Origin of the sequence: Paraburkholderia sp. BR10936 (assembly GCF_040965735.1) — a bacterium.
Taxonomy (GTDB): domain Bacteria; phylum Pseudomonadota; class Gammaproteobacteria; order Burkholderiales; family Burkholderiaceae; genus Paraburkholderia; species Paraburkholderia nodosa_A.
Genome location: NZ_JBFRCM010000003.1, coordinates 170,346 through 226,694, shown reverse-complemented (window position 1 = coordinate 226,694; position 56,349 = coordinate 170,346). Strand labels below are relative to the sequence as shown.

Here is a 56,349-nt window from a genome sequence, read left to right as displayed (position 1 = left end):
GTACGCGTGCGACGAACAGCGGCCAGAACGCCGTACGCCAGACGATGCGCCCCGGCAGCAGCGTTGCGCCGCGTGCGTCCTGGCCCGCAGCGAGCATCAGCGTGGCGGAGCCGTGCCAGAGCGAGCCTTCCGGGTCGATCAGGTTCACGTGCCCCTGAGTCGCGCGCGCGAACTGCGGCGCGATCCAGGCCGCGGGCAGGCGGGCGAGCAACACCACAGCGCTCGACAGCACGCCCACGATCAGCCAGGGCAACGCGGCGCGCAGGCGCCGCATCCAGTAACTCATTGCGTATTTCTCCGGCGATTCTCATTGCGCGCTTTTCGATGCGCGCTTTTTCTTCTTAATGCGTATTCGCCGGTTGCAGCGAGGCCGTCAAATCGACCTGGCCATCGGCCTTCAGCGCGGTGATGTGCGCCTCGACCACCTGCACCTTGAACTGCTTGCGCACGTCGTCGAGCCACGCGGCCCACGCCGGAAACGACGCGTTCTTCATCTGCACCTGCACTGTCGTGCCGATCAGCTGAATCTGCGCGCCCGTGAGCGAGTGATCGGCGAGCGAGGCGGTGACCGCGTCCTTGAGCGCCTGGCCCCCCGGCGCCACGCTGGCCGCCGCGCCAGCCAGCGAGCGCGCCTCGTCGGCCTCGGCCGTCATCTGCGCGAGTTCGCGCTGCATGCCGGGCAGGCTCTGACGCAGGCGCGCACGGCCGTCGGCGGCGGGCTGCCACAGCACCGACCAGCCGATCGCCAGCGCAAGCACCGCGCCACCCCACGTGAGCAGCGTCTTTTCGCGCGTCGAGCGCGCCTCCCAGAAGTTCGTCCAGGCCTCGGCCCACGCGCCGCTCATAGCCGTTGTCTTCACGATGCGCTCCTGATGGTCCATTTGCCCGTGCTGGCATCGACCGTGCCCGCCAGGCCGTTGCCCGCGAGGCGTTTCGCGAGATCGGCGTCGACGTTGACGCCTGGCTTGAAGGTCACGTCCAGACGCCGGTCGTGATAGTCGAGGGCCGCGATGCCGTTCGCGGGCACCGGACCGAGCGAGCGCGCGAGGCCGTCGGAGAGCGCGAGGAAGTCGTCGGGCGAGGGCTCGCCCGCGGCCAGGCGCAACTGCTGCAACTGGCGCGCCATCTGCCCGGCGGGATCGAGCACGACGGTCGTCTTCGGGAACGCGTTGAGGAGCAGCTCGGTCATCTGCGCGCTGATCGCGTCGCGCTGGCGCGCCATCATGAGCCACTGGATATTCGCGCCGACGACCGCCACGACGAGCGACGCCGCCACGAGCACGATCGGCACGCGCAGACGGCGCAGCGTCGCGCGGTCGAGCCGCCACGGCTGCGAGGCGAACTCGAACTGGCAGAGGTCGAAGCGGCAGGCGAGCGCGCGGCGCGCGAGCGCCTCGAACGTGAGCGGCTGCGCACCCGGCAACGCGGCGGCCAGCGACGCACGTGCGGCGGCGCTCACGGGCTCGCCCGGCAGATTGGTGAGAACGTAGCCCGAAACCGGCGCGCCGCCGGCGAGCGCCGTGACGGTAGCGGCCACGCTCGCGGCAGGCACCGCGAAGCCCTCGGCGAGCGCGCCGCGCACGATCGCGAGTTCGAGCGCCGCTTGCGCCGTGGCTGCCGCCGGCTCGGGCGCGACGCCGGGCAGCAGCATGGGTGCAGTCGCGACGACATGGCCTAGCACGCATGCGGTCACGGGTTCGGGGGCGGGAGGCGCGGGAGTCCCGGGAGCCGCGGCGCCGGGCGCTGCCCCCGGCTCGGCGGGCTCGGCCGGTTCAGTCACCTGAACCTCCTGAACCGCTTCCACCGCCTGCGCGGCCGGCAGGCAGCGCGCCACCGGCACGGCGCGCAGATTGCGGTGCCCCGCGGCGGTGAAGCCTTCCAGCAGAAAGCGGAACCAGCCGCGATCGATGGCCGCCACCACCTGGCGGCCGTCGGCCAGGCGCTTGGGATCGAGCGCCAGATGGCAGGTCTGCGCATCCTGGATCAGATGATCCTCGACCACGTTCGGCAGCGCCTGACGCAACCGCGGCCCCTTGAGCGGGGGCACCGTAGCGGCGAGCGTGAGCAGGTCGCGCGCGGCGATCATCAGGATGGTGGCCGAGGCCTTCGGCAGCAGCCCGAGCGCCGAACGGCCCGCGCGTTGCGTGTTGCCCGTCTTGTCGAGCAGCACGAACGGCAGTTCCGGCAGCTGCCATTCCTGCGAGTGGACCGCCGGGTCGCGGGGCGGCATGAGGACGATCAGCGTGCTCAAACGCACCTCTTTTCGATGTTGGTCGGGGACGGATTCATGGTTCGTCGCGAACGCGCACGATGCGCGTCGTATGAGTGAGCGGGTCGCGCCAGACTAGCGTCGTGCGGTCCACCTCGGCGCGCTCGTGCTGCACGCGCCCATGGACGAGAAAATAACTCGTGTTGACGTCGATCTGCGTCGTGTCGATCGAGGCCTGCTTTACGCCTACGCCTTCGAGCGCGAGCTGCACGTCGCTCACGTTGCGGAAAAACACGCTCTGGCGACGCGCGACGAGGGCCTGCGCGTTCGACAGGCTCATGCCCGTTACGACGGAGGCGATCACCTCGGCGCTCGCCGTGTTCATGTTCACGGGCGTCACGGTGGGCAGGATCGTCACGAACGGGCGCAGCCGCGCAACGGCGTCGGGCGTGAAGCCGGGCACGTCGAGCAGCGAATCGACGCTCGTCATCAGGAGCGGCGCGACGCCGCTGTTGTTGTCGCTGTCCGAGAGGCCGGGGTTGTCGGTGTAGTTGCCGCCGCCAGTCGAGCCGCCGCCGGCGAGCACCTCGGTTTGCGAGGTGCCGCTCGTCGTGGCGGTTTGCGTCTGGAAGCGCGTTGCGGAGTAGGAGAGGCCCGAGCGCAGGTACACCGCGGTGTTCTTGGCGAGTTGCTGGTCGATGCCGAGAATCTGCAGCAGGCGCGCGAACGCTTCGATTTCGGTCAGGTTCAGCTGCAGCGAGCCCGGCGCGTTGGACGCCACGAGATCGCGCAGATTGAAGCGCGACTGAGCGTCTTCGATCGAGCCCGAGAGCCAGGTGTCCGTGCCCTGTTGCGCGCGCGCCTCGCCGATCTGGCCGAGAAAGTCGGACAGGCGCGTCCTCGCGAGCGGCACGCCCCACGCGCCGCCCAGATACGTGATGCCCGCCGACGTATCCGCTTCGGAGCGCAGCACGAGGCGCGTCCAGTCGAGCGAGGCGCGCGCGATCCACTGCGCCTGCGCGAGCAGACGCTGATTCTCGATGCGGCGCAATTGCACCTGCTGGCGCCACAACATGCCCGCGACGAGGATCGCCGACAGCGCCACGACGAGCAGCGCGCTGATGATGGCCGCGCCGCGCCGTGCGCGCGTAGAGCGGCCGAATCGTCCGGTTCGCCGAGTGGAGGTTCGTTGTGTACGCAACGTCATTCCCCCACCATGAATACGCGGGCCACCGGCCGCTCGAGCGAATGCGAACCCACGCTCACCTGCACGCCCGTCACCGCGCGCGGCAACGGGGCGTTGCCGAGCTGCGGCACCTTGAGATCGTTGTTGTAGCCGCTTACCTGCGAGCGCACGTCCTGCATGTTCGCCGTCCAGCCTGTCTTCGGCACGTACAGGCGCGCGTTGATGACGTCCACGCCGCTCATCATCGGCAACGCGCCCCAGTTGTCGCCTTCGCCGCCGCGCAGCGCGCGCCGCAGCTCGCCGAGATTGGCAAGCGGGGGCGACGCATAGCGCACCACCTGGCCGCCCGACACGCGGTAACGCACCACTTGCATTCGCGGCGCGGCGCCCGGCGGCACCGCGAACGCGCGCACGACCTGCAGCGCGCCGCCGTCGAGCGAGATCGCGACGCCGCCCGCTTCGTCATCGGAGGTCGCCGCGCGCAAGTCGATGCGCATCTGGTCGAACATCTGCGCGAACACGCGTTCCTCAGCCATCGAGCGCGTGATGGTTTCGCGCCCGCGCACGATTTCGTCGAGGCCGCGCCACGAGAGGATCGCGACCACGGCCATGATGGCGATCGCCACGAGCAGCTCGATCAGCGTGAAGCCGCGCGCTGACGCGGCGACGCGCGCGCGGTCACAACGAGCGGTTCGTCTCATTGGCGAGCACCGTGACGAGTTGCGCGAGATTGCCGGAACGGCCGGGCGTCGTCACCGACACCTCCACGCGCCGGAAGACGGGGTTGGGCGTCGTCGCGACCTGCTGCGTGCAGGTCAGCCGCAGATTGCCCTGCGAGCAGTCGAAGCTGCTCTCGCCAAGGTCCGGCCACGCGTGCGCGAGACGCAGTTGCGCAAGCGTGTTGTCCGCACTCCAGCCCGCGAGCAGGCGGTCGTGCAGATCAGCCTCGCTCGCGGCGAGACTGCCGACAGCGCGCAACGACGCGGCCAGCGCAATTGCGATGATTGCGAGCGCAACCAATACCTCGATCATCGTGAAACCGCGCTCGCGCAGCGGGCGAGCCGGACGATTCACGCGGGCACCGTGGCCGCGCTTTCCCCCACGCATCGAGCGCCGCATCTCAGCGCACCTCGAAGCGGCCAGTGCCGGTGCCGACGATCGTCGCCTGGCCGGCTGCCGAGAAGAGCGTGACCTGCACCGGCACGTCCACGGCTTCCGTGCCGAAAATGAGCCGGTTGGCCTGCGTGTCGTCGCTGCCGGGGTAGGTGATCGCCACGCCGGTCACGCCGCCTTCCCAGTTGCGCGGGCCGAGCAGATCGTCGCGCAGCGGACGCCAGCCGTCCTCGGTATGGACGTCGAAGCGAAACCCGCCCGCGAGCGGCTGCCATGCAATGGGCCGGGCACGCACCTGTGCCTCGTCGCCGGCCGATTCGAACAGGAGCGCGAGCCGCTGCGCTTCTTCGTTCAGGTCGGTGCGCGGATTGCGCGTGAGCGTGAGCGAAGCGAGCGAGATGAGAATCCCCGCGATCAGCAGCACCACGAGCATTTCGAGCAGCGTGAAGCCCGCCGCGCGCGAACGCATGCCCGCGCGCGAATTGCGCGCGGTGCGTGTCGATCGGCGGTCCCGGCAAGGGACGAGGCGGCTCGGTTGCATGGCTACGCCGTGGCGGACGACTTACTGCCAGGACCCGACGTCGGCGTCGTTGCCCTCGCCGCCGGGTTTGCCATCGGCGCCGTAGCTGAATACGTCGATCTCGCCGTGCACGCCCGGGTTCAGGTATTGGTACGCGTTGCCCCACGGGTCGTTGGGCAGACGCTCCAGATAGCCGCCGTCCTTCCAGTTGTTCGGCACGGGCTCGGTGGTCGGCTTTTGCACCAGCGCCTGCAGCCCCTGGTCCTGGGTCGGATAGCGGCCGTTGTCGAGGCGATAAAGCTTCATCGCCTGCATGATCGTGCCGATGTCCTGGCGCGCGGCGACGCGGCGCGCTTCATCGGGACGGCTCATGATCTTCGGCACGATCAACGCGGCCAGAATGCCGAGAATCGCGATCACGACCATGATTTCGATGAGCGTGAAGCCGCGTTGGCGGCGCGCGCGCGTGACTTCGATTTCGGCACGGCGTTTGGCCCACATGGACATGAGTTCTTTCCTCCCTCGCTAGATATGGTTGCGGTGCACGCCTGTGCGCCGCGCTTCGTCTCGCCTGCGATCGGACCCGCCGCTTGTATCGGCCGTGTCCTCGCACGCATGACGGGTCATTGTAATGTCACACGATGACGCCTTTCCGACGCCTTGCGGGCATGGCAAACGCGTACATCAAAAATTTCATAAACCTTCGTACAATGAGCGCATGAGCCCACTGCAAATCCGCCTTCTTTCCCTCGCCGCGTTTGCGGTGTTCTGCGCCACGGCCACGTGGTGGACGATCACCCTCGCCACGAACCGCGCGGCGCCGGTGCAGGCCGCCGCGGCCCGGGTGCCGGTTTCGCTCGATCAGGCCGGCACGCTGTTCGGCGGCAGACTCGAGCGCAACCCGGTGCAGGACATTCACCTGTTCGGCATCCTCTCGCTCGCGCAGGGCGCAGCGGCCATCGTCAGCGTGGGCGGCGAACCCCCGCGGGCCATTTCGCTCGGCGGCCCGATCGACCAGAACTCCAAACTCTTCGAAGTGCGCCCCCGCTCGATCCTCATCGACCGCCACGGCGTGCACTCCGAAATCTTCCTGCCGCCCAACGCAGCCGGTCCCACCATCTACATGCGCTGAGTTCGGCGCGCCCGGCCTCCCGCGACTTCGTGCGGTTCGTACGCCTTACTGCACGAGGTTGTTCAGCTCGATGATCGGCAGCATCACCGCGAGCACGATCACGAGCACCACGCCCCCCATCGCGAGGATCAGGAGCGGCTCCAGCAGGCTCGTGAGGAACATCGTGCGCCGCTCGAGTTCGCGCGCCTCGCCTTCGGCCGCGCGGTCGAGCATGGTCGTTACATCGCCGGTCGCCTCGCCCGAGCGGATCAGGTGCACGAGCACGGGCGGAAACGTCTTCGTATTGCCAAGCGCCCGAGACAGCGACGTGCCTTCGCGCACACGCACGATGGCTTCGTCGATGTTCGTGCGCATCGCCTTGTTCGAGAGCGTTTCGCCGGCCGCCTGCAGCGCGCGCAGGATCGGCACGCCCGCCGCGCTCAGAATGCCGAGCGTGCTCGCAAAGCGCACCGTGTTGTAGCCGCGCACGAGCTTGCCCGCGAGCGGCGCGGTGAGCATCCAGCGGTCGAATGCGAGACGCGGGCCGGGCCGGCGCAAGGTAGAGCGCACGATCCACGCGACCACGGCCACGGCGATCAGCACCGCCCACCACCACTGCCGCACGAAGCCCGAGAGCGCCATCATCACGATGGTGAGCAAGGGCAGTTGCTGCTTCGTGCTCGCGAACACGTTCACCACCTGCGGCACCACGTAGCTGAGCAGGAACGTGACGATGCCGAACGCGATGATCGTGACGATCGTCGGGTACGTGAAGGCGAGCACGATCTTCTGCTTGAGCGCGTTGCGCTGCTCGATGTAGTCGGCCAGGCGCGACAGCACGATGCCGAGCTTGCCGGTATGCTCGCCCGCGGCCACGAGCGCACGGTAGATGTCCGGGAAGTCGCGCGGGTGCTGCTCGAGGGCGCTGGCGAGCGAATGGCCGCCGAGCACCTCGGCGCGAATGGCCGCCATCAGTTCGCGGATGTAGTCGCGCTCGGACTGCTCGGTGAGCACCGCAAGCGCCTCGCCGAGCGGCAGTCCCGCCACCAGCAGGCTCGCGAGCTGGCGCGTGAGGATCGCCTGCTCGCGCTGCGAGAGCTTGCGCCCGAGCGCGAGCCGTTGCTGGCGCGCGCCGCGGGTGCGGCTCGCGGCGGGTTCGACCACGAGCGGCGTGAGGCCCTGGCCGCGCAGCAGCGCACGCGCGCCGCGTGCACTGTCCGCGTCGAGCACGCCTTTTTGCGCTTTGCCCGTGGCATCGATGGCTTCGAAGCGAAATGCCGGCATGTTGCTGATCGCCCTCGCTTTTATTGAGCGTCCATCTGGTGGTTCATCGTGCGGCCCGTCGTGCGGCGCATTACGCGCCGCCCGTCACGCGCAGCACTTCCTCGAGCGAGGTCCTGCCCGCTTCGACCCAACGCTCGCCGTCTTCACGCAGCGTGCGCATGCCTTGCGCGCGGCCGGCCGCGAAGATCTCCGCATCGGCGGCATTGCGGTGGATGAGGGCGCGAATCGGCTCGTCGATGAGCAGCAGTTCGTACACGCCGCGCCGTCCCGCGTAGCCCGAATGACCGCAGCGATCGCATCCCACCGGATGCCAGCGCTTTCTGCCGTCGTCTTCCACGCGTTCTTCCTTGCATACGGGGCAGAGCTGGCGCACGAGGCGCTGCGCGAGCACGCCGAGCAGGGACGACGCGAGCAGATACGGCTCGACGCCCATGTCGGTCAGACGCGTCACCGCCGAGGCGGCGTCGTTGGTATGGAGCGTGGCGAGCACGAGGTGGCCCGTGAGCGACGCCTGCACGGCGATTTGCGCGGTTTCGAGGTCGCGGATTTCACCGATCATGATGATGTCGGGGTCCTGACGCAGGATCGAGCGCAACGCGCGCGCAAACGTCATGCCGATACGCTCGTTCACCTGGGTTTGCCCGATGCCCGAAAGGTCGTACTCGATCGGGTCTTCCACGGTCATGATGTTGGTCGTAGCCGTTTCGAGCCGCGACATCGACGCGTAGAGCGTGGTCGTCTTACCCGAGCCCGTCGGGCCGGTCACGAGCACGATGCCGTGCGGCTTCGCGATCAGCTGGTCGAACTTGCCGAGCGTGTCGCCGGCCATGCCGAGCGCTTCGAGGTTCAGGCGCTGCGCGTCTTTTTCCAGCAGACGCAGCACCGCGCGCTCGCCGTGGCCCGTGGGCAGCGTGGACACGCGCACGTCCACCGGACGCCCGCCCACGCGCAGCGTGATGCGGCCGTCCTGCGGCAGGCGTTTCTCGGCGATGTCGAGCTGCGCCATGATCTTGATACGCGAGATCAGCGCGCCATGCAGCGCCTTCTTCGGGCGCACGACATCGCGCAGCGTGCCGTCCACGCGAAAGCGCACGACCGATGCGTTCTCGAACGGCTCGATATGAATGTCCGATGCCTGCTCGCGCGCGGCCTGCGTGAGGAGCGCGTTGATCATGCGGATGATCGGCGCGTCGTCTTCGGACTCGAGCAGGTCTTCCACTTCGGGAATGTCCTGCATGAGGCGCGAGAGATCGACTTCGCCTTCCACTTCGCCCACCACCTGCGCGGCGCTGCCGTCCTGGCGCGCATACGCCTGGTTGATGGCCTGCGCGAGTTCGTCGGCCGGTACGCGCACGAGCGCGAACGCGCCGAAGTTGCGCGCGACCTCGGCGATGGCGGCCTGCGAGGTGCGCTCGCTGATCCACACTTCGAGGCCTTCGGCGCGCTGCTGGGCGACCAGAATCTGGCCGCTGCGCGCAAAGCCGTACGGCACGAGGCGCGCGGCAAGCGGCGAGGGCGGCTCGCGGTCCGCTCCGCCGTTGGCCGCAGGCGCGTGCGGCGTGCTCACGGCTGCACCCGCGTGGTGGCAGGCGCCGCCTGTTGCACCGGCGTGGTTTCGACCGGCGCCGTTTGCACGGGTGCGGCGGGCTGCATTTGCACGGCGCTTGCCGGATTCGCGGGCGCCGCGGGCTGCACGCCCAGCGCCTGTTGACGCCGCATCTGGTCGAGGTCGAACAGGTTCAGCGCGGAGCCGCCCTGGCTCGGGCCGACCGGCATCGGCGGCACGACCGGGTCGTCGCGATCCTTGATCAGGTTGTTGTCGGACTTGTATGCGCCCGTCACGCCCTGGATATAGTCGTAGCGATTCGACGTGACCGCCTGCGCCGTGTCGCGGTCGCTGATGATCACCGGACGCAGGAACACCATCAGGTTGGTCTTCTCGCGGGTCTTGTTTTCCGAGCGGAACAGCTGGCCGATCCACGGAATGTCGCCGAGCAGCGGCACCTTGCTGTTGGCGACCTGGTAGTTGTCCTGCATCAGGCCGCCGAGCACTATGATCTCGCCGTTGTCGGCCAGCACCGTCGACTGGATCGAACGCTTGGTGAATTCGGGGCCGGCGGGATTGGTCGTCGCGTTGGTCGTGCCCGTCACGATCGCCGAGTCTTCCGTGTACAGTTGCAGCTTCAGGATGCCGCCGTCGGTGATCTGCGGCTTGATATGCAGCGTCAGGCCCACGTCCACACGATCGTAGGTGTTGAACGCCGTGCTCGCCGTGCCGCTCGTGAGGTTCGAATACGAACCCGTCTGGATCGGCACGTTCGTACCGACGACGATCTTCGCTTCCTGGTTGTCGAGCGTAATGAGGTTAGGCGTGGACAGCACGTTGGCGTCGGCGGTTTGCGAGAGCGCCTGCAGCAAGGCGCCAAGGCCCTGCACGCCGAAGATGTTCTTGATCCAGCCCACGTTCAGGCCCTGCTGGAGGCCGGAAGACCCGAGCGCGTTGGCGAGGCCGCCGGTGCTCGCGGCGGCGGCTGCCGCCGCCGTCAGGTTGACGATGCTGTTGCCGCTGCCCGTCGCGAGATTGGTGCCCGCGTAGACGTTGCCGCTCGCGACCTGCCACTGAATGCCCAGGTTGGCGTTGGTGGTCGAGTTCAGTTCGACGATCAGCGCCTCGATATAGACCTGCGCGCGCCGCGCATCGAGCTGGTTGATCACGGCGCGCAGGTTGCGGTACACCGCGTCCGGCGCCGTGATGATCAGCGAGTTGGTCGCCGCGTCGGCCTGGATCATGCCGCCCGGCTGGTTCTCGTCGCCCTTGTCCTTGTCGCCGCCGAGGAACGGGGCTTCGTTGCTGCCGCCACCGCCGCTGCCGTACGAACTGCCCCCGCCTAGTGAACTCCCCGACGACGTACCGCCGCTGAGCGAGCTCGACGGCAGCGGCGGCGTGCCGGAGGTGCCGGTCGACATGCCGCCGCCGCCGCCGCTGTTGCCTGCCTGGTTGAAGCCGTTCGCATTGCCGGACGACGACGTATCGTTGCCGCCCTTGCCGAGCATGCCGCGCAGCGTCTTGGCGAGCTGCGTGGCGTCGGCATTGCGCAGCGGCACGACGTGAATGTTGCCCGGCATGCTGGTCGGCGCGTCGAGCTGCTTCGAGAGCTGGACCGCCGAGGCCAGGCGTTGCGCGTTCGAAGCGCGCAGCATCAGCGAATTGGTGCGCGGGTCGGCGATGACCGACACCTTCAGCGACGGGTCCGAGGCGCCGATCGCGCCCGGATCGAGCATCTTCGCGATTTGCGGCGCGATGTCGAGCGCATTGGCGTTGTGCAGCGGTACCACCTGGACCTGCTGGCCGGCGGCCGAGTCCACACCCGCGATGATCGAAGCGATGCGGCGCACGTTGTCCGCATAATCGGTCACGATGAGCGTGTTGTTGGCCGGGTAGGCGGCGATGGTGTTGTTCGGCGAGATCAGCGGGCGCAGCACCGGCAGCAGGTTGTTCGCCGACTCGTGTCTGAGCGTGAACACCTGGGTTACCACCTGGTCGCCACGCGCGGTCGGCGCGTTGCCCACGTAGGTCGGCACGCCCTGCAGCTTGGCGTCGGCTTCCGGCACCACCTTCAGGACGCCGTGATCCTGCACGAGCGCGAAGCCTTGCATGCGCAGCGCCGACTGCAGGGTCTTGAGCGCCTGGTCTTCAGGTACGGGATTCTCGGAGACGAGATTGAGCTGCCCCTTCACGCGGGGATCGACGATGATCGTTTTGCCGGTGGCGGCGCCAATTGCCTTCGCCACCTGATCGATGTCGGCGTTGACAAAATTGAGCGTGACCTGCGCATAGGCAAGCTGTGCCGTAATCAGTCCGCTCACGAGCAGCGCCGTGGCGACGCGACGCAAAGCCATACGATTTCTTCTCATGGGTGTCTTATCGAAGCCAGCGGCAGACGCGCGCGGCTATTCGTCCTCGACGTACGGCTGTGGGGCCGATTCGCCTGTGCTTTCCTGACTAGTGCCGACGCCGGCTCTCCTCGGCCCGGACGTCCGTCAGTCAACAAAAGATGAAACAGTAGCAGTTTTTCGTGTCGAATTTGTCACAAAAAATGGCTCTCCGGGGAATTCTTCTAATCGCCGAGCCGCGCCAGCCGGTAATCCCAAGCTGTTTGTAAGCATGCATGCCTCGCGAGCGAGAGCGCGTGGACTTCAATTGGCTCGAAGCGCTGCGCCTTGTCTGAGCAGCCAGCTTGACGCGTCATCAGTGACCGGTATCATACGAGCGGCCCGAAGGATGGCCAACGCGCGTTTCCCCCTGTCTTTATGTGGGAATTCCCGCATTGCGCGCCAGAAATCAGACCGGCTCGCGAGAGATTGCGTCATTCTGCAGGCTGTGCCGTTCGTCTCCGGGCTTGTCCTTTTGCTTGTCTTTTGCTTGCCCTTTTGTCAGTTTCCGCGCGAGTCGCCATGCCTAACGTCTGGTCCGCTACGCTTGCCGCCGCCGTGGTGCTCGTCACCGCGAGCGTCAGCACGCTCGCGCACGCGGATTGTTTCGACGAGGCCGCGCGCTACCAGAAGGTCAATCCGCTGATCCTGCGCGCCATTGCGTGGCAGGAGTCGCACAACCGTCCCGACGCAGTACACAGGAATGCGAACGGTTCGATCGACTACGGCGTCATGCAGATCAATTCGGTGCATCTGCCCGTGCTCTCGCAGTACGGCATTTCGCAAAGCACGCTCATGGAGCCGTGCAAGAACGTCTATATCGCCGCGTGGCATCTGCGCCAGAAGATGAACAAGTACGGCAACACGTGGGCTGCCGTCGGCGCTTACCATTCCGAAACGCCGACGCTGCGCGACCTCTACGCGCAGCAGATCGCAGACATTCTGCGCAAGTGGCATCTCATGCAATAGCGCGCTTGAGCGCGTGCTGAGCGCTCACAGCATGCTCGCGCCCTGAATGCGGCGGCACGCGTGCCCTGCGTGGCGCGCGCGCATGGTGCAAAATGCTGGCTGACGCCGCACCCTTACGAGGATTTCGATCCTTTCGCGCGGCGCGCCTCCCGACTCACTTTCTGCACCAAACTGCGATGAACCAGCCGCCACTGCCCGTCACCGTGCTCTCGGGTTTTCTGGGCGCGGGCAAGACCACGCTGCTCAACCATATCCTGTCGAACCGCGCAGGCCTGCGCGTGGCGGTGATCGTCAACGACCTCGCCTCGGTGAACATCGACGCCGCGCTCGTGCGTGACGCCTCGGCACTCTCGCGCGTGGAAGAGCGCGTGGTCGAATTGTCGAACGGCTGCATTTGCTGCACGCTGCGCGACGACCTGCTCACCGAGATCCAGCGCCTCGCCGATCCGGCTCGCGCCGGCCAGCGCTTCGACGCCATCGTGATCGAATCGACCGGCGTGGCCGAGCCCATGCCGATCGCGGAAACCTTCACGTTCGCCGGCGACGACGGCATCGCGCTCGATGAATTCGCGCGTCTCGACACGATGGTCACCGTCGTCGACGCATTCAACTTCCTGCGCGACTACGCGAGCGCCGACCAGCTTGCGCAGCGCGGCGTGGCAGCGAGCGAGGAAGACGACCGCGCGATCGTCGAACTGCTCGTCGATCAGGTGGAGTTCTGCGATGTGCTCGTGCTCAACAAGGCCGACCTCGTGAGCGACGACGAACTCGCACGCCTGCAGCACATTCTCGCGCGCATCAATCCGCGCGCGGTGCAGGTGGTGAGCCGCTTCGGCAACGTGCCGCTCGAGGAGGTGATCAACACCGGCCGCTTCGATTTCGATGCGGCATCGAGCGCGCCGGGCTGGCTCGCCTCGCTGCACGACCATGACCATTGCGATGACCCGGCGCATTGCCACGATCCGGCGCATACGCCTACGTCGCGCAGCGAAGCCGATGAATACGGCATCAGCAACTTCGTGTATCGCGCACGCCGCCCGTTTCATCCCGAGCGCTTCTGGGCGCTGCTCAACCAGGAATGGAAGGGTGTGCTGCGCTCGAAGGGTTTCTTCTGGCTCGCCACGCGCAACGACGTGACGGGCACGCTCTCGCAGGCGGGCGGCGTGTGTCGTCACGGTCCCGCTGGCACGTGGTGGGCGGCGCTGCCGCGCGAGGAATGGCCGCAGGACGCCGAACTCGAAAAGGAAATCGCCGCCGACTGGCAAGGCGATCTCGACGACCCGAGCGTCGGCGATCGCCGTCAGGAGCTGGTGATGATCGGCGTGGATCTCGAGCGCGACGCATGGCGCGCGAAGCTCGATGCCTGCCTTCTCACTGATGCGGAATACGCGGCAGGCCCCGAAGCCTGGCTGGGCTACGCCGACCCGTTCCCGTCGTGGGAGCTCGACGACGACGATCACGATCACGATCATGATCACGGCGATCACGACGAGATCGTCCACCGTCCCGCCTGACCGGAACGACGCGCTCAACGAACAACGGCGCCGCAAAAATGCGGCGCCGTTTGCTTTTTCGCCAGCGATGCATGCACCTCGCAGGCGAAAAAAAACCCGCCAGGGGCGGGTGTCAACTTAAAGCGGCAATGCCTTAGCGCTTGTTGACGGCGTCCTTGAACGCCTTGCCAGCCGTGAACTTGACGGTCTTGGCAGCGGGAATCTTGATGGTTTCGCCGGTCTTCGGGTTACGGCCCGTACGGGCTGCGCGCTTGCCCGAACCGAAGCTGCCGAAGCCGATCAGCTGAACCGCATCACCTTTCGACACAGCCTTCTTGACCACTTCGAGGAGCGTGTCCAGCGTCTCGCCGGTTTGTGCCTTGCTAGCGCCCGTCTGTGCTGCGACGGCGTCGATCAGTTCCTGTTTATTCATTGAGAAGTTCCTTTCTGTGTTTAGGTTGACACGAACAGCGCGAACGCGCCGATTATACGGACGCGTGCCGCGCCGTCGAGCAGCGACGGACCCGGAGCACCCCGGCGTTTTCGCGTTGCGGCGACTAGCGTGTGTCTGATGCCGCAACGTCCGTGCTGCCGCTTCCCTGGGCGGCGCTTGCTATGATAGCGCAGCGCAAACCCAATAACGACAAGGGTTTCGAAGATTTCGCGCGGGAAATGCGGGTTTTTTGGAGCTTGTAGACCTTTTTGGGGTGTCCACCACCGCAAATCCCCCCGCCTGCGACGTTTTTCCCGCCGCACGCGTTGCGCCGCGCCAACGCAGCATGCGCGCAAACGCCGGCCCGGCAAGCGTTTGCGGCAACGCGATCCGCCTTCGTCACACGCTTTTTCCAGCCGCGCTGCTTGTCCGTTTTCTCCTCACCTCTGGCTTCGCGTTCCTCATGACCGCCACCCTGACACCCGCCACGCTCGCCTTCCGGGAAGACGGCACGCCGTTTTCGCCCATCTATGGCGACGTTTATCACAGCACTGCCGGCGCATTCGCACAGGCTCAAGCCGTCTTTCTGAAAGGCAACGCGTTGCCGCAGCGCTGGCAAGACAGGCGGATCTTCACCGTGGTCGAAACCGGCTTCGGCATGGGCGTGAACTTTCTCGCCACGTGGTCGGCATGGCGCGACGATCCGGCGCGCTGCGAACGCCTGCATTTCGTTTCGGTGGAAAAGCATCCGTTCGCGCGCAACGACCTGAAAAGTGCGCTCGACGCAGTCGTTGCACACGCACGCGAAGCGCCGCTCGCGCACGAACTCGTGAACGCCTGGCCGATGCTCGTGCCGGGCACCCATCGCCTCGAATTCGAGGGCGGACGCGTCACGCTCACGCTCGCTTTCGGCGATGCACTCGAGGTATTTCCCAAAATGTGGATGCGCGCCGATGCGATCTACCTCGACGGCTTCGCTCCGGCGAAGAATTCCGAACTCTGGTCGCCGGTCGTTTTCAAGGCGCTCGCGCGCATCGCCGGCGAGGACGCCACCTTCGCGACCTGGAGCAGTTCGGGCGACGTCAAGCGCGCGCTGGAGCAAAACGGCTTCGAATACCGCAAGGTGGAAGGCTTCAACGGCAAGTGGGCGATGCTGGTCGGACGCTTCGCGCCGCGCTGGCGCGTGCGCCGCTACGAGCCGCCGCTGCCGCTTGCGCTGCGCGAGCGGCACGCCGTCGTCGTGGGAGCGGGACTCGCCGGCTGCGCGCTCGTCGAGCGGCTGGCCGTGCGCGGCTGGCGTGTGACGCTCATCGAACGCAACGCCGCGCCCGCGCTCGAGGCATCGGGCAATCCGGCCGGCGTGTTTCATCCGCTGATTTCGCGTGACGACAGCAGCGCGTCGCGCATCACGCGCGCGGGGTTTCTCTACGCGCTGCAACGCTGGGCCGCGCTCGAAGCCACCGGCCACGTGCCCAGGCGCTCGCACGCCGGCTTGCTCCATCTCGCCACTGACGACGAATCGCGCGCCGTCGCCGCCGCGCTGGAATCGTTCGGCTATCCCGAAGAATTCGTGCACGCCGTCACGCGCGAGCAAGCCCAGGCGCTGGCCGGCGTCGCGCTCAATCAGGGCGGGTGGTTCTATCCGCAGGGCGGCGCAATCGACCCGGCAACGCTCTGCCGCGCCCAATGCGCCTTCGCCGCCGCGCTGCCCGGCGCGCAGGTCGAGACACGTTTCGGTGTGCGTATCGGTCACATTGCCCGCGCCGGCGAACAGGAATCCGGTGAATGGCAGGTGTTCGACGATGCCGGACGGCTCGTCGCCCAGGCAGCCGCGGTGATCTTCGCCAACGCCCAGGACGCCTCGCGCGCCGCCGCGCTCGCACATGCGTCCACCCGCATCGTGCGCGGCCAGCTCACGCTCGTCGATCCCAGCCCGCTCGCGAACCTGCGCGTACCCGTGATCGGCGAGGGCTATGCGGTGCCGCTCGACGGCGGCGTTACGCTCGCGGGCGCCACCTACGAAGTCGACGACGCCGACGACGCGCTGCGCGCCGCCGGCCATACCGAGAACATCGAACGTGTCGCGCACATGCTTCCCGGGCTTGCCGCGGCCCAGCGCGAGGGCGAGCGCGATTTCGCGGGCCGCGTGGCGTTCCGCTGCGTCACCAGCGACCGCATGCCGATGCTCGGCCCGCTCGCCGACGAAGACGCCGCCCGCCGCGACGCCCCGCGTCTGGCCGGCGCATGGCCGCTCGACCTGCCGCGCGCAAGCGGCCTCTACGGCGCGTATGCGTTTGGCTCGCGCGGGCTCGTGTGGGCGGGGCTCGGGGCGGAGCTGATCGCGTCCCAGCTGGAAGGCGAGCCCTGGCCGCTGGAGCGGGAACTTGCGGACCAGCTGGATCCGGCGCGCTTCCTCCAGCGCGCCTTGCGCCAGCGCAGTCTTTGATCGCCCCACACGGGAAAGCGCCGCCCAGGTTATCCACGCCAATCTGTGGATAACCGCGCGAGTTGCCAGCGAATCGAGTGTGGAAGCGGTGTGGACGTAAACGGGGTAACTCAGCACGCCCCGTTCCAGGCCCAAAAGTTACTCTTCGAAGTGCGCATGGACCGCACATGCTTTGCGCGCGGTTGTGCGAACGCCAACTCCCGGATTCCTTTCAGTAAACCCCGGTTATCCACAGGAAATCCAGGCCCTTGTTAACTTCTACTACGTATACATACGGTAAACAGTAAACCCCAAGCTAGCGCCATCGCTGTCGGCAAAAACCATCCAGCCGGGGCTTGAAAAACCAGACGAAGCCGCCCGCCCAGGCGGTCATTTTTTCCGCATACGTCGCCAAAAGCGCACAATGAGGACGCTATTACCGTCTTTGTCGATGCTTTCGATGCGGTGGGGCAATTGCAAAAAAGCTATGGCACAATCGCCGTTCTTTCCGCGTCAAATGCCGCAGCAGACGGTCGACGCATCCAAGGAACGGTTGCCCCTCATCCTGAATCTGAGTGCTCAGGGTAGACGGCAGCGTTCGTTCATCCAACGCGGGCGCAGCCACACCACACGCAAGCGCCCGTACCGGCTGTTCGCCGCACCGCCATGTGCCGGCTGCTTTGTCGCAGCGTTTTGCCGCACGGTTCGTCCGCACTCGCCGCAGGGAGCGCGTATCCGCGCCAGCTCGCCCAATCGTCATATCGTCGGGCCAGCCGGCTGCATCGATTGGCGCAGCGCCAGGCGCAGAGCAAGCCGACAACGGACGGGGAGTAGAGGTGTCGTTCGCCTCGTGCGGCACGCGGCTTGCCTGTTAGCCGGTCGTATGTCGATCCAACGTCGGACAGCCGGATTCGATCCCACGCAAGATGTCGTTGCCAAGGAGAAGCCACCACGATGAAGTCGGCGTTTTCGTTTTTTCCCGCCTGGCCGTTGCAGCTCGACGGAATTTTCTGGGCCGGGCTCGCGCTGCTCGCCGCCGGTTTGTGCGGCGAGCTTTGTTATCGGGCGTGGCGCTTGCCGCGGATCTCGGGCTATGGGGTGATCGGGCTCATTGCCGGATCGGCCGGGTTCGGCGTGATCGACGCCGATGTCGGCACGGCCGCGCGGCCGCTGCTCGACGTCGCGCTCGGCCTGCTGCTGTTCGAACTGGGCAGCCGTCTCGACCTGCGCTGGATCCGCCGCAATCCCTGGCTCATCCTGTCGAGCCTTGCCGAGTCCTCGCTCACCTTCGTGCTCGTGCTCGCGGTGCTGCTGTTCCTTTCCGTGCCGACGATGATCGCGCTCGTCGTGTCGGCGATCGCCATGGCGACGTCGCCTGCCATGGTGATCCAGCTCAAGACTGAGCTGCGCGCAGAAGGCCAGGTCACGCAGCGCCTGCTCACGCTCACGGCGCTCAACAGCATGTATGCGGTGATCGTGGAAAAGCTCGCCTCGACCTGGCTGCATCAGGAGATGTACGGCAACGTGTTCGCGACGATCCTGCAGCCGCTTTATCTGCTGATCGGCTCGCTGATTCTCGCGTTCGTGCTCGCCCGTGCTTGCACGCTGTTTTACCGCCGGCTGAGCCCGCAGGACGAGCACTCGTTCGTCGCGCTCTTCGGCCTCGTGCTGCTGGCGATCGCCATTGCGCACCTGCTCAAGCTCTCGACGATCCTGAGCCTGCTTGCCGCGGGCATCATCGTGAAGAATCTGGAGCCGCGTCCGCAGCTGTGGCCGCAGCATTTCGGCACGGCCGGATGGCTGCTCACGGTGATTCTGTTCGTGCTCACGCTCACCGCCTTCGAGTGGCACGACATTCTCGTGGGCGGCGCGGCGGCGGCGGGGCTGATCGTCGCCCGTGTCGCGGCCAAGCTCGTCGGCGTGCTGATGTTCGCGAAGCCGAGCGGGCTGCACTGGAAGCAGGGTGTGGCGCTCGGCCTTGCCTTGACGCCGATGTCGGCACTCGCGCTGCTGCTCGTCGAGGACACCTACGAGCTCTATCCGACGTTCGATCCGCGCCTGCGCGCGATCATTCTTTGCTCGATCGTCGTGCTGCAGCTCTTCGGCCCCTGGGTGGTCTATCGCGCGCTCGCGCTCGTCGGCGAACGCGGCGAAAAATGAATCTCGCGGCGCGCGCGGCCGGCGGCTTGCGCGCGACGCCCCGACAGGAAACGCCATGTCACTTGAAACGTTTGTCGATTCGAAGCCGTTTACGTTCGGCGTCGAACTCGAAATGCAGATCGTCAACACGCACGACTACGATCTGACCAAGGCGGGGAGCGACCTCATGCGCCTCGTCAAAGATCAGGAGATTCCGGGCAACATCACGCCCGAAATCACCGAAAGCATGATCGAACTCTCCACCGGCATCTGCACGAATCACGAGCAGGCTGTGGCCGATCTGCGCAAGATTCGCGACACGCTCGTCGCCGCGGCCGATCGTCTCAACGTCGGCCTGTGCGGCGGCGGTACCCACGCGTTCCAGCAATGGAGCGACCGGCGCATCGTCGATACGCCGCGCTTTCAGTATCTGTCCGAACTGTACGGCTACCTGGCGAAGCAGTTCACGGTGTTCGGCCAGCACGTGCATATCGGCTGCCCGGATGCGGACAGCGCGCTCTTCCTGCTGCACTCGCTTTCGCGCTTCATCCCGCATTTCATCGCGCTCTCGGCGTCGTCGCCCTATGTCCAGGGGGTGGACACCGGATTTCATTCGGCACGACTGAATTCCGTGTTCGCGTTTCCGCTGTCGGGCCGCGCGCCGTTCGTGCTGAGCTGGGAGGAGTTCAAGGAGTACTTCTCGAAGATGGTGCACACGGGCGTTGTCAACAGCATGAAAGACTTCTACTGGGACATCCGCCCGAAACCCGGTTTCGGTACGATCGAGGTGCGCGTGATGGATACGCCGCTTTCGGTGGAGCGCGCCGCCGCGATCGCCTGCTACATCCAGACGCTCGCGCGCCATCTGCTCACCGATCGACCGATCGCGCCGCTCGAGGACGACTACCTCGTGTACACGTTCAACCGATTCCAGGCGTGCCGCTTCGGCCTCGCCGGCACCTGCGTGAATCCGCAAACGGGCGAGCGCCGCACGATTTCCGAAGACATCCTCGAAACGCTGGACCGGATCGCCCCGCACGGCGAAGTGCTCGGCTCGACGCGCGCGCTCACCGAAATCGGCACGATCGCCCGCGCGCAGAACAACGACGCCACGTGGCTGCGCAGCGTGGTGGCCGAGGAAAAATCGCTGCATGAAGCGGTGCGCCAGCAGTGCCTGCGCTGGCGCGCCTGATGGGAATCGAAAAGAGGGAGCCGGCGGACAGACAGGACCACTGACCGATTTTTGCGGGGGGCAGGAGGTGTCGGAAGCACGCCCCGCGCCGGCAAAACAGGATGCAAGGGCAGCTTTCGGGCTGCCCTTCGTGCTTTGGGGGACCGGAAAACCGGCAGGCAGGGTGTGAAAAGCGGGCCAAAAAAGGGTTGCGTTGGTTCCGCACGCCAATTTTTTCGAGCTGGACGAAAATTTTTTTGCCGCCTTCGAGGTACCTGGGGGTTCTTATTTTTTTGACCTGGGTCCCGACATGGTCCATATTCAAGGACAAATAGCCCAGGCCTTTGTGGGTAACCTTCGTTTTCCCTGCAAACTCAATGGACTACGTAATGATTGGTTAGGCCCGATCGGGCAGATTCCAGTTGCGTTCGAGACAGAAATCCGCGATAACCTGCATGGGTCGCGGGGCGACGACGGCGAGCAGCGAGGAACCTGTACACAAGGCAATAGCGTGCTTATCAACGGGTTATCCACAATTCACGTTGGATAAGTTAGCTGTGCGATTTGCCGCTCTCGCATAGAATGTCGGTTTGCTGCACTGGCGTCGGGACTTGAAGGATGTTTTCGGGGCCTGCGGCAAGAAACATGACAGTGCAACGCATACGATGACGTATGCGAAGCAGGATTTTTTGAGATGGTGCGGCGCTCGGGGAACCGGGCGCCAGCGTTCCCACAGGCCGTCGGTCAAAGCGGCGGCTGACGATGCAGCGCAAGCTGCCAATAACCAGCGAAAGACTATGAGCGAAGGCGTATACGGAGAGCAGGCAGCCGGGCGGGTGACCCATAGCCTGCTGCGACTTAGCACGGCAATGCGGAGCCAGGCGTGGGACTGGGCCGAAGGGGCAGGCCTCACGCCTACCCAGGGCGAAATTCTCGTGCTGCTGATGCAGCGTAAGGGGCCGATGCGCCTCGGCGAGATCGCGCGTGAAACGGCCCTCACGGCCGCGACCACCAGCGATGCGGTGAGCACGCTCGAAACCAAGGGGCTCGTCGAAAAGCGCCGTGCGCTCGACGACGGCCGCGCGCTCGCGGTGCGTCTCACCTCGCGCGGCCGCACGGCGGCGAAAAAGGCCTCGCAGTGGCCCGACTTCCTGTCGAAGGCGGTCGGCACGCTGAAGGCGGACGAGCAGTCCACGCTGTATCGCTCGCTGCTCAAGACGGTTTATCTGCTCGAATCGCAGGAAACCAGCCCGCAGCACCGCATGTGCCTGACCTGCTCGCATTTCGAGCCGAGCAAGAACCCGAAGAAGACGCCGCATCACTGCCAGCTCCTGAATATCGACATGGCTGACACGGATCTGCGTCTCGATTGCTCGGTCTACGAACAGGCCGACGTGACGACCCAGAAGAAAAACTGGAAGATCTTCGCGGTTTAAGGCCGAAGCTGCGCCGCCGCCCCCATGCGGGCGGCGCGCGCAACGCATGTAATGCACGGTAATGCAAAGCATCGCGCGGTCGTTGGCGTGCGGACTTTGCGTGCATCAAACGCGTGCATGGCAATTTGCGTAGTTCTCGCAAGTATTTGCCACAAGTATTTGCCACAAGTATTTGCCACAAGTTTTTGTCACAAGTTTTTGTCACGACCGTTGGCGCAAACGTTCGCAGGCGCCGTGAAAAAGCGGTGACGTGCATGCCGTCCACAGCCGACCCGGGAATGTGCCGATGAATCGCGAAGTATTGGCTGTGCGCCATGTCTATTTCGAGGACCTCGGCAGCTTCGAGCGCGTGCTCGGCGACCGCGGCCGCCCCGTGCGCTACGTCGATGTCGGCTTCGCCCGCGTCGGCGCGCTCAATCCCTTGTCGGCGTCGCTCATGGTCGTGCTCGGTGGACCGATCAACGCGTGCGACGACGCGCGCTATCCCACCCTCGTTTCCCTTGCCGCGATGATCGAAAAGCGCATCGCGGCGGGTCTGCCTACGCTCGGCATCTGCCTCGGCGCGCAGCTCATTGCGCGCGTGCTCGGGGCGCGCGTGTATGCGGGACCCCAGCCCGAGATCGGCTGGACGCCGCTCACGCTCACCGACGCCGGCCGCGCCTCGCCGCTGCAGCACCTCGACGGCGCGGCGACCTCCATGCTGCACTGGCATGGCGATACCTTCGATCTGCCGCAGGGCGCCACGCGGCTCGCTTCCACGCCGCTCTGCGAGAACCAGGCGTTTGCCTGGAGCGATAACGTGCTCGGCCTGCAATGCCACCCCGAAGTGCGCGCCGACCGCTTCGAGCCCTGGCTGATCGGTCATGCCGCCGAAATCGCCGGCGCGGGCGTGGACGTGAACGCGCTGCGCGACGACACGGCGCGCCACGGGCCGCTCCTCGAAGCGCAGGCGAGCCGCATGTTCGGCGAATGGCTCGATGCCGTCGACGCCCAGATGGCCGCGCGCCAACCCTGACGCGCGCCTGAACCGAGCCTGATCCACTTCGCGCCGGCGCACGCGTCGTGTGCCTTGTCGAACGCGTGAAAAAAGCGCGTGCTATTCTCGGACGCTTCTGCCAACCGTCCGGGGACCTCCCATGAGCAAGCTCTTCAGTCCGCTCGAACTGCGTGGCGTGACGCTCCCCAATCGCATCGTCGTTTCGCCGATGTGCCAGTACTCCGCCGAGCGCGGCGAAGCCAACGACTGGCACATGATCCATCTCGGCCACCTGGCGCTTTCGGGCGCCGCGATGCTCTGCATCGAAGCGACGGCCGTCGAACCGGACGGCCGCATCACGCCGGGCTGTCTCGGCCTGTGGGACGACGTGACCGAAGCCGCACTCGAGCCCGTGATCGCCGCTATCCGCCGCCACTCGCCGATCCGCATCGCCATGCAGATCTCGCACGCGGGTCGCAAGGCGTCGAGTCATGTGCCCTGGGAGGGCGGCCAGCTGATTCCGGTCGCCGACGGCGGGTGGCTGCCGCACGCGCCTTCGGCGCTCGCGCACAAGGAAGGCGAGGCGCCGCCGCTCGCACTCGACGTCGCGGGTCTGAATCGCGTGCGCGATGCGTTCGTGGCCACGGCGCGCCGCGCTGCGCGTCTTGGCATCGACGCCCTCGAAATCCACGCGGCGCACGGCTATTTGCTGCACCAATTTCTCTCGCCGATCGCGAACCAGCGCAGCGACGAATACGGCGGCTCGCGCGAAAACCGCATGCGCTTTCCGCTCGAAGTGTTCGACGCGGTGCGCGCCGAATTTCCTGCCGATCGCCCGATCGGCGTGCGCGTTTCGGCAACGGATTGGGTCGATGGCGGCTGGACTCCCGAGGACACCGTCGTCCTCGCGCAGGCGCTCAAGGCGCGCGGCGCGGACTGGATCGACGTGTCGTCGGGCGGCGTGTCGCCGCTGCAGAAGATCGCGCTCGAGCCCGGCTATCAGGTGCCGTTCGCGCGCAAGGTGAAGGCCGAAACGGGCATGACGACGATTGCGGTGGGCCTCATCACCGACGCCTTGCAGGCCAATCAGATCATCGAAGACGGCGAGGCCGACTTGATCGCGATGGCGCGCGCGATGCTCTACGATCCGCGCTGGCCATGGCACGCCGCGGCGCAACTCGGCGCGAGCGTGAGCGCGCCGCCGCAATACTGGCGCTCGCAGCCGCGCGAGTTGAAGAAGCTGTTCGGCGAGACGACGCTCGGCCAGCGCTGAGACACGCTGCGCGTGGCGGTTTCTCACGGCGCATATGGGTTGAACGAAAGAGGCGCGAGCGTGTACGATGCCGTCTGTGGCGCGCCGGGCGTCGCACGAGCGCGGCGCCCAATCGGCGCCGCGTTTGCGTACGGAGCGCGACGAGCCGGGATGCAAGGGCCGATGCAAGGCCAGGCAGACCGCCAGGCACGGCTTCATGAGAGAGCCGCGGGCGGCGCGCGGAGGGACAGGTTCCACGCCGCCTGTCATGACCGGGACAGTCTCCCCCAGTACTTCACAAGGATTCATTCAATGAGTGAACGCAGGATCGTCGTGCGCCAGTCGGGCGTGCACGGCAAGGGCGTGTTTGCGGCGGTTCCCATTGCGACCGGCGAACGACTGATCGAATACAAGGGCGAGCGCATCTCCTGGAAGGAAGCGCTGCGGCGTCATCCGCATAATCCTGACGAACCGAATCACACGTTCTATTTCGCGCTGGACGACGGCGACGTGATCGACGGCAAGGTGAAGGGCAACAGCGCGCGCTGGATCAATCATTCGTGCGCGCCGAATTGCGAAGCCGAGGAAATCGAAGGACACGTCTATATTCATGCGCTGCGCGATATCGCTGAAGGCGAGGAGCTTTTCTACGACTACGGCCTCGTGATCGACGCGAAGCAGACGAAGAAGCTCAAACGCGAATACGAATGCCGATGCGGCGCCCGCAAGTGTCGCGGCACGATGCTCGCGCCGCCCGACGACGACAAGTCCGGGAAGGGCGCGAAAGCGTCGAAAGGCAAGAGCAAAAAGAAGAAGTAAACGGCGCAGCGCGCGTCGCACCGTATCAAGCATAAGGGCCGCATGAGCGGCCCTTGTCGTTTTCCCGGCACCTGCAGCGTCAGAGATCGATGCTCGCCTGGTGGCTCGGTTTCTTCTCGCGCGGCGCCTCGCCGGCCTCGACCGTATGCAGGTGGGCGGCCTCGAAGGCGGCGGCCTCCTTGCTGTCACTGCGGTCTTTGGCGTCCTTGCCGCCAGGGATGCCGCGATGCGCGAGCGGCACACGCACGATGAAACGCGCGCCGCCTTCGGGCGCATCTTCGTAATGCACACTTCCCCGGTGCAGCGTCATGATGTCGTGGACGATCGCGAGGCCCAAGCCCGCGCCGCTATCGACACCACTTTCGCTCTGACCGTCGCCGCGGAAGAAGCGCTTGAAGAGATCCGCCTGCTGCGAAGCGGGCACGCCGCCGCCGTTGTCTTCCACGACGATCTCGGCCATCGGCACGCCGTCCGCGGAGGACTGCGAAACGGTGACGGTGATGCGCGCGCCTTCGAGACGCACGGGCGGCAAATACTTGAGCGCGTTGTCGAGCAGATTCGCGATGACCTCGTGCAGCAGCACGGGGTTGCCGCGCACCATCAACGGCGTGTCGTTTTCGGGATCGTCGAGGCGCTGGAAGCCGAGGTCGACGTGGCTCGCCAGCGCCCGCGGCACCCACTCGGCGCCTGTTTCGAAGGCGAGCGCGGCCATGTCGATATCGACGAAGCGCGCAGCCTGTTCACCCGGCTCCGCACGCGCGAGCGAAAGCAGTTGATTGGACAGACGCACCGCGCGGTCGGCGGCCGCACGCAGCTCGCGCACCGCGTCGGTGACCTTCTGCGGCTCGCGCGCGTTCACGGCCTGCTCGGCGTGCAGCTTCACCGCCGTGAGCGGTGTACGCAGCTGATGGGCGGCGTCGGCGATGAACTTGCGCTGCGCGTCGAGCGCGGTCTTCAGGCGGCCGAGCAGCGCGTTCAGCGCGCCCGTGAGCGGACGGATCTCGACGGGCACGTAGGTCTCGTCCACCGGTTCGAGGGACGTGTGCGTCTGGCGGTTGAGCGAGTCGGCGAGCGCGGTGAGCGGGTTGAGCTGCTGGTTGACCACGCGCCACACGATGACCCAGCCGGCGAGCAGCAGGAGCAGCAACGGCATCATGATCGCGACCAGAAACTCGGCCGCGATGCGAAAGCGATGGTGCACCGGCTGACCGACTTCCACGACGATCGGATTGCCATGCGCCTGCGGCACGCGCACCTGGGCGACACGCACGGTTACGCCCTGATAAATCGTTTCGAACACGTACGCGTAGTGCATGCGGCGCACGTTGGTGCCCTGCAGCGGCAGGTCATGGTCGCCCGCGATTTCCGTTTCGCCGTTGCTGATGCGATAGACGAGGTCCTCGACGGGGTCGGAAAACATCGCCTGGGCGAGCGGTGGGACGATATTGGCAGCATCGTCGCCGGCGATCTGGATCTGCCGGGAGATGGCCGTGGCGAGGTCGGCGAGTGAGCGGTCGACCACGTGCTGCGTGTACTGCCAGGCGAGCCAATAGGCGATCAGGCCGCTCATCAGCGCGAGCAGCGAAAGCGGGGCGGCGAGGCGCCGTAGCAGCGTGCGCCGCAGGCTCGTCGCGGCAGGTGAGGGCATGATGGCTTCGGGGCGAATGATGAATCGTAGGTGCGGCGGCGTGCGCGGCACGGGACCGATCCATTGTACGCGGGCCGCGGGCGTGGCGGCTGATGCGCCAGTGAGACGCCAGAAGCCGGCGCTTACAAGCGCAAACGGCGGCGGATTGCTCCGCCGCCGCTGGCTGCCCAGAAAAACGAGGCGGATCAGGCCGCCTGGCGGATTTCCTGCAGCAGATAGCCGAAGCCGCGCACCGTGACGATCTCGACACGGCAGTTTTCCAGCTTCTTGCGCACCCGGTGCACGTAGACTTCGATCGCGGTGTCGCCGAGGTCGCCGCCGAAGTGCGTGAGGTGGTCCTGCAGTTGCGCCTTGCTCACCACGCGGCCGTGACGCAGCAGCAGCATTTCGAGCACCGCGAACTCACGCGGCGAGAGTTCGAGCGGCTTGTCGTCGTTGAAGATGCGGCGATCGACGCCCGACAGGCGCACGCCGCCGAGCGACACTTCGGGGCGCGGCACGTCGCCGTGCGGCCCGCTGCGGCGCATCACGGCGCGAATGCGCGCTTCGAGTTCGGCCGGTTCGAACGGCTTGAGCATGTAGTCGTCGGCGCCGGAATTCAGGCCCTGGACGCGGTCGTTCAGTTCGTCGCGCGCGGTGAGCACGATCACGGGCGTATGCCGGTTGCTCTGGCGAAAGCGCGAAAGCAGCGTCATGCCGTCGATGCCCGGCAGCCCCAGATCGAGGATCACGAGCTCATGGCGATTCTGCGTGAGGGCCTGTTCGGCGAAGATGCCGTCGTGGACCATGTCGACCGTAAAGCCGGCTTGTTCGAGGCTGGACTGGATACCGCGTGCGATAGGGCGGTCGTCTTCGATCAGAAGGAGTCGCATGGGATTCGCTCAAGTACAATGGGTTTTAGCGTTCAGGCACGCAGTTCGCGAAGCGTCGCTTGCTGGTCTCGAGGCACAGCCCGACGGTTGCGCGATCACGATCCACATGTCCGATATTTCAATCACCGAACTCGAAGCCGCGATCAACTTCTGGCGCAACCGCTCGCCTTCGATTGGCGATGAACTCGCGTTGTGCCAGGAGGCAAGTGCGCTCTCCAAGCCTTATGCGCTGCTGATTGTACAGCGTCAGAACACCATATCACCGGAACGTTTAGACCCGATTGCCCGCGCTGCCTGGGAGTCTTACGTATCCATCAAGAATAGCCTTCAAAGCTGAAGGTTTGAAGGCCCCGCACCCTGCATTATGCTTTCACGGCGCGCTGTGCGCTCGCTGTGTGCACTCGCCGTGCGCACAGCGTACCCATGATTAGTACCGCTGCTTATGCGCTGAGCGGCCCCGGCGCGATCGAGTCGATGAAGCGCGCGAGTTCGATGTCGCGCGAGGTGAGGCCGTCGGCTTCGTGGGTGGAAAGCGTGATCTCCACACGGTTGTAGACGTTGAACCACTCGGGGTGGTGGTTCATCTCCTGCGCCTTGATGGCGACGCGCGTCATGAAGCCGAACGCTTCATTGAAGTCGGCGAAGCGGAAATGGCGCTGGATCGCATCGCGGCCGGCGACGGCCTGCCAGCCGCGCAGGTCGGCGAGTTCGGATGCGCGCTCTTCGGATGTGAGTCGGTTGATCATCATTGCACCTGTATTGAGCTTGAGGCCCGGCGTGCGCCGTGAGCCGATCAGCCATTTTTTCACGTATGGGGCACGCGTGCGAGCGCTCGCATCAAGGAACGCGCGCGTGCTGCGGCGCAAAGCCCGCATGTCGTTCAGACGTCGCCGTCGTCGAGCCAGCCCTCGCGCGTGCCGCGCGTGATGATCGTGTCGCTTTGCAGCACGTCGCCGGCCGCGTGCGGCTGCACCGCGATGAGCGCCGCCGGATCAGCCAGACGCGAAGCAATGCCCGCGCCCAGCGCGTCGAAAAGCTGCGCGAACGAGTCGATTACGAAGTAGGTCTTCTGGAACGTGTCGATGCGATAGCGCGTGCGCAGCACGCGGTCGAGGTCGAACGCGAGCCGGTTGGGCGCCGCGCTCTCCACGCTGTATAGCGTCTCGCCCTTGCTCGAGACGATGCCGGCGCCGTAGATCTTCACGCCGTAGGGTGCACTCGGATCGCGCATCAAACCGAACTCCACCGTGTACCAGTAGAGCCGCGCGAGCAACGGCAATGCGCGCTCCTCGACGCCGAGCGCAGCGCGGCCATAGGCGTGAATCGCATCGGCGAAAGTGGGGTCGGTGAGTAGAGGGACATGGCCGAACAGGTCGTGGAAGCAGTCGGGTTCCTCCAGATAGTCGAGCTGGTCGGGACTGCGCATCCACCAGGTGACCGGAAAGCGCCGGTTCGCCAGATGCTCGAAGAAGATGCGCTCGGGCACGAGACCCGGCACGGCCACGATGCGCCATCCGGTTGCAGCCATCAGGCGCTCGCTCACCTGCGCGAAGGACGGAACGTGGGCAACGTTCAGGCCGATGCGCAACGCGCCTTCCATGAAGGCGTCGCAGGCGCGGCCTTCGAGCAGGGCGCGCTGGCGCCGGTAGAGCTGGTCCCAGACGGCGTGATCGGCCGCGCCGTAGCGCTCGCGCGGCTGGTCGATCGTGAAATCGGGGCGGGTGGTGAGACCCGCGTCGAACTGCTCCTGCAGTTTCGCGGTCGCGGCGACCATGTTCGTAACGCTCCACTAAAAAGGCTTGCTGTCATGCAAGTCTAGAGCGGATGGCGCGCGGGATGTGCGCGTACTCCATGGGTTACGGCTGGTGTATGCAATAATCGAGCGCAATACAGTCAATTAATGCGGACTCCATTCATGCTTGAACTCGACCATTTCGATCTGGCGCTGCTCGACGTGCTGCAGCGCTTTGGCCGCGCCACGCATCAGCAGCTTGGCGAGCAGGTGCCGCTCTCGCCCTCGCAGATCGGCAGGCGGCTGCAGCGCCTCGAGGCGTCAGGGGTGATCGACGGCTATCGCGTGGTGCTGCGGCCCGAAAAACTGGGGCTGGGCGTGACCGCGTTCACGAGCCTCAAGCTCAAGCATCATGGGGATTCGATCATCGAGCAGTTCCAGCAGCAGATCGACGTGCTGCCCGAAGTGCTCGAATGCCATGCCGTGGTGGGGGACGCCGATTATTTGCTGCGCATCGTCGCGCCCGATCTGAACGCGCTCTCGACCTTCGTCATGAAGAAGCTCATGCGCGTGCCCGGCGTGGACAGCGTGCGCTCGAACATCGTGCTCACCACGTTCAAGCGCAACGGGCCGCTGCCGCTCGGGCATCTGGAGCCGGGCGCGCCGGCGGCATGAGTGGCGTGGGAGGGAAGGCGTAGCAGGCCGCAAGGGCCCGCTATGCCAATTGCAGATGTCAGGCCGCGTTGGCCGTATTGAGCAGATCCACGTAAGCCACCGCGACGAGATCGCTTTCGTCCACGCCGAGCTTCGCGAACACCGCGTGCGCTTCGGCTTCGCCGCCTTGCTCGTCGTCCTCGGGGCCGAGCACCACCTCCAGTTCGACGAAGTCGCCCAGACCATCCACGCGGTCTAGATGGATGCGCGTGCGGCCCGCCAGATACACGTGGCGCTCCTTCGAGACGATGCCGCGCGTGGTGAGCGCCGTGGCGAGCAGCGAGTGCATGGCCTCGGCATTGGTGACGGGGCTGCGCGTGTAGTACGAGGCCTTCGGGCCGTCGCGGTCGTCGCGCTGATAGAAGATCAGCTCGGGCGGGGTGCCGTCGTCGAACTGGCGCAGCTTGAGGCGGCCGCGCGGTACGTCATAGAAGAAGTCCTGCTGGCGAAAGATCAGCGGCGCTTCGGTGGCGAGCTGGGAAGCGCGGTCGCGCAAGGCGTCGAATTGACGGGCGCGGGCTTTGATTTCGATGTTGCGGGCCATGCAAGGCTCCTGTCGAACGAAGAGAACAAGGGGAACGATGGGAGAAGCGGGGAAACACGCCGCGCAGGGTGAACACACCCGTGGGCGTGCCGAAAACGCGGAGCGGATTCCCAATCTATCAAAACTTGGGCGACAGCGCTGTTACGCGACCAGGCCTGCGCTTACGTCAGACATGAACGGGGCGCGCGCGTCTTCATGAGCGCGGCTCATATCGCCCACTGCGTTTCGATCGACTTCAGTGCCGCCGCGATGGTGGGCTCGTCGCGCCGCGCGGCGAGCGTGATGAAGGTGAGTTCCGTGGGCACCGTCACGCCTTCGACAATGGTGAGCCCGTGCGCGTGGGCTTCGGCGAGGGCCGTGGAATCGCGTGCGAGCGTGAGGCCCACGCCCGACTTGACGAGGTCGAGCATCGACGGTTCCTGGTCCACCTCGGCTACCTTCACCGGTTTGGCGTGCGCGGCCTCGAACAGCGTGGTGAGCAGGCGATTGTGCGCGGAGGCGGGCGGAGTCCAGATCCACGGCAGCGCGGCGAGTGCGCGCCAGTCGCGCGCATCCTTGACGCGGTCTTTCCAGCCTGCCGGCGCGAGCACGCGGTACTGGAAGCGCGTGAGCGTGATGGCGTGGAAGGTGTCGGGGTCGGGCACGGGCTGGCCGATGTAGTAGCCCACGTCGAGTTCGCGCGAGCGCACCTGGTCGAGCACCCAGCCCGACATACCGTGGCGCAGCGCCGTTTCGATCTGCGGCCAGGTTTCGACGAGCTGGCGCAGAAAGCCGCCGAGGCGCAGGAACGCCGGATCGAGAATGGTGCCGATGCGCAAGCGCCCGCGGACTTCGTGCCGCAGCGCAGCAGCGGCGCGCTGCACGTCGCCGGCGGCGGCGAGCGCGCGTTCGGCGTGCGGCAGCAGCGCCTGGCCGTCGCGCGTGAGCGCGAGCCCGTGCGAGGTGCGAGTGAAGAGCGCGATGCCCAGCGCCTCCTGCAAATGCTTGATCTGCAGGCTCACGGCCGGTTGGGTGAGATGCAAATGGGTGGCCGCGCGCGTGAGGTTGCCCTCGCGCGCAACCGTGACAAACGCTCGGAGCAAGGTCAGGTCCATATCCTGATATTAAACCGCCTTATATCGCTGATGAGCATTAATCATTGGATCGCGCCCCAGCCTCGCGATTACGCTAGTTGGATCGAGGCTTCACGACAAAAGAGGCACACCCATGGGCGAGACACATCGAAACGAAGCCGGCGTCCGCATGCTGACCCACTTCGTCAACGGCAAGCCGCTGGCGGGAACGAGCGAGCGTCATGGCGACGTTTTCAATCCGGCGTTCGGCAAAGTGAGCGCGCGCGTGCCGCTCGCCACCGTGGCGGAGGTCGACGCCGCCGTTGCCGCCGCGCAGGCAGCCTTTCCCGCGTGGGCGGAAATGGCGCCCATCAAGCGCGCGCGCATTCTCTTCAAGTTCAAGGATCTGCTCGACCAGCATCACGACGAACTCGCCGAACTCATTACGCGCGAACACGGCAAGGTGTTCTCCGACGCCAAGGGCGAGGTGATGCGCGGCATCGAGGTGGTCGAGTTCGCGTGCGGCATTCCCAATCTGCTGAAGACCGATTTCACCGACCAGATCGGCGGGGGCATCGACAACTGGAATCTGCGCCAGCCGCTGGGCGTCGTCGCCGGCATCACGCCGTTCAACTTCCCGATGATGGTGCCGTGCTGGATGTTCCCGATCGCGCTCGCGTGCGGCAACACGTTCGTGCTGAAGCCTTCGGAGCGCGATCCTTCCGCTTCGGTGCGGCTTGCCGAACTGCTCAAGGAAGCGGGGCTGCCCGACGGCGTGTTCAACGTCGTGCATGGCGACAAGGTGGCCGTGGACGCGCTGCTTGCGCATCCGGACGTCACCGCGCTGTCGTTCGTCGGCTCGACGCCGATTGCGGAGTACATCTACACGGAAGGCACGAGACACGGCAAGCGTGTGCAGGCGCTGGGCGGCGCGAAGAATCACCTCGTCGTGATGCCCGACGCGGACCTCGACCAGGCCGTCGACGCGCTGATCGGTGCGGCCTATGGCTCGGCCGGCGAGCGCTGCATGGCGATTTCGGTGGCGGTGGCCGTGGGCCATATCGCCGACGAACTCGTCGAGCGGCTCTCGCCGCGCGTGAAGGCGCTGCAGATCGGCAGCGGCATGGACGGCGCCTCGGAAATGGGGCCGCTCGTCACGGGCGTACATCGCGCGAAAGTGCAGGGCTATATCGAGGCCGGCGTGGCGGCGGGCGCGAAGCTCGTCGTGGACGGGCGCGGCCACAAGGTGGATGGTCATGAGGAGGGCTTCTTCCTCGGCGGCACGCTGTTCGACGACGTGAAGACCGACATGACGATCTACAAGGAAGAGATCTTCGGTCCGGTGCTGTCGGTCGTGCGCGTGCCCGATTTCGCGAGCGCCGTCGAGTTGATCAACGCACACGAATTCGCCAACGGCGTGTCGTGCTACACCTCGGACGGCGGCGTCGCGCGCGCCTTCTCGCGCCAGATCAAGGTGGGCATGGTCGGCATCAACGTGCCGATTCCGGTGCCGATGGCGTGGCACTCGTTCGGCGGCTGGAAGCGCTCGCTGTTCGGCGACCACCATGCCTACGGCGAGGAAGGCGTGCGCTTCTATACACGCTACAAGAGCATCATGCAACGCTGGCCTGACAGCATCGCCAAGGGCGCGGAGTTCACCATGCCGGTGGCGAAGTAGGCGGCCGGGAGCCGGGCGGTTCGAAAGGAATCCGAAGCGTTCGATGCCGTCCGGCGCAGTAATCGCAGTCCATAAATACAACATAAAGAGAGCAGTCATCGCTGGAGACACATCATGCCTGCACCGAGCGAAGCTCAGGCCGCGCGCCGCCTCGAAGGCGAATTCGACTACGTGATCGTTGGCGCGGGCACCGCGGGCTGCGTGCTCGCGAATCGCCTGACCGAAGACGCGGACGTTTCCGTCCTGCTCATCGAGGCGGGCGGCGCGGACGACTATCACTGGATCCACATTCCCGTGGGCTACCTGTATTGCATCGGCAATCCGCGCACGGACTGGCTCTACAAGACCGCCGCCGAAAAAGGCCTCAACGGCCGCTCGCTTTCGTACCCGCGCGGGCGCGTGCTGGGCGGTTCGTCGTCGATCAACGGCATGATCTACATGCGCGGCCAGCGCGAAGACTACGACAACTGGGCGCGCGAGACCGGCGATTCCGGCTGGTCGTGGGACAGCGTGCTGCCCGTGTTCCGCCGCAGCGAAGATCATCACGGCGGCGCGAGCGAGTTTCACGGCGCGGGTGGCCAATGGCGCGTGGAGAAGCAGCGTCTGTGCTGGCAGATTCTCGAATCGTTCGCGCACGCCGCGCAGGAGCAGGGCATTGCCGCCACCGACGACTTCAATCGCGGCGACAACAGCGGCGTGGGCTATTTCGAAGTGAACCAGAAGCGCGGCGTGCGCTGGAATGCGTCGAAGGCGTTCTTGCGTGCGGCGATGAAGCGGCCCAACCTCACGGTCGTCACCGGCGCGCTCACGCAGCGGGTGATCTTCGAAGGCAAGCGCTGCGTGGGCGTGGAGTATCGCGGCGACGTCGACTACGTCGCGCGGGCACGTTGTGAAGTGATCCTGAGCGCCGGTGCCGTGAATTCGCCGCAATTGCTCGAGCTTTCCGGCATTGGCGACGCTGCCCGGCTCGCGCAGCTCGGCATTGGCGTCGTGCAGGATCTGCGCGGTGTGGGCGAGAACCTTCAGGACCATCTGCAATTGCGCATGGCGTTTCGCGTGAACGGCGTGCGTACGCTCAACACGGCCTCCGCGCACTGGTGGGGCAAGCTGATGATCGGCATGCAGTACGCGTTCTTCCAGAGCGGGCCCATGTCGATGGCGCCCTCGCAGCTCGGCGCATTCGCGAAATCGGACCCGAGCGATCCCACGCTCACGCGGCCCGACCTCCAGTATCACGTGCAGCCGCTTTCGCTCGACCGCTTCGGCGAGCCGCTGCATCGCTTCAACGCGTTCACCGCCTCGGTGTGCAACCTGCGGCCCACGTCGCGCGGCAGCATCCACGCCGTGTCGGCGGACCCGTCGCAGCCGCCTGCGATCGCGCCCAATTATCTGTCGACCGATCGCGACCTGCGCGTGGCGGCCAACGCGATACGGCTCACGCGGCGCATCGCGGCTTCGGGCGCGCTCGCGCGCTACCAGCCGCATGAGATTCTGCCGGGGCTTGCGTTCCAGACTGAGGAGCAACTGCGCGAGGCGGCGGCCAACGTCGGCACGACGATTTTTCATCCCGTCGGCACCTGCCGCATGGGCCGCGCCGACGACCCCGACGCTGTGGTCGACGCGCGCCTGCGTGTGCGCGGCGTGGAGGGCCTGCGCGTGGTGGACGCCTCGGTCATGCCGACCATTACATCGGGAAACACGAATTCGCCGACGCTGATGATCGCGGAGCGCGCCGCCGAGATGCTGCGCGCCGACCGCCGCGAGGGTGCGCGTGCGCAAACGGAGGCCGCCGCCGGTGTCACGCTGACGACCGCCTGAGGGCATGGAGCGACGCGCAAGATAGCGTCGATTCGAAGACTATGTGGGACGAGAGCGCAAGCGCTTCCGCTCGCGTGCTTTTGTACGGCTGTGAGTTTCGGGTTTGCGGTGATCGTGCGCCTAACGTGTAGGCATCTTTCATCGTACTGTCGTCAACTTCCGGTCGTAATGTTCGCTGTCCTTGTGGCGCTCCCTTAAGTGCAAATCCCAATGATTGCGCTGCATCATTGGCGAGACAATGACGCGAAAGTCGGCAGGCGCGCGTTGCGCGCATCGGGAGGCGCGCCGCCACGTCCGCGCCGGACCTCACCGTGCACCACGAGTCACGGACGGTCTGCAGTGTTACGCCTTACCACGCTCGGAAGGGGACATGATTCTCGGCGACACGATTCTGGAGACGCGCGACCTCACGAAACAGTTCAAGGGCTTTACGGCCGTGAACGGCGTGAACCTGCGCGTGTGCCGCGGCTCGATCCATGCACTGATCGGACCGAACGGCGCAGGCAAGACCACCTGCTTCAATCTCCTCACCAAATTCCTCGTGCCCAGCGCGGGGCGCATCGTTTTCAACGGCATCGACATTACGCATGAGCGGCCCGCGCAGATCGCGCGGCGCGGCATCATCCGCTCGTTCCAGATTTCGGCTGTGTTTCCGCACCTCACGGCGCTCCAGAACGTGCGCGTGGGGCTGCAGCGCTCGCTCGGCACCGCCTACCACTTCTGGAAGAGCGAACGCACGCTCGCTGAGCTCAACGATCGTGCGATGGATCTGCTCACGCAGGTGGGCCTCACCGATTTCGCCGATGTGCCCACGGTCGAGCTCGCCTATGGCCGCAAGCGCGCGCTGGAAATCGCCACGACGCTCGCGATGGAGCCCGAGCTGATGCTGCTCGACGAACCGACCCAGGGCATGGGCCACGAAGACGTGGACCGCGTGACGGCGCTCATCAAGAAAGTATCGAGCGGGCGCACGATCCTCATGGTCGAGCACAACATGAACGTGATTGCCGGCATTTCCGACACCATCACGGTGCTTCAGCGCGGCGAGGTGCTCGCCGAAGGCAGCTACGCCGAAGTCTCGAAGAACCCGCTCGTCGCCGAGGCCTATATGGGCAGTGCGGACGCAGCCCTTACGGGGGCGCACGCATGAATACGGTCACCGAACGCGAGACGACTGCGGCCGCCGGCGCGACCGAGAGCGCGAAGGCGCTGGAGATTGCGGGGCTGCAGGCGTGGTATGGCGAGTCGCACATCCTGCACGGCGTGGATCTGTCCGTCGGGCGCGGCGAGGTCGTGACACTGCTCGGGCGCAACGGCGCGGGGCGCACGACGACGCTGCGCGCCATCATGGGGCTCACCGGCCGGCGCACGGGCTCGATCCGGATTGGCGGGCGCGAGACCATCCAGATGCCCACCTATCGCATCGCGCACTGCGGCGTGGGGTATTGCCCCGAGGAACGCGGCATTTTCGCGAGCCTCTCGTGCGAAGAGAATCTGCTCCTGCCGCCGCACATCGGCACGAAAGGGGCGAAGTTGGCGCAGGGCATGTCGCTCGACGAGATCTACGCGATGTTTCCCAATCTCGCCGAACGGCGCAACAGCCAGGGCACACGGCTTTCCGGTGGCGAGCAGCAGATGCTCGCCGTGGCGCGCATCCTGCGCACGGGCGCGAACCTGCTGCTGCTCGACGAGATATCCGAAGGGCTGGCGCCGGTGATCGTTCAAACGCTCGCGCGCATGATCCTCACGCTGAAGTCGCGCGGCTACACGATCGTGATGGTCGAGCAGAACTTCCGCTTTGCGGCGCCGCTCGCGGACCGCTTTTACGTGATGGAGCACGGGCGTATCGTCGAGCACTTCGGCACTGCCGAACTCGAGGGAAAGATGCCGGTGCTGCACGACCTGCTGGGCGTTTAATTTTTTTGATCTGGTTTTGCGCGCGACGTGAGCGTGAGATGAGCGCCGCGCGAATCGCTTTGCCTCCGATGTTCATGGAGTATTCCTGATAATTACGCAACCAAGGAAGGAGACTGCAATGAAGAAAACCACGTTCGCGCGGCTCGCGGGCCTTTTTGCCGCCTCGGCAGCTGCGATGGCGTTCAGCGCGGGGAGCGCGCAGGCCGCCGACGACGCGGTGAAGATCGGCTTCATCACGGACATGTCCGGCCTTTACGCCGACGACGACGGCCAGGGCGGCCTCACGGCGATCAAGATGGCGGTCGCGGACTTCGGCGGCAAGGTGCTCGGCAAGCCGATCCAGATCGAGTACGCCGATCACCAGAACAAGGCCGATATCGCCGCTTCGAAGGCGCGCGAATGGTTCGACCGTGACGGGCTCACCATGCTGCTCGGCGGCACGAACTCGGCGACGGCGCTGGCGATGAACCAGGTCGCGCAAGAGAAGAAGAAGGTGTACTTCAACACGGGCGCGGGCACGGACGCCCTGACGAACGAGCAGTGCACGCCGTACACGGTCCACTACGGCTATGACACGGTCGCGCTCGCGAAGGGCACGGGCCTCGCGGTGCTCAAGCAGGGCGGCAAGAGCTGGTTCTTCCTGACCGCAGACTACGCGTTCGGCAAGTCGCTCGAGAAGAACACCGCGGACGTCGTGAAGGCGAACGGCGGTCAGGTGCTCGGCGAAGTACGCCATCCGCTCTCGGCGTCGGACTTCTCGTCGTTCCTGCTGCAGGCGCAAGCCTCGAAGGCGCAGATCCTCGGCCTCGCGAACGCGGGTGGCGACACGGTCAACGCGATCAAGGCCGCGAAGGAATTCGGCATCAACAAGACGATGAAGACCGCGGCGCTGCTGATGTTCCTGCCCGACGTGCACAGCCTTGGGCTCGACACCACGCAGGGCCTCGTGCTGACGACCGGCTGGTACTGGGACCAGAACGACGACACGCGCAAGTGGGCGCAGCGCTACTTCGACCAGACGAAGAAGATGCCGTCCGAACTGCAGGCGGCTGACTATTCGGCGGTGACGAACTATCTGAAAGCGGTGCAGGCGGCCGGCACGACGGACTCCGACAAGGTCATGGAGCAGCTCAAGAAGACCAAGGTCAACGACTTCTATACCAAGGGCGGCTACATCCGCCAGGACGGCGTGCTGATCCACGACATGTATCTCGTCGAGGTGAAGAAGCCGTCCGAGTCGAAGAAGCCGTGGGACTACTACAAGGTGCTGCAGACGATCCCGGGCGAGCAGGCCTATACGACGAAGCAAGAGAGCAAGTGCGCGCTGTGGAAGTGAGCGCGCGCGCGTAAATGCTGCAGTCGGATGCCGCGCCCGGCGCCCCGAGGTGGGTGCGCCGGGCGCGGCATGATTGCGTAATCCGTTAATGCATTCATGGCGGCTCTCATGACGATTTTTGGCATTCCGCTTCCGGCAATGCTGAGCCAGTTGCTGCTCGGGCTCGTGAACGGCTCGTTCTACGCGATCCTGAGCCTCGGTCTCGCAGTGATCTTCGGCATGCTCAACGTGATCAACTTCGCCCACGGCGCGTTGTTCATGCTGGGCGCGATGCTCACGTGGATGGGGCTCGCGTACTTCGATCTGCCGTACTGGGCGATGCTCGTCGTCGCTCCACTCGTGGTCGGCCTGTTCGGCGTCGTGATCGAGCGCTCCATGCTGCGCTGGCTTTATAAGCTCGATCATCTGTACGGACTCCTGCTCACTTTCGGCCTCACGCTCGTGGTGGAGGGCGTGTTCCGCTCGATCTACGGCTCGTCGGGGCAGCCCTATGATGTGCCCGGCCTGCTCGCCGGCGCGACCAATCTCGGCTTCATGTATTTGCCCAACTACCGCGCCTGGGTGGTGGTGGCTTCGCTTGCCGTGTGTTTCGCGACCTGGTTCGTAATCGAAAAAACACGCCTTGGCGCGTATCTGCGCGCGGGCACAGAGAACCCCAAGCTCGTCGAGGCGTTCGGCATCAACGTGCCGCTCATGATCACGCTCACTTACGGCTTCGGCGTCGCACTCGCGGCGTTTGCGGGCGTGCTCGCCGCGCCCGTGATCCAGGTCTCGCCGCTCATGGGCCAGCCGATGATCATCACTGTGTTCGCCGTGGTCGTGATCGGCGGCATGGGCTCGATCATGGGCTCGATCCTCACAGGCCTCATGCTCGGCGTGATCGAAGGCTTCACGCGGGTGTTCTGGCCCGAGGCCTCCGCGACTGTGGTGTTCGTAATCATGGCGATCGTGCTGCTGATTCGCCCCGCTGGTCTCTTCGGCAAGGAACGATGATGCAAAGAAAAGCGCTCTATGGTTTGTTGCTGATCGGGCTGATCGTCGCGCCGTTCGCCGGCGCCTATCCGCTCTTCGTGATGAAGGTGCTCTGCTTCGCCCTGTTCGCCGCGGCGTTCAACCTGCTGATCGGCTACACGGGCCTGCTTTCGTTCGGCCATGCGATGTTTCTCGCGAGCGCGGGCTACACGGCAGGCTACGCGATCCAGTCGCTCAACTTCACGCCCGAGGTGGGCGTGCTCGCGGGCACGGCGGTGGCCACCGTCCTCGGGCTCGTGGTAGGCATTTTCGCGATTCGCCGGCAGGGCATCTACTTCTCCATGGTCACGCTCGCGCTCGCGCAAATGGTCTACTTCGTGTTCCTGCAGGCGCCGTTCACGCACGGCGAAGACGGTCTGCAAGGCGTGCCGCGCGGCAAGCTGTTCGGCGTGCTTTCGCTCGGTTCCGATCTCTCGCTCTACTACGTCGTGCTCGTCGTGATGGTGCTCGCGTTCGGTCTGATCGTGCGCATCGTGCATTCGCCGTTCGGGCAGGTACTCGTGGCGATCAAGGAGAACGAGCCGCGCGCCGTCTCGCTCGGCTACGACACCGACCGCTTCAAGCTGCTCGCGTTCGTGTTGTCGGCGGGGCTCGCGGGTCTGGCCGGCGCGCTCAAGGTGCTCGTACTCGGCTTCGAGACGCTCGGCGACGCGTACTGGACCATGTCCGGCCTCGTGATCCTCATGACGCTCGTGGGCGGCATGGGCACGCTGTTCGGGCCGCTGCTCGGCGCGACGCTGATCGTCGCGCTGGAGGACCGGCTGGGCGACATCGGCACGGCGCTCGCGAGAGGGACGGGCGTGGAGTGGTTCCGCTCACTCGGTGAGTCCACAACGATCGTCACGGGCATCATCTTCATTGCCTGCGTGCTGGCGTTCCGGCGCGGCATAGTCGGCGAGGTCGTGGCGCGCGTGCGGCCCTTGCGCGCTTGACGAACTGGCGTGCCAGGACTGCTCTGCACTGCGATAGAATGATCGCCGGTCGGCGCGAGCTGGCATAGCCCGCGCAAGGACGTCGCGCTGCGGCATCCCGCAGCGCCCCGTTGTGCGACAAACCTGCGGCGCCACGCCCCATTTCGGTGCCGCACTGCACCACTAGGGTAAATGCTAGTTGCTGCAGAGGGGGGTGAAGTTTAAAGTTGCGCTTAGTTCTGATGCACCGAATTTGCAGGTGGAGAACGAGGAGACAACTGAGGCACCAAGTGCCCGGACAAGGAAGCGCTGTTGGATGAGAGTCCAACAGCGCTTTTTATATTTCTACGCCTGTTTTCAACGGCGAGCCGATTATCTTTTTTCCGCTGCGAGGCATGCGACTTACGCACCTTCGCACGCACCGATTATCCCTTCCCGTATTACGCAAATCAGGCCGCGCGGCAGCACTTTGCCCACTGCACAAGCGTTTGCGCATTACGCAAAAGGCGCGCGCAATCCTGCTCACTGTAAGCAGATGGAAAGCGCTTGCCATCCGAATACGCAGACCGCTACACTCGCCAATCACCGACCATGCGGTCAGCATTTTTGCGTTGATTTCCCGCAGACGATTATCGGTTGGACTATGAGGTGATCGGCCGCGGTGCGCCACAAATCCGTAGCAATAAAGAAAACGAATATAGAAGGAGTGGAGATGCAGTTGGTTTTGCGTTGGATGGGGGCGGCTTGCGTCGCGACCGGGGTGCTCGCGGCGACGGCCGGCGGGGCGTATGCAGAGGTGAAGATCGGAGTGACGCTGTCGGCGACGGGGCCGGCTGCCTCGCTCGGGATTCCGGAAAAGAACACGGTTGCGCTGCTGCCGAAGGAAATCGCGGGCCAGAAAGTCGATTACATCGTGCTCGACGACGCCACCGATTCCACGCAGGCGGTGAAGAACGCGCGCAAGCTCACAAGCGAAGATCACGTCGACGCCTTGATCGGCTCGACTGTCGTGCCGAACTCGCTCGCCATGATCGACGTGGCCGCGGAAACGTCCACGCCGATGATCTCGATGGCCGCAGCGGCCTCCATCGTCGAACCGATGGAGGCCAAGCGCTCGTGGGTCTTCAAGACGCCGCAGAACGACGCGCTGATGGCCGGCGCCATCGCGCAGCACATGGCCGCGCACGGCGTGAAGACGGTGGCCTTCATCGGCTTCGCAGACGCCTATGGCGAGAGCTGGTACAAGGAATTCAGCGCGGCCGCTTCGAAACAGAACATCAAGGTTGTCGCGAACGAACGCTTCGCGCGTAACGATGCCTCGGTCACGGGCCAGGTGCTCAAGATGATCTCGCAGCACCCCGACGCGGTGCTCATCGCGGGTGCGGGCACGCCGGCCGCGCTGCCGCAGAAAACGCTCAAGGAGCGCGGCTACGCGGGCAAGTACTACCAGACCCACGGCGTGGCCAACAACGACTTCCTGCGCGTGTGCGGCAAGGACTGCGACGGCACATACCTACCGGCAGGGCCGCTGCTCGTCGCCGATCAATTGCCTGACTCGAATCCCGTGAAGCAATCGGCGCTTGCGTACAAGGCCGCGTATGAAAAGGCCTATGGCGCAGGCTCGATTTCGACGTTCGGCGGTCACGCGTGGGACGCGGGCCTCCTGCTCCAGCACGCGATTCCGGTCGCGCTGAAAGCGGGTCAGCCGGGCTCGAAGGCCTTCCGCGAAGCGCTGCGCGCCGCGCTTGAAAACTCGCACGACGTGGCAGGCGCGCACGGCATCTTCACCATGAGCGCGACGGACCACGCGGGTCTCGACCAGCGTGCCCGCGTGATGGTGGAGATCGTCGGCGGCAAGTGGAAACTCGCCGGCGATTGAGCGCCGGTTGAATGACGCACGAAACACGAAAAAGGCACGCTCGATCGAGGTGCCTTTTTTGTTGCCGTGACAACGGCTTTGCAGCAGTAGGGGAGCAGTCGACAAAGCGGAGAGCGCCCCCTGGCGGGCGGCGGCTTGTGCGGCGCCGCAGGCAGGGAAAACCATGCATTACACGCGCGATCCCGATTACTACACTCAAAGGCCGGCGCCGATTCACGAACATACTAGTAATCGGCGCAGGATCAATCGACAACACGCAGACCAAGCGTTTGGAGACGCGCAATGAAAACGAAGAAGTGGGTATTGAGCTCGATTAGTGCCGGACTCGCAGCGGCGCTGATGGGCACGGCGGGCATCGCCGCCGCGCAGGTGAAGATTGGCGTGACGCTCTCGGCAACGGGGCCGGCCGCGTCGCTCGGCATTCCCGAGAAGAACACCATCGCGCTGCTGCCCAAGGAGATCGCGGGCAAGAGCGTGCAGTACATCGTGCTCGACGACGCCTCGGACACGAGCAAGGCCGTGCAGAACACGCACAAGCTGATCGACGAAGACCACGTGGACGCCATCATCGGCTCGTCGGTCACGCCGAACTCGCTCGCCATGCTCGACGTCGTCGCGCAGGGCAAGACGCCGATGATTTCGCTCGCCGCATCCGCCGCGATCGTCGAGCCGATCGACGCGAAGCGTCAGTGGGCCTTCAAGACGCCGCAGAACGACAGCCTGATGGCCGACGCGCTCGCGAGCTACATGGAGAAGCAGGGCGTGAAGACGGTGGGCTTCATCGGCTTCACCGACGCCTACGGCGACAGCTGGCTCAAGGAGTTCACCAGCGCGGCCGGCAAGCACAACCTCAAGATCGTGGCGAACGAGCGCTATAACCGCACCGACTCGTCGGTGACGGGCCAGGCCCTCAAGCTGATGTCGGCGAACCCCGATGCGATCCTGATCGCCGGTTCCGGCACGCCCGCGGCGCTGCCCGCGACCACGCTCAAGGATCGCGGCTACAAGGGCAAGATCTATCAGACGCACGGCGTGGCGAATAACGACTTCCTGCGCGTCTGCGGCAAGGATTGCGAAGGCGAGCTGCTGCCCGCAGGCCCGATTCTCGTGGCCGACCAGTTGCCCGATTCGAACCCCGTGAAGAAGTCGGCACTGACCTACAAGACGGCCTATGAGAAGGCCTATGGCGTTGGCACGGTGGCGACCTTCGGCGGTCATGCATGGGACGCCGGCCAGTTGCTCCAGCGCGCGATTCCGGTCGCGCTGAAGGCGGGCCAGCCGGGCACCGAGGCGTTCCGCGTGGCGCTGCGCGCCGCGCTCGAAAACTCGCAGGACGCGGCGGGCGCGCACGGCATCTTCAACATGAGCTCGACGGATCATGCGGGCCTCGACCAGCGCGCACGCGTGATCGTCGAGATCGTCAACAACAAGTGGAAGCTGCAGAGCGAATAACGTGCGGCGCACGGGAAAGCGCAGTGCGTTTTCCCGTGGAGCACGCGCGCGTTACAGCGTCATTCTGGCCACTGAGAATCACGTACGAGCATGACCGGTGCGCAGCTCCGTTGCTGCGCACCGGCTTTTCACAGCCGAAGGCCGAACCGCGCCTTCGGCGGTTCTTTCCCGCATTGCCGTTTTTCGACGCCGCTGTTTTTCCAGGTTCCAGAAGGTTTCAGGAAGAGGGGAGTATGGATTTATCGATCGCCGCGATCCTCGCGCAGGACGGCATCACCACCGGTGCGATCTATGCGCTGCTAGCGCTCGCCCTGGTGCTGGTGTTTTCCGTGACGCGGGTGATCTTCATTCCGCAGGGCGAATTCGTTTCATATGGCGCGCTCACGCTCGCCGCGCTGCAATCGCAGAAGTTTCCGGCCACCTGCTGGCTGCTCGTCGCGCTCGGTGCGGCGTGCTTCCTGGTCGAGACCGCCGGGCTCGTGCGTCACGCCGAACGGCGGCGCCACGCGGCGCGCACGCTCGTGACGCTTGCCGGCAAGTATCTGCTCTTTCCCATCGCGCTCTATGCGGTCACGCGCGGCGTAGCGAGCCAGCAGTTGCCGATGCTCGTACAGATCGCGCTCACGCTTGCGATCGTGGTGCCGATGGGGCCGTTCATCTATCGCCTCGCCTATGAGCCCATCGCCGAGGCGACCACGCTGCTGCTGCTGATCGTAGCGGTGGCCGTGCACTTCGCGATGGTGGGCCTCGGGCTCGTGATGTTCGGCGCGGAAGGCTCGCGCACGAACGCGTTCTCCGACGCCACGTTCAACATCGGCAGCCTGTCGATCTCGGGCCAAAGCCTCTGGGTGATCGGCACGGCCGCCGTGTTGATCGTCGCGCTGTATCTCTATTTCGATCGCACGATTTCGGGCAAGGCGCTGCGCGCGACCTCGGTGAACCGGCTCGGCGCGCGGCTCGTCGGCATCGGCACCACGCAGGCCGGGCGGCTCGCATTCACGCTCGCCGCGGGCCTCGGCGCGCTGTGCGGCATCCTCGTCTCGCCGCTCACCACCATCTACTACGACTCGGGCTTTCTGATCGGCCTCAAGGGCTTCGTAGGCGCCATTATCGGCGGCCTGGTGAGCTATCCGCTGGCTGCGGCAGGGTCCGTGCTCGTGGGCCTGCTGGAGTCTTACTCGTCGTTCTGGGCGAGCTCTTACAAGGAAGTGATCGTGTTCACGCTGATCATCCCGGTGCTGCTGTGGCGCTCGCTCTCGACGCCGCACGCCGAAGAGGAAGAGGAGTGACGCGATGAAACGATTCGTCATGCACAACCGCTTCTTCTGGCTGTTCCTCCTGGTGATGTTCGCGTTGCCGGTGCTGCCGCATCCGGTGCACGTGCCCGAGTACTGGATCACGCTGCTCAACTACATCGGCCTGTATTCGATCGTCGCGATCGGGCTCGTGCTGCTCACCGGCATCGGCGGGATGACGAGCTTCGGGCAGGCGGCTTTCGTCGGGCTCGGGGCTTACGCGACTGCTTATCTGACGACGCAGTACGGCGTTTCGCCCTGGTTGGCACTCATCGTCGGCGTGGTGATCACGGCGCTCGTGGCGCTCGTTCTGGGGCTCGTCACGATGCGTCTGTCGGGCCACTTCCTGCCGCTCGGCACGATCGCCTGGGGCCTCGCGCTGTTCTTCCTGTTCGGCAACCTCGACATGCTCGGCAAGTACGACGGCATCAACGGCATTCCCGTGCTGAACGTGCTGGGCATCGACCTCGAATCGGGCCGCCATATCTACTACCTGATCTGGGTCGTGGTGCTTGCGTCCGTGGTGTCCGTTCAGAATCTGCTTAATAGCCGCATGGGGCGCGCGATTCGCGCGCTGCGCGGCGGCGGCATGATGGCCGAGGCCATGGGCGTGAACACCGGCTGGATGCGTGTGGTGATCTTCGTCTATGCGGCCGTGCTCGCAGCCGTTTCGGGCTTCCTGTACGCGCACTTGCAGCGCGCGGTGAACCCGACGCCGTTCGGTCTGAATCACGGCATCGAATATCTCTTCATGGCCGTGGTGGGCGGCGTGGCGCACGTCTGGGGCGCAGTGCTGGGCGCGGCGATTCTCACCGTGCTGCAGGACTGGCTGCAAACCCTGCTGCCGAAGCTGCTTGGCGAGAACGGCAACTTCGAGATCATCGTGTTCGGCATTCTGATGGTGCTGCTGCTGCAATACGCGCGGCGCGGCGTCTGGCCGTTCGTGGCGCGCTTCTTCCCGCGTGGTCCGCAGGCACATGTGCCCGAGCATGCCGAGGCTTTGCCGCAGCGCAGCAAGCCGGCCACCGGCGAAATGCTGCTGACGGTGAACAAGGCGCGCAAGCAGTTCGGCGGTCTCGTGGCGGTGAACGACGTGAGCTTCGAAGTGAAGGCGGGGCAGATCATCGGCCTGATCGGTCCCAACGGTGCGGGCAAGTCGACGACCTTCAATCTCGTGACCGGCGTGCTTCAGCCGACCAGCGGTGAGATTACGTTCCGCGGCGAGCGCATCGACCGCCTCACTTCACGTGAAATCGTCGCGCGCGGTATTGGCCGCACGTTCCAGCACGTCAAGTTGCTGCCGACGATGACGGTGCTCGAGAACGTCGCCATCGGTGCGCATCTGCGGGGTCGCGCGGGCGTGCTGCGCAGCGTGGCCAAACTCAATGCCACGGAAGAGGGCAGGCTCATGAGCGAGGCCGCAAAGCAGATCCGTCGCGTGGGCCTCGAACAGCATATGTATGACGAAGCGGGCAGCCTCGCGCTCGGTCAGCAACGCATCCTCGAGATCGCCCGCGCGCTGTGCTGCGATCCGACCTTGCTGCTGCTCGACGAGCCTGCGGCTGGCCTGCGTTACAAGGAAAAGCAACAGTTGGCGGCATTGCTGCGCAAGCTGAGAGAAGAGGGGATGAGCGTGCTGCTGGTCGAACACGACATGGATTTCGTGATGAATCTCACCGACCGCCTCGTGGTGATGGAGTTCGGCACGCGTATCGCGGAAGGTTTGCCGCAAGAGGTGCAGAAGGATCCGGCCGTTCTGGAAGCGTATCTGGGCGGGGTGGAATGATGACGGCACCCGTACTGGAAGTTTCCGGACTCGCCGTTCGCTACGGCAAGATCGAGGCGCTGCACAAGGCGGCGATCAGGGTGGGCGCGGGGCAGATCGTCTCCGTGATCGGTCCCAACGGCGCGGGCAAGTCCACGCTGCTCAACGCCATCATGGGCGCGCTGCCCGTGACGGGACATGCGAGCGGCCGCATAGCTTATATGGGCGAGGAGATCGGCGCGCTGCCGATCGAGCGGCGCGTGGCGCGCGGCATGTGTCTCGTGCCGGAAAAGCGCGAGTTGTTCGCCTCGATGACGGTGGAGGACAACCTCGTGCTCGGCGCGTATCGCCGCAAGCGCGCCGGTGAGCGTAATTTCCTCGACCAGCTCGAACCCGTTTTCACGCTGTTTCCGCGCTTGAAAGAACGCCGCGCACAGGCGGCAGGCACGCTCTCGGGCGGCGAGCGCCAGATGCTCGCAGTCGGCCGCGCATTGATGGGCAAGCCCGATCTTCTGATGCTCGACGAGCCGAGCCTCGGTCTCGCACCGCTGATCGTGAAGGAAATCTTCCACATCATCAGCGCGCTGCGGCAAACGGGCGTCGCGACGCTGCTCATCGAGCAGAACGCGCGCGCTGCACTGCAGATTTCCGACTACGGCTACGTGCTGGAAACTGGCGACCTGGCGCTAGAAGGACCGGCGGGGGAGTTGGCGCAGAACCCGCGCGTGATCGAAACGTATCTCGGGTTGGCGAAGAAACCGGTCTGACTTCGTCTATCGCTGTAGAAATGAGCGGCGTGTTTCACGTGAAACACGCCGCTTTTTTTTGTTCAACGCCGGCGCGTCTGGGGAACAAAATTCGGGTGTGAACGGCCGAAAACCCGAAACCGTTATAATTCGCGCATACCACTTTTTCCGAGAAGGCTCACGCGGTCGTTTCGTCCTTGCGTGAGGTCCCGCCATGCTTTATCCCACAGAGTTTGACGTAATCGTCGTCGGCGGCGGTCACGCCGGAACCGAGGCTGCGCTTGCCGCCGCCCGCATGGGCGTCAAGACGCTCCTGCTCACGCACAACATCGAAACGCTGGGCCAGATGAGCTGCAATCCGTCGATTGGCGGCATTGGCAAGGGCCATCTGGTCAAGGAAGTCGATGCACTCGGCGGCGCCATGGCCGCTGCGACGGACGAGGGCGGGATCCAGTTCCGCATTCTCAATTCGTCCAAGGGCCCGGCGGTTCGGGCGACGCGCGCGCAGGCCGACCGCATTCTTTATAAGGCGGCGATCCGGCGACGTCTCGAGAATCAGCCGAATCTGTGGCTGTTCCAGCAGGCCGTGGAAGACCTGATGGTCGAAGGCGACCGCGTCGTAGGCGCCGTCACGCAGGTGGGCATCCGCTTCCGCAGTCGTGCAGTCGTGCTGACGGCGGGGACTTTCCTCGACGGCAAGATCCACGTGGGCCTGAACAACTACACGGGCGGCCGCGCTGGCGATCCCGCTGCCGTGACGCTCTCGTCGCGCCTGAAGGAGCTGAAGCTGCCGCAGGGCCGTCTCAAGACGGGCACGCCGCCGCGTATCGATGGCCGCACGATCGACTTTTCGGTGCTCGAAGAGCAGCCCGGCGACCTCGATCCGGTGCCGGTGTTCTCGTTTCTCGGCCGCGCGGAGCAGCATCCGCGCCAGATTCCGTGCTGGGTCACGCATACGAATGAGCGCACCCACGACATCATTCGCGGCGGTCTCGACCGCTCGCCGATGTACACGGGCGTGATCGAAGGGGTAGGGCCACGCTATTGCCCGTCCATCGAGGACAAGATTCATCGCTTCGCGTCCAAGGAATCGCACCAGATCTTCCTCGAACCGGAAGGCCTGACGACGAACGAGTTCTACCCCAACGGCATCTCCACGAGCCTGCCGTTCGATGTGCAGCTCGAGCTCGTGCACTCGATGCGCGGCCTCGAGCACGCGCACATCCTGCGTCCGGGCTACGCGATCGAATACGACTATTTCGACCCGCGCGGCCTCAAGGCTTCGCTCGAAACCAAGGTGATCAACGGCCTGTTTTTTGCGGGCCAGATCAACGGCACGACGGGCTATGAAGAAGCGGCAGCACAAGGCTTGCTCGCCGGCATGAACGCAGGCCTCCAGGTGCAGGGCAAGGACGCATGGTGCCCGCGCCGCGATCAGGCGTACCTCGGCGTGCTGGTCGACGATCTGGTGACGCGTGGCGTTTCCGAGCCGTATCGCATGTTCACGAGCCGAGCCGAATACCGCTTGAGCCTGCGTGAAGACAACGCGGATATGCGCCTGACGGAGATTGGCCGCGAACTGGGCGTGATTGACGACGTCCGTTGGGACGCCTTCTCCCGTAAGCGTGATGCTGTTTCACGTGAAACAGAGCGTCTGAAGTCGACGTGGGTGAACCCCAAGACGCTTTCGGCGGAAGAAGCGACGGCATTGCTCGGCAAGTCGATTGACCGCGAATACAACCTCGCGGACCTGCTGCGCCGCCCAGGTGTGAGCTATGACGGCGTTTGCGGTCTGCGCGAAGGCGCTTGTGCGCCGGAAACCCCGCTCGCCGAGGATGAAGTTTTGCTAGCCCAGATCAAGGAACAGATCGAAATCGGCATCAAATATCAGGGCTATATCGATCGTCAAGCCGACGAGATCGAACGCAACGGCGCGCAGGAAAATACCCGCCTGCCTGAAGGCATCGATTACGCGGAAGTGCGTGGCCTGTCGTTCGAGGCGCGCCAGAAGCTGAGCCAGTTCCGCCCTGAAACGATCGGCCAGGCGTCGCGCATTTCGGGCATTACGCCCGCCGCGATTTCGTTGCTGATGGTTCACCTCAAGCGTGGCCTTGGCCGCCGTCGCCAGAATCCGGGTGCTGCAGACGAAAGCGGCATCGACTCGACGCCGGTGGCGCAATGACGGGGCGCTCGAGGCAACCCGGCATTGCGGACCGCGACGCGCTCGCTCGTCTGCTGAAAGAGGGCGCTCAGGCGCTTGGCGTCGAGCTCACCGAGCGGCAGCACGAGCAGTTGCTCGACTACGTTGCGCTGCTCGCGAAGTGGAACGCCGTGTACAACCTCACGGCGATTCGCGATCCGCGCCAGATGCTGATCCAGCACATTCTCGATTCGCTCTCGATCGTGCCGCACCTGCCGGCGCGCGCCGACGCAACGGTGCTCGATGTCGGCTCCGGCGGCGGACTGCCCGGCATCGTGCTCGCGATCGTGCGTCCGGACTGGCAGGTCACGCTCAACGATATCGTGCAGAAGAAGTCGGCGTTCCAGTCGCAGGCGAAGGCTGAACTCGGACTCGCGAACCTCTCGGTGGTGACCGGCCGGGTCGAATCGCTGCGTCCCGGCATCGAAGTATCGAAAAAATTCGATTTGATCGTGTCTCGGGCATTCGCGGATCTCGCCGATTTCGTTACACTGGCCCGTCATCTCGTTGCCGAGGGTGGCGCGATCTGGGCCATGAAGGGTGTGCACCCCGAAGGCGAGATCGAGCGTCTGCCGGCCGGAACCCGGGCGCTGAACACGATCCGCCTGAGCGTGCCGATGCTCGATGCGGAGCGCCACTTGATCGAAGTGTCGGTTGAGTCGGTCGCCGCGGCCTGAGCCGATCCGGCGATGGCCAATCGGCCGAAAGGTGCGCGAAGCAGTTGCGTCATAACGTAAGCAAACTACTTAAGGCAGTAAAAGGGACACACGAAAGATGGCAAAAATCTTCTGCGTTGCGAACCAGAAGGGCGGCGTCGGCAAGACGACGACAACGGTCAATCTCGCCGCGAGCCTCGCATCGCAGGGACAACGTGTCCTTCTCATCGACCTCGACCCGCAGGGCAACGCCACGATGGGCAGCGGCATCGACAAGGCCGCGTGCGAGAACACGGTCTACGAGGTGCTCGTCGACGGTGTCACGGTGAACGCTGCGCGCACGCGACCGGAACAGGTCGGTTACGACGTCCTGCCGGCCAACCGCGAGCTGGCCGGCGCCGAGGTGGAACTCGTGACGGTCGAGCAGCGCGAGCGGCGCCTGAAGGCCGCGCTCGCCGAAGTCGACGCCGATTACGACTTCGTCCTCATCGATTGCCCGCCGGCGCTTTCGCTGCTCACGCTCAACGGCCTGTGCGCCGCCCATGGCGTGGTGATCCCGATGCAGTGCGAATACTTCGCGCTCGAAGGTCTTTCGGATCTCATCAATACGATCAAGCAGGTCCACGCGAACATGAATCGCGACCTGAAGGTGATCGGCCTTCTGCGCGTGATGTTCGATCCGCGCATTACGTTGCAGCAGCAGGTTTCCGAGCAGTTGAAAGAGCACTTCGGCGACAAGGTCTTCGACGCCGTGATCCCGCGCAACGTCCGCCTCGCTGAAGCTCCGAGCTACGGCTTGCCGGGCGTGGTGTTCGATCGCGCCTCGCGCGGCGCACAGGCCTATGTGCAGTTCGGCGCGGAAATGATCGAGCGCGTGCGCGCACTCTGACGAGACTGGGGAAGCACGATGAATGCAGTAGCACGGAAGAAGGGGCTGGGCCGGGGGCTGGAAGCATTGCTCGGCGGCAGCGCGGACATCACCGAGGCGGTGAAGATCGACGGCGCGCCTAACACGCTGCCGCTCACGCAGATGCAGGCCGGCAAGTATCAGCCGCGCACGCGCATGGACGAGGGCGCGCTCCAGGAGCTGGCCGCGAGCATTCGCGCGCAGGGTCTGATGCAGCCGATTCTCGTGCGCCCGGTTGCGACGGGGCGCTACGAAATCATCGCGGGCGAGCGGCGCTTCCGTGCTGCGCACATCGCTGGCCTCACCGAAGTGCCGGTGCTCGTGAAGGATGTGCCCGACCAGGCCGCCGCCGCCATGGCACTGATCGAGAACATCCAGCGCGAGGACCTGAATCCGCTGGAAGAGGCGCAGGGCATCCAGCGCCTGCTCGACGAGTTCAGCTTCACGCACGAGCAGGCGGCCGAGTCGGTCGGACGCTCACGCAGCGCGGTGTCGAATCTGCTGCGTTTGCTCAATCTCGCGGCGCCCGTGCAGACCATGCTGCTGGCCGGCGACCTCGACATGGGCCACGCCCGTGCGCTGCTCGCCGTGGACGCGGCCACGCAGATCACGCTGGCGAACCAGGTGGTCAACAAGCGGATGTCGGTGCGTGAAACGGAGAAGCTCGTTTCGGCCACCACGAAGGCCGCACCGGCAGTCAAGGCGAAGGCCGCGCACGATGGCGGGCGCGACACGCGCCGCCTCGAAGAGGAATTGTCGGACCTGCTCGCCGCATCGGTGAAGATCAAGCTCGGCCGACGCGGGCGAGGGCAGCTCACGGTCGACTTCGGCGACCTCGACGCGCTTGACGGCATCCTGCTGCGCCTGCGCGGCGAGACGGCAGCGTGATGGGCACGATGCGCGCCGCCGCGGCTAACGCGCGCGCCGGCGCATAAAGCCGGTGCGCGAATCGGAGCAGGGCGCGCCTGAGCCCTTGAGCCTGTTGCGCCGCATCGGCGCATTCGCCGTTTCGGAGCCGGTGCTCGCGATCCTCATCGTGGCGTTCGTGGCGTTGCAGATTTACGCACCTCGTCCCATCGCCTCGCTGCCCGCACTTGTCGATTGGCAAACGGTGATGACCCTCGCGGGTCTGCTCATTCTGACGAAGGGTATCGAATATTCAGGACTGCTGACCTGGCTCGCGCACAAGCTCGTCCACTACATTCACTCGGAGCGCGGGCTCGCGTTGCTGCTCGTCGCGCTGGCCGCGGTGCTGGCGATGATCGTGACCAACGATGTGGCGCTTTTCGTCGTGGTGCCGCTCGTGCTGTCGCTGCACAAGCTCACGCCGCTGCCGCTCAAGCGCCTCGTGATCGTCATCGCGCTTGCCGTGAACGCGGGCTCGGTGCTCACGCCGCTCGGCAACCCGCAGAACCTGTTTCTCTGGCAGGTGAGCGGGGTATCGTTCGGACGCTTCGTCGTGGGGCTCGCACCGCTTTGCGCGTTGCTCATGGCGATGCTCATCCTGCTCACGGCGTTTCTCTTCAAGACCGTACCGCTCGATCTCTCGAAAGACGCCGCGCCGCAGCGCGTCGACCGGGCGCTTGCGAGCGTGGCGGCTGTGCTCTTCGTCGCGTTCGTGCTGCTCGCCGATGCGCACCACGCAGGCGTTGCACTTGCCGCCGTCGCCGCGGGCTTTGTGATCTGGCGCATTCGCATCGTGCTCAAGATCGACTGGCTGCTGCTGCTGATCTTCGTGCTGATGTTCATCGTCCTACGCAGCGTGGCCGCGCTGCCCGCCATCCATCACGCGCTGACGTCACTGTCACTGCAAACGCCGATGCGCGCTTTTGCCGCAGGGGCGGTGCTGTCGCAAGTGATTAGCAATGTTCCGGCCGCCATTGTGCTCGCGGGTTTCACGCATGACTGGCGCGCGCTCGCGTTCGGCGTGAGCGTGGGGGGCTTCGGGGTGGCCATCGGCTCGCTGGCGAACCTCATCGCCGTGCGTCTGTCCGGCCAGCGCGGCGTGTGGTTGCTGTTTCACCTGGTCGCCGTGCCGTTCTGGATCGCGGCCTTTTTAGGCGGCGCGCTGCTGCTGCATCTGTTCTGACGGCGCCCCGTCCCACATCCTGGCGCATAGCCCGGATTGCGCGCCAGATGGGCTCGAAATTACCTGGTCATCCTGATGATTGCGCGTTGCCTGCTACGTCCCTTACAGTTACCGGTCACACCCTCGCGGCGCTGGGTTTTCCGCATCATGAAGTCGCATTTCACGGGTGTTATTGAAGGGCCTAAAGTCTTGAATTGCCTGCAACTATCGCTTACAATCGCCCGGATTTATTTGGTTGGCGATGCCGTAAGTACGCTGTAATAAAACGCGTGCAAGGCGAATTTCCGGAATAAAGCGATGGTGGGTCAGAGGCCAGACGAAGCGCCACAGGCGCATGAAGGGCCCGATGTACCGCCGGGCGCAGCCGGAGCATCCAGCCGGGGGCAGGATGCAGCGGCAAGAACTTCCGGACGCGTTGTTTCCAAAGCGGATCACAACGCGCGCTGGGATGAACTGGACGCCAGCCAGCAAGATAACAACGACATCGTTCCGCTCACCCGGGCCGAAGCCGAGCAAATCTTCGGCGCACAGGTGAGTCGCCCATCGCGCGTCACGCCGTTTCGTGTCGTCGCGGCGCAAGTGGTTTTGTCCCTGGTTGCAACGTTGGCGTGGTGGCTGTTTTATAAGCCGCCGGGCAGTGCTGCGTTGTCGGCCTTCCTGGGCGGAGCGATCTGCTGGTTACCCGGTGCGCTGTTCGCGGCGCGCCTGAAGCAGTTGAGCAGGGCGGGCACCGTATTTAACTGGATGCTCGGTGAAGCCTTCAAGATGGGGGCGACGATTGCGATGTTCGTCGCCATCGCGTTCTGGTATCACGACGTGCTGTGGATTCCGCTGCTCGTCACGTACCTGATCGCACTAAAGACATACTGGATCGCGCTCGCGTGGCGCTGACCCGCCAACATCGCGCCGCCTCAAGTCAGGGCGTCGAAGCGATGACGGTGGAAGTTAGCTGGCCGATGCGAAGCAGATAAGACACGATCCACGGCGGCGTGTTCCCGCAATACAGTATTGCGGCGGGAACGGCCGAAAACGATTTTCGACAATTTGGGTGGCTCTAACGATATGGCAGCTAGCGAAGGAACGAGCGGACCGGGTCCGTCCGAGTACATTGCTCACCACTTGCAGAACTTTGCGACCTCGCACCAGACGTCGATCGTCGACTTCAGCGTCTGGAACATCGACACGCTGTTCTGGTCGATTCTGTGCGGCGTCGTGACGATCCTCATCCTGCGCCTCGCTGCGCGCAAAGCGACCCCGGGCGTACCGGGCCGCTTCCAGTGCGCCATCGAAATGCTGGTCGAGATGGTCGAGGACCAGTCCAAGTCCATCGTCCATGGCAACCGCGCATTCATCGCACCGCTCGCGCTGACCGTGTTCATCTGGGTCGCGCTCATGAACTCGCTCGACTTCATTCCCGTCGACCTGCCCACGCGCGTGATCGGCTGGCTCGGCCTGTCCGAAGCGCTGCCGCACCAGCGCATCGTCCCGACTGCCGACCTCAACGGCACGTTCGGCATCGCGCTCGGCGTGTTCGTGCTGATGATTTACTACAACCTCAAGATCAAGGGTCCTGGCGGCTTCGCACACGAACTGCTCTCGGCCCCGTTCGGCGCGCATCCGCTGCTGTGGATCCCGAACCTTGCACTGAACATCATCGAGTTCGTCGCCAAGACGGTTTCGCTCGCCCTGCGGTTGTTCGGCAACATGTATGCAGGCGAGCTGCTGTTCCTGCTGATCGCGCTGCTGGGCGGTCTGTGGAGCTTCGGCGCGGACACGACGGTGCTTGGCTTCATCGGCCACGTGATTGCGGGCAGCGTCTGGGCGATCTTCCACATCCTGATCGTTCTGCTGCAGGCGTTCATTTTCATGATGCTGACGCTGGTGTACATCGGCCAGGCACACGACAAGCACTAAGTGCTCGTCAAACCAGATTTGCAGTTTTAAATCCCCAGTTCCAGAAAATCTCAATAAGGAGTGATCATGCAAGCTTTCATCGCCAACATCCAGGGTTTCACGGCCATCGGTATCGGCATCATCATCGGCCTGGGTGCAATCGGCGCCTGTATCGGTATCGGCCTGATGGGCGGCAAGTACATCGAAGCCTGCGCACGTCAGCCTGAACTGATGAACCCGCTGCAGACGAAGATGTTCCTGCTGGCTGGTCTGATCGATGCAGCGTTCCTGATTGGCGTTGGTGTTGCAATGCTGTTCGCGTTCGCTAACCCGCTGCTCTCGAAGCTCGCGGGCTAAGTTCCCTGGAAGGTTGCGCCTGACCTATAACGGGTAGTGGGCGCATGGCGGAACGGGAGACGAGGCGCTGATCGAGTTTCACAACCGATGAGCGCCTTGCCGTTTCAATTCCCCGGAATAGCAACGATTAAGGAAACACCGTGAATCTCAACGCAACCCTGTTTGCGCAAATGGTCGTGTTCCTGATCCTCGCGTGGTTCACGATGAAGTTCGTGTGGCCGCCGTTGATCAACGCCCTCGACGAGCGCTCGAAGAAGATCGCAGACGGCCTCGCCGCTGCGGAAAAGGGCAAGGCGGAACTCGAAGCGGCGCACAAGCGCGTCGGCGAAGAGCTCGCTACGGCCCGTAACGAGGGTCAAAGCCGTATCGCCGACGCTGAAAAGCGCGCACTGGCGGTCGCAGAAGAAATCAAGGCCCAGGCACACGCCGAAGCGGCACGCATCATCGCTCAGGCGAAGGCCGACGCCGACCAGCAGGTGGTCAAGGCACGCGAAGCCCTGCGCGCCGAAGTCGCCGCCCTCGCCGTGCAAGGCGCCGAGCAGATCCTGAAGCGCGAAGTCGATCAGTCGGCCCACGCCGAACTGCTGAATCAACTGAAAGCCGAGCTCTGATCATGGCCGAACTTGCAACCATCGCCCGCCCGTACGCAGAAGCATTGTTTGGCGTGGCCGAAGCTGGTGACACCGCCGCCTGGTCCACGCTCGTTTCGGAGCTGGCACAGGTTGCGGCCTTGCCCGAGGTGCAGTCGGTCGCGACGAGCCCGAAGGTGAGCCATGCCCAGGTCGCCGAGCTGCTGCTCGCGGCGGTGAAGTCGCCGGTCAAGGAATCGGCCGAGGTGAAGAACCTCGTGCAGATGCTGATCGAGAATCATCGCCTGGCACTGCTGCCGGAAATCCAGACGCAGTTCGAAGCGCTCAAGAACGCCAAGGCAGGTGCTGCTGACGCAGTGATCGTCAGCGCGTTCCCGCTCGAAGGCGTCCAGTTGAACGACCTCGTCGCCAGCCTCGAACGCAAGTTCAAATGCAAGCTGAAGCCGACCGTCGAGATCGACAACTCGCTCATCGGCGGCGTGCGCGTCACGGTCGGCGACGAAGTGCTCGATACCTCGGTCCGCGCGCGGCTCGCCAGCATGCAGGCGGCGTTGACCGCCTGAGCGCCTCGATTCCAGTAATCGGGCGCGGCGGCTGGCACGCAACAGAATTGAACATCAGGAGCGAATAATGCAACTTAATCCCTCTGAGATCAGCGAGCTGATCAAGAGCCGGATCCAGGGCCTTGAAGCGAGCGCAGACGTTCGCAATCAGGGCACCGTGATCTCCGTGACCGACGGTATCGTGCGTATCCACGGCCTGTCGGACGTGATGCAGGGCGAAATGCTCGAATTCCC

General features: G+C 65.1%; 53 protein-coding genes (2 of these 53 running past the window's edge). 35 read left to right on the top strand and 18 right to left on the bottom strand.

Going from position 1 to position 56,349, the window contains the following annotated elements:
• The 8 genes in view from AB4Y36_RS07530 to gspG are tightly spaced (at most 55 nt apart) and all read right to left on the bottom strand, a layout consistent with a single transcriptional unit that may run on beyond the window.
• Positions 1 to 286, bottom strand: the beginning of a protein-coding gene (locus AB4Y36_RS07530; protein WP_368682654.1) for a type II secretion system protein N. The gene continues 494 nt to the left of window position 1, outside the view; only the first 286 of its 780 coding nucleotides appear in the window; its start codon is at positions 284 to 286; its stop codon lies off the left edge, out of view.
• 55 nt (positions 287 to 341) lie between these two features.
• A complete protein-coding gene (locus tag AB4Y36_RS07525; RefSeq protein ID WP_368682828.1) occupies positions 342 to 845 on the bottom strand; it encodes a type II secretion system protein M in 504 nt (167 codons plus the stop codon).
• Positions 846 to 856: 11 nt separating this feature from the next.
• Complete coding sequence (gene gspL / locus AB4Y36_RS07520; RefSeq protein WP_368682653.1) at positions 857 to 2,251, bottom strand: type II secretion system protein GspL; 1,395 nt, start codon at positions 2,249 to 2,251, stop codon at positions 857 to 859.
• A gap of 34 nt (positions 2,252 to 2,285) precedes the next feature.
• The gene (gspK, locus tag AB4Y36_RS07515; RefSeq protein WP_368603740.1) at positions 2,286 to 3,416 is read right to left on the bottom strand and encodes a type II secretion system minor pseudopilin GspK; all 1,131 of its coding nucleotides are present in this window, start codon (positions 3,414 to 3,416) and stop codon (positions 2,286 to 2,288) included.
• On the bottom strand, positions 3,413 to 4,096 hold the full coding sequence (locus tag AB4Y36_RS07510; protein ID WP_368682652.1) for a type II secretion system protein J: 684 nt from the start codon (positions 4,094 to 4,096) through the stop codon (positions 3,413 to 3,415). Before AB4Y36_RS07510 ends, gspK begins: the two co-directional genes overlap by 4 nt.
• Positions 4,074 to 4,502: a type II secretion system minor pseudopilin GspI gene (gspI, locus tag AB4Y36_RS07505; RefSeq protein WP_368618589.1), complete on the bottom strand. Its 429-nt coding sequence runs from the start codon at positions 4,500 to 4,502 to the stop codon at positions 4,074 to 4,076. The genes AB4Y36_RS07510 and gspI overlap by 23 nt, the downstream gene beginning before the upstream one ends.
• 13 nt (positions 4,503 to 4,515) lie before the next feature.
• Positions 4,516 to 5,049: a GspH/FimT family pseudopilin gene (locus tag AB4Y36_RS07500; protein WP_083245239.1), complete on the bottom strand. Its 534-nt coding sequence runs from the start codon at positions 5,047 to 5,049 to the stop codon at positions 4,516 to 4,518.
• Between the two features lie 21 nt (positions 5,050 to 5,070).
• Complete coding sequence (gspG, locus tag AB4Y36_RS07495) at positions 5,071 to 5,535, bottom strand: type II secretion system major pseudopilin GspG (RefSeq protein WP_069264508.1); 465 nt, start codon at positions 5,533 to 5,535, stop codon at positions 5,071 to 5,073.
• Between the two features lie 211 nt (positions 5,536 to 5,746).
• Between gspG and AB4Y36_RS07490 the strand changes: the two genes are divergently transcribed.
• Positions 5,747 to 6,160, top strand: a complete 414-nt coding sequence (locus AB4Y36_RS07490; protein WP_368682651.1) for a hypothetical protein — start codon at positions 5,747 to 5,749, stop codon at positions 6,158 to 6,160.
• 45 nt (positions 6,161 to 6,205) lie between these two features.
• Here the strand turns inward: AB4Y36_RS07490 and gspF are convergent, their stop codons facing one another.
• The 3 genes from gspF to gspD all read right to left on the bottom strand — a co-directional run bounded on the left by gspF (position 6,206) and on the right by gspD (position 11,323).
• Positions 6,206 to 7,423 carry a type II secretion system inner membrane protein GspF gene (gspF, locus tag AB4Y36_RS07485; protein WP_028203270.1) on the bottom strand — a complete coding sequence of 406 codons (1,218 nt, stop codon included), beginning with the start codon at positions 7,421 to 7,423 and terminating at the stop codon, positions 6,206 to 6,208.
• A gap of 70 nt (positions 7,424 to 7,493) precedes the next feature.
• Positions 7,494 to 8,990 (bottom strand): type II secretion system ATPase GspE, encoded by a 1,497-nt coding sequence (gene gspE / locus AB4Y36_RS07480; RefSeq protein ID WP_368603739.1) that lies wholly within the window; start codon positions 8,988 to 8,990, stop codon positions 7,494 to 7,496.
• Complete coding sequence (gspD, locus tag AB4Y36_RS07475; RefSeq protein ID WP_368682650.1) at positions 8,987 to 11,323, bottom strand: type II secretion system secretin GspD; 2,337 nt, start codon at positions 11,321 to 11,323, stop codon at positions 8,987 to 8,989. Before gspD ends, gspE begins: the two co-directional genes overlap by 4 nt.
• 555 nt (positions 11,324 to 11,878) lie before the next feature.
• Between gspD and AB4Y36_RS07470 the strand changes: the two genes are divergently transcribed.
• Together AB4Y36_RS07470 and AB4Y36_RS07465 are read left to right on the top strand one after the other, a co-directional pair.
• Complete coding sequence (locus tag AB4Y36_RS07470) at positions 11,879 to 12,325, top strand: lytic transglycosylase domain-containing protein (RefSeq protein WP_069264500.1); 447 nt, start codon at positions 11,879 to 11,881, stop codon at positions 12,323 to 12,325.
• Positions 12,326 to 12,501: 176 nt separating this feature from the next.
• Positions 12,502 to 13,839, top strand: a complete 1,338-nt coding sequence (locus AB4Y36_RS07465) for a GTP-binding protein (protein WP_368682649.1) — start codon at positions 12,502 to 12,504, stop codon at positions 13,837 to 13,839.
• 133 nt (positions 13,840 to 13,972) lie between these two features.
• Here AB4Y36_RS07465 and AB4Y36_RS07460 read toward each other — a convergent pair whose 3' ends face one another.
• Positions 13,973 to 14,251 (bottom strand): HU family DNA-binding protein, encoded by a 279-nt coding sequence (locus tag AB4Y36_RS07460; RefSeq protein ID WP_027815965.1) that lies wholly within the window; start codon positions 14,249 to 14,251, stop codon positions 13,973 to 13,975.
• A gap of 463 nt (positions 14,252 to 14,714) precedes the next feature.
• Between AB4Y36_RS07460 and mnmC the strand changes: the two genes are divergently transcribed.
• The 7 genes from mnmC (at position 14,715) to AB4Y36_RS07425 (ending at position 24,469) form a co-directional block, all read left to right on the top strand.
• Complete coding sequence (gene mnmC / locus AB4Y36_RS07455; protein WP_368682648.1) at positions 14,715 to 16,697, top strand: bifunctional tRNA (5-methylaminomethyl-2-thiouridine)(34)-methyltransferase MnmD/FAD-dependent 5-carboxymethylaminomethyl-2-thiouridine(34) oxidoreductase MnmC; 1,983 nt, start codon at positions 14,715 to 14,717, stop codon at positions 16,695 to 16,697.
• Positions 16,698 to 17,630: 933 nt separating this feature from the next.
• A complete protein-coding gene (locus tag AB4Y36_RS07450; RefSeq protein ID WP_069264496.1) occupies positions 17,631 to 18,836 on the top strand; it encodes a cation:proton antiporter in 1,206 nt (401 codons plus the stop codon).
• A gap of 55 nt (positions 18,837 to 18,891) precedes the next feature.
• Positions 18,892 to 20,007, top strand: coding sequence for a YbdK family carboxylate-amine ligase (locus tag AB4Y36_RS07445; protein ID WP_069264494.1), 1,116 nt, complete (start codon positions 18,892 to 18,894; stop codon positions 20,005 to 20,007).
• Between the two features lie 776 nt (positions 20,008 to 20,783).
• Positions 20,784 to 21,422 carry a MarR family winged helix-turn-helix transcriptional regulator gene (locus tag AB4Y36_RS07440; protein WP_069264492.1) on the top strand — a complete coding sequence of 213 codons (639 nt, stop codon included), beginning with the start codon at positions 20,784 to 20,786 and terminating at the stop codon, positions 21,420 to 21,422.
• Between the two features lie 286 nt (positions 21,423 to 21,708).
• Positions 21,709 to 22,437 (top strand): glutamine amidotransferase, encoded by a 729-nt coding sequence (locus AB4Y36_RS07435; RefSeq protein ID WP_368682647.1) that lies wholly within the window; start codon positions 21,709 to 21,711, stop codon positions 22,435 to 22,437.
• Positions 22,438 to 22,558: 121 nt separating this feature from the next.
• A complete protein-coding gene (locus AB4Y36_RS07430) occupies positions 22,559 to 23,671 on the top strand; it encodes an NADH:flavin oxidoreductase/NADH oxidase (RefSeq protein ID WP_069264488.1) in 1,113 nt (370 codons plus the stop codon).
• 291 nt (positions 23,672 to 23,962) lie between these two features.
• A complete protein-coding gene (locus tag AB4Y36_RS07425; protein WP_069264486.1) occupies positions 23,963 to 24,469 on the top strand; it encodes an SET domain-containing protein in 507 nt (168 codons plus the stop codon).
• A 79-nt stretch (positions 24,470 to 24,548) separates the two neighbouring features.
• On the opposite strand, the gene AB4Y36_RS07420 is transcribed toward AB4Y36_RS07425, so the two are convergent.
• Together AB4Y36_RS07420 and AB4Y36_RS07415 are read right to left on the bottom strand one after the other, a co-directional pair.
• Positions 24,549 to 26,117, bottom strand: a complete 1,569-nt coding sequence (locus tag AB4Y36_RS07420) for a sensor histidine kinase N-terminal domain-containing protein (protein ID WP_342949159.1) — start codon at positions 26,115 to 26,117, stop codon at positions 24,549 to 24,551.
• A 185-nt stretch (positions 26,118 to 26,302) separates the two neighbouring features.
• Positions 26,303 to 26,989 carry a response regulator transcription factor gene (locus tag AB4Y36_RS07415; RefSeq protein ID WP_027815974.1) on the bottom strand — a complete coding sequence of 229 codons (687 nt, stop codon included), beginning with the start codon at positions 26,987 to 26,989 and terminating at the stop codon, positions 26,303 to 26,305.
• Positions 26,990 to 27,095: 106 nt separating this feature from the next.
• Between AB4Y36_RS07415 and AB4Y36_RS07410 the strand changes: the two genes are divergently transcribed.
• On the top strand, positions 27,096 to 27,326 hold the full coding sequence (locus AB4Y36_RS07410; protein WP_069264749.1) for a DUF3717 domain-containing protein: 231 nt from the start codon (positions 27,096 to 27,098) through the stop codon (positions 27,324 to 27,326).
• Between the two features lie 103 nt (positions 27,327 to 27,429).
• Here the strand turns inward: AB4Y36_RS07410 and AB4Y36_RS07405 are convergent, their stop codons facing one another.
• Entirely contained in the window at positions 27,430 to 27,783 is a 354-nt protein-coding gene (locus AB4Y36_RS07405; RefSeq protein ID WP_256094713.1) for a 4a-hydroxytetrahydrobiopterin dehydratase, read from the bottom strand.
• A gap of 86 nt (positions 27,784 to 27,869) precedes the next feature.
• Positions 27,870 to 28,763, bottom strand: coding sequence for a phenylalanine 4-monooxygenase (phhA, locus tag AB4Y36_RS07400; protein ID WP_368682646.1), 894 nt, complete (start codon positions 28,761 to 28,763; stop codon positions 27,870 to 27,872).
• A 141-nt stretch (positions 28,764 to 28,904) separates the two neighbouring features.
• Here phhA and AB4Y36_RS07395 point away from each other — a divergent pair, with 141 nt between their 5' ends.
• A complete protein-coding gene (locus AB4Y36_RS07395) occupies positions 28,905 to 29,396 on the top strand; it encodes an Lrp/AsnC family transcriptional regulator (protein ID WP_028203286.1) in 492 nt (163 codons plus the stop codon).
• A gap of 58 nt (positions 29,397 to 29,454) precedes the next feature.
• On the opposite strand, the gene AB4Y36_RS07390 is transcribed toward AB4Y36_RS07395, so the two are convergent.
• A complete protein-coding gene (locus tag AB4Y36_RS07390; RefSeq protein WP_069264482.1) occupies positions 29,455 to 29,979 on the bottom strand; it encodes a class IV adenylate cyclase in 525 nt (174 codons plus the stop codon).
• Positions 29,980 to 30,185: 206 nt separating this feature from the next.
• Positions 30,186 to 31,073, bottom strand: a complete 888-nt coding sequence (locus AB4Y36_RS07385; RefSeq protein WP_368603732.1) for a LysR family transcriptional regulator — start codon at positions 31,071 to 31,073, stop codon at positions 30,186 to 30,188.
• Positions 31,074 to 31,185: 112 nt separating this feature from the next.
• Between AB4Y36_RS07385 and AB4Y36_RS07380 the strand changes: the two genes are divergently transcribed.
• The 23 genes from AB4Y36_RS07380 to atpA form a co-directional block, all read left to right on the top strand.
• Entirely contained in the window at positions 31,186 to 32,709 is a 1,524-nt protein-coding gene (locus AB4Y36_RS07380) for a CoA-acylating methylmalonate-semialdehyde dehydrogenase (RefSeq protein WP_368682645.1), read from the top strand.
• Positions 32,710 to 32,823: 114 nt separating this feature from the next.
• Entirely contained in the window at positions 32,824 to 34,527 is a 1,704-nt protein-coding gene (locus AB4Y36_RS07375; RefSeq protein ID WP_368682644.1) for a GMC family oxidoreductase, read from the top strand.
• Positions 34,528 to 34,897: 370 nt separating this feature from the next.
• A complete protein-coding gene (locus AB4Y36_RS07370) occupies positions 34,898 to 35,677 on the top strand; it encodes an ABC transporter ATP-binding protein (RefSeq protein ID WP_028203291.1) in 780 nt (259 codons plus the stop codon).
• On the top strand, positions 35,674 to 36,444 hold the full coding sequence (locus AB4Y36_RS07365; protein WP_069264471.1) for an ABC transporter ATP-binding protein: 771 nt from the start codon (positions 35,674 to 35,676) through the stop codon (positions 36,442 to 36,444). Before AB4Y36_RS07370 ends, AB4Y36_RS07365 begins: the two co-directional genes overlap by 4 nt.
• A 118-nt stretch (positions 36,445 to 36,562) precedes the next feature.
• Positions 36,563 to 37,780, top strand: coding sequence for an ABC transporter substrate-binding protein (locus tag AB4Y36_RS07360; protein WP_069264469.1), 1,218 nt, complete (start codon positions 36,563 to 36,565; stop codon positions 37,778 to 37,780).
• A gap of 108 nt (positions 37,781 to 37,888) precedes the next feature.
• Positions 37,889 to 38,773 carry a branched-chain amino acid ABC transporter permease gene (locus AB4Y36_RS07355; RefSeq protein WP_368603729.1) on the top strand — a complete coding sequence of 295 codons (885 nt, stop codon included), beginning with the start codon at positions 37,889 to 37,891 and terminating at the stop codon, positions 38,771 to 38,773.
• Positions 38,773 to 39,744: a branched-chain amino acid ABC transporter permease gene (locus tag AB4Y36_RS07350; protein ID WP_069264465.1), complete on the top strand. Its 972-nt coding sequence runs from the start codon at positions 38,773 to 38,775 to the stop codon at positions 39,742 to 39,744. The genes AB4Y36_RS07355 and AB4Y36_RS07350 overlap by 1 nt, the downstream gene beginning before the upstream one ends.
• A 691-nt stretch (positions 39,745 to 40,435) precedes the next feature.
• The gene (locus AB4Y36_RS07345) at positions 40,436 to 41,602 is read left to right on the top strand and encodes an ABC transporter substrate-binding protein (protein WP_368682643.1); all 1,167 of its coding nucleotides are present in this window, start codon (positions 40,436 to 40,438) and stop codon (positions 41,600 to 41,602) included.
• Between the two features lie 282 nt (positions 41,603 to 41,884).
• A complete protein-coding gene (locus tag AB4Y36_RS07340) occupies positions 41,885 to 43,054 on the top strand; it encodes an ABC transporter substrate-binding protein (RefSeq protein ID WP_368682642.1) in 1,170 nt (389 codons plus the stop codon).
• A gap of 233 nt (positions 43,055 to 43,287) precedes the next feature.
• The gene (locus AB4Y36_RS07335) at positions 43,288 to 44,343 is read left to right on the top strand and encodes a branched-chain amino acid ABC transporter permease (RefSeq protein ID WP_069264458.1); all 1,056 of its coding nucleotides are present in this window, start codon (positions 43,288 to 43,290) and stop codon (positions 44,341 to 44,343) included.
• 4 nt (positions 44,344 to 44,347) lie between these two features.
• Positions 44,348 to 46,135, top strand: coding sequence for an ATP-binding cassette domain-containing protein (locus AB4Y36_RS07330; RefSeq protein WP_368682641.1), 1,788 nt, complete (start codon positions 44,348 to 44,350; stop codon positions 46,133 to 46,135).
• On the top strand, positions 46,132 to 46,881 hold the full coding sequence (locus AB4Y36_RS07325; protein ID WP_368603726.1) for an ABC transporter ATP-binding protein: 750 nt from the start codon (positions 46,132 to 46,134) through the stop codon (positions 46,879 to 46,881). The genes AB4Y36_RS07330 and AB4Y36_RS07325 overlap by 4 nt, the downstream gene beginning before the upstream one ends.
• Positions 46,882 to 47,074: 193 nt before the next feature.
• Complete coding sequence (gene mnmG, locus AB4Y36_RS07320; protein WP_368682640.1) at positions 47,075 to 49,042, top strand: tRNA uridine-5-carboxymethylaminomethyl(34) synthesis enzyme MnmG; 1,968 nt, start codon at positions 47,075 to 47,077, stop codon at positions 49,040 to 49,042.
• Complete coding sequence (rsmG, locus tag AB4Y36_RS07315) at positions 49,039 to 49,737, top strand: 16S rRNA (guanine(527)-N(7))-methyltransferase RsmG (RefSeq protein WP_069264454.1); 699 nt, start codon at positions 49,039 to 49,041, stop codon at positions 49,735 to 49,737. Before mnmG ends, rsmG begins: the two co-directional genes overlap by 4 nt.
• Positions 49,738 to 49,834: 97 nt before the next feature.
• Positions 49,835 to 50,605, top strand: coding sequence for a ParA family protein (locus AB4Y36_RS07310; protein WP_069264452.1), 771 nt, complete (start codon positions 49,835 to 49,837; stop codon positions 50,603 to 50,605).
• Positions 50,606 to 50,623: 18 nt separating this feature from the next.
• Positions 50,624 to 51,511 carry a ParB/RepB/Spo0J family partition protein gene (locus AB4Y36_RS07305; RefSeq protein ID WP_042265990.1) on the top strand — a complete coding sequence of 296 codons (888 nt, stop codon included), beginning with the start codon at positions 50,624 to 50,626 and terminating at the stop codon, positions 51,509 to 51,511.
• 85 nt (positions 51,512 to 51,596) lie between these two features.
• Complete coding sequence (locus AB4Y36_RS07300; protein WP_256094702.1) at positions 51,597 to 52,712, top strand: SLC13 family permease; 1,116 nt, start codon at positions 51,597 to 51,599, stop codon at positions 52,710 to 52,712.
• Positions 52,713 to 53,009: 297 nt separating this feature from the next.
• Positions 53,010 to 53,603: an ATP synthase subunit I gene (locus tag AB4Y36_RS07295; protein WP_083245236.1), complete on the top strand. Its 594-nt coding sequence runs from the start codon at positions 53,010 to 53,012 to the stop codon at positions 53,601 to 53,603.
• 171 nt (positions 53,604 to 53,774) lie between these two features.
• Entirely contained in the window at positions 53,775 to 54,626 is an 852-nt protein-coding gene (gene atpB, locus AB4Y36_RS07290; RefSeq protein ID WP_069264450.1) for a F0F1 ATP synthase subunit A, read from the top strand.
• 66 nt (positions 54,627 to 54,692) lie between these two features.
• Complete coding sequence (atpE, locus tag AB4Y36_RS07285) at positions 54,693 to 54,962, top strand: F0F1 ATP synthase subunit C (protein ID WP_028203308.1); 270 nt, start codon at positions 54,693 to 54,695, stop codon at positions 54,960 to 54,962.
• Positions 54,963 to 55,102: 140 nt separating this feature from the next.
• Positions 55,103 to 55,573 carry a F0F1 ATP synthase subunit B gene (locus tag AB4Y36_RS07280; protein WP_028213229.1) on the top strand — a complete coding sequence of 157 codons (471 nt, stop codon included), beginning with the start codon at positions 55,103 to 55,105 and terminating at the stop codon, positions 55,571 to 55,573.
• A gap of 2 nt (positions 55,574 to 55,575) precedes the next feature.
• Positions 55,576 to 56,115, top strand: a complete 540-nt coding sequence (locus AB4Y36_RS07275) for a F0F1 ATP synthase subunit delta (RefSeq protein WP_368682639.1) — start codon at positions 55,576 to 55,578, stop codon at positions 56,113 to 56,115.
• 67 nt (positions 56,116 to 56,182) lie between these two features.
• Positions 56,183 to 56,349, top strand: partial view of a F0F1 ATP synthase subunit alpha gene (atpA, locus tag AB4Y36_RS07270; protein ID WP_069264448.1) — the 5' portion only. Its footprint extends 1,375 nt past the window's final position; only the first 167 of its 1,542 coding nucleotides appear in the window; it begins with the start codon at positions 56,183 to 56,185; the stop codon falls past the right edge of the window.

Bases quoted from the DNA above. Each gene is read 5' to 3' on its own strand.
- AB4Y36_RS07345 (WP_368682643.1), top strand. From the start codon at position 40,436: ATGCAGTTGGTTTTGCGTTGGATGGGGGCGGCTTGCGTCGCGACCGGG.
- AB4Y36_RS07365 (WP_069264471.1), top strand. From the start codon at position 35,674: ATGAATACGGTCACCGAACGCGAGACGACTGCGGCCGCCGGCGCGACC.
- AB4Y36_RS07310 (WP_069264452.1), top strand. From the start codon at position 49,835: ATGGCAAAAATCTTCTGCGTTGCGAACCAGAAGGGCGGCGTCGGCAAG.
- AB4Y36_RS07375 (WP_368682644.1), top strand. From the start codon at position 32,824: ATGCCTGCACCGAGCGAAGCTCAGGCCGCGCGCCGCCTCGAAGGCGAA.
- AB4Y36_RS07370 (WP_028203291.1), top strand. From the start codon at position 34,898: ATGATTCTCGGCGACACGATTCTGGAGACGCGCGACCTCACGAAACAG.
- AB4Y36_RS07395 (WP_028203286.1), top strand. From the start codon at position 28,905: ATGCTTGAACTCGACCATTTCGATCTGGCGCTGCTCGACGTGCTGCAG.
- AB4Y36_RS07460 (WP_027815965.1), bottom strand. From the start codon at position 14,251: ATGAATAAACAGGAACTGATCGACGCCGTCGCAGCACAGACGGGCGCT.
- AB4Y36_RS07380 (WP_368682645.1), top strand. From the start codon at position 31,186: ATGGGCGAGACACATCGAAACGAAGCCGGCGTCCGCATGCTGACCCAC.
- AB4Y36_RS07435 (WP_368682647.1), top strand. From the start codon at position 21,709: ATGAATCGCGAAGTATTGGCTGTGCGCCATGTCTATTTCGAGGACCTC.
- AB4Y36_RS07440 (WP_069264492.1), top strand. From the start codon at position 20,784: ATGAGCGAAGGCGTATACGGAGAGCAGGCAGCCGGGCGGGTGACCCAT.
- AB4Y36_RS07465 (WP_368682649.1), top strand. From the start codon at position 12,502: ATGAACCAGCCGCCACTGCCCGTCACCGTGCTCTCGGGTTTTCTGGGC.
- AB4Y36_RS07355 (WP_368603729.1), top strand. From the start codon at position 37,889: ATGACGATTTTTGGCATTCCGCTTCCGGCAATGCTGAGCCAGTTGCTG.
- rsmG (WP_069264454.1), top strand. From the start codon at position 49,039: ATGACGGGGCGCTCGAGGCAACCCGGCATTGCGGACCGCGACGCGCTC.
- AB4Y36_RS07415 (WP_027815974.1), bottom strand. From the start codon at position 26,989: ATGCGACTCCTTCTGATCGAAGACGACCGCCCTATCGCACGCGGTATC.
- AB4Y36_RS07325 (WP_368603726.1), top strand. From the start codon at position 46,132: ATGATGACGGCACCCGTACTGGAAGTTTCCGGACTCGCCGTTCGCTAC.
- AB4Y36_RS07450 (WP_069264496.1), top strand. From the start codon at position 17,631: ATGAAGTCGGCGTTTTCGTTTTTTCCCGCCTGGCCGTTGCAGCTCGAC.
- AB4Y36_RS07490 (WP_368682651.1), top strand. From the start codon at position 5,747: ATGAGCCCACTGCAAATCCGCCTTCTTTCCCTCGCCGCGTTTGCGGTG.
- AB4Y36_RS07335 (WP_069264458.1), top strand. From the start codon at position 43,288: ATGGATTTATCGATCGCCGCGATCCTCGCGCAGGACGGCATCACCACC.
- AB4Y36_RS07510 (WP_368682652.1), bottom strand. From the start codon at position 4,096: ATGAGACGAACCGCTCGTTGTGACCGCGCGCGCGTCGCCGCGTCAGCG.
- AB4Y36_RS07360 (WP_069264469.1), top strand. From the start codon at position 36,563: ATGAAGAAAACCACGTTCGCGCGGCTCGCGGGCCTTTTTGCCGCCTCG.
- AB4Y36_RS07445 (WP_069264494.1), top strand. From the start codon at position 18,892: ATGTCACTTGAAACGTTTGTCGATTCGAAGCCGTTTACGTTCGGCGTC.
- AB4Y36_RS07410 (WP_069264749.1), top strand. From the start codon at position 27,096: ATGTCCGATATTTCAATCACCGAACTCGAAGCCGCGATCAACTTCTGG.
- AB4Y36_RS07500 (WP_083245239.1), bottom strand. From the start codon at position 5,049: ATGCAACCGAGCCGCCTCGTCCCTTGCCGGGACCGCCGATCGACACGC.
- gspF (WP_028203270.1), bottom strand. From the start codon at position 7,423: ATGCCGGCATTTCGCTTCGAAGCCATCGATGCCACGGGCAAAGCGCAA.
- AB4Y36_RS07390 (WP_069264482.1), bottom strand. From the start codon at position 29,979: ATGGCCCGCAACATCGAAATCAAAGCCCGCGCCCGTCAATTCGACGCC.
- AB4Y36_RS07275 (WP_368682639.1), top strand. From the start codon at position 55,576: ATGGCCGAACTTGCAACCATCGCCCGCCCGTACGCAGAAGCATTGTTT.
- AB4Y36_RS07430 (WP_069264488.1), top strand. From the start codon at position 22,559: ATGAGCAAGCTCTTCAGTCCGCTCGAACTGCGTGGCGTGACGCTCCCC.
- AB4Y36_RS07340 (WP_368682642.1), top strand. From the start codon at position 41,885: ATGAAAACGAAGAAGTGGGTATTGAGCTCGATTAGTGCCGGACTCGCA.
- AB4Y36_RS07420 (WP_342949159.1), bottom strand. From the start codon at position 26,117: ATGCCCTCACCTGCCGCGACGAGCCTGCGGCGCACGCTGCTACGGCGC.
- atpB (WP_069264450.1), top strand. From the start codon at position 53,775: ATGGCAGCTAGCGAAGGAACGAGCGGACCGGGTCCGTCCGAGTACATT.
- phhA (WP_368682646.1), bottom strand. From the start codon at position 28,763: ATGGTCGCCGCGACCGCGAAACTGCAGGAGCAGTTCGACGCGGGTCTC.
- AB4Y36_RS07525 (WP_368682828.1), bottom strand. From the start codon at position 845: ATGAGCGGCGCGTGGGCCGAGGCCTGGACGAACTTCTGGGAGGCGCGC.
- AB4Y36_RS07350 (WP_069264465.1), top strand. From the start codon at position 38,773: ATGCAAAGAAAAGCGCTCTATGGTTTGTTGCTGATCGGGCTGATCGTC.
- mnmG (WP_368682640.1), top strand. From the start codon at position 47,075: ATGCTTTATCCCACAGAGTTTGACGTAATCGTCGTCGGCGGCGGTCAC.
- AB4Y36_RS07295 (WP_083245236.1), top strand. From the start codon at position 53,010: ATGGTGGGTCAGAGGCCAGACGAAGCGCCACAGGCGCATGAAGGGCCC.
- mnmC (WP_368682648.1), top strand. From the start codon at position 14,715: ATGACCGCCACCCTGACACCCGCCACGCTCGCCTTCCGGGAAGACGGC.
- AB4Y36_RS07305 (WP_042265990.1), top strand. From the start codon at position 50,624: ATGAATGCAGTAGCACGGAAGAAGGGGCTGGGCCGGGGGCTGGAAGCA.
- AB4Y36_RS07470 (WP_069264500.1), top strand. From the start codon at position 11,879: ATGCCTAACGTCTGGTCCGCTACGCTTGCCGCCGCCGTGGTGCTCGTC.
- AB4Y36_RS07330 (WP_368682641.1), top strand. From the start codon at position 44,348: ATGAAACGATTCGTCATGCACAACCGCTTCTTCTGGCTGTTCCTCCTG.
- AB4Y36_RS07425 (WP_069264486.1), top strand. From the start codon at position 23,963: ATGAGTGAACGCAGGATCGTCGTGCGCCAGTCGGGCGTGCACGGCAAG.
- gspK (WP_368603740.1), bottom strand. From the start codon at position 3,416: ATGACGTTGCGTACACAACGAACCTCCACTCGGCGAACCGGACGATTC.
- gspG (WP_069264508.1), bottom strand. From the start codon at position 5,535: ATGTCCATGTGGGCCAAACGCCGTGCCGAAATCGAAGTCACGCGCGCG.
- atpE (WP_028203308.1), top strand. From the start codon at position 54,693: ATGCAAGCTTTCATCGCCAACATCCAGGGTTTCACGGCCATCGGTATC.
- AB4Y36_RS07385 (WP_368603732.1), bottom strand. From the start codon at position 31,073: ATGGACCTGACCTTGCTCCGAGCGTTTGTCACGGTTGCGCGCGAGGGC.
- gspI (WP_368618589.1), bottom strand. From the start codon at position 4,502: ATGCGTGGGGGAAAGCGCGGCCACGGTGCCCGCGTGAATCGTCCGGCT.
- gspD (WP_368682650.1), bottom strand. From the start codon at position 11,323: ATGGCTTTGCGTCGCGTCGCCACGGCGCTGCTCGTGAGCGGACTGATT.